Genomic DNA, 55345 nt, shown 5'->3' with positions numbered 1-55345 from the left:
ATGCACCTGGCGGTCCAGGGTGTGCCAGGGGAAGAGCAGGCTGATGCGGGGGTTGCCCTCCAGCTGGTGCGCCTTGCGGCTGCCCATGTTGGTGTAGAACACCATGCCCTCTGCGTCGTAATGCTTGAGCAGCACGGTGCGCTGCCAGGGTTGCCCCTCGGCATCCACGGTCGCCACCACCATGGCGGTGGGATCGGTCAACTTGGCCTCGCAGGCCTGGGCCAGCCACTTCTCGAACAGCGCCAGGGGGTCGGCCGGCAGATCGGCCCGGTGCAATCCGCCCCGGGTGTATTCACGGCGCAGATCAGCCACATCCATCATCTTGATTTTCCTTCTCTCTTGCCGCCAATGCGGCCATGCGTGCTGGCATTGTGCGACGAGCACGCCATGGGTACAAGCCTCAGGGCGGCCAAATGCCAACGCCCCAAAAAGAAAGGGAGGCTTGCGCCTCCCCTTTCTGCCCACACCCGGCAGCGGGCTTATTGCTTGCCGGCAGCCGGTAGGCAATGGGCCAGCATTCGCTGGTTATACTCGGCCGCGTAGGCCCTCAGCCTGGCCTGAGCCTCTTTCTGATCGGGTTTGATGACATCCCCCAAGCCCTCCAGATAGCGCACGCCACAGCGCGCCTTGACCGCTTCCTGCTCACCCGCCGCAATACCGGGCGCCACTTCGCCGCGCCCGGCCCGCACTATCAGCCGGTAATCCTGCCTGGCAAGGCTGGCGCTGACCGCCTGCTCCAGGGTGTCGGCATCCGCCTGACAGCCCCCGAGCAGCGTGAGCAGCAGCAAGCCGGTGACTCTCATGCCCGCCTCCGTTGCCAGCCGAGCAGGGCCAGCGCCAGGGTCCAAAAACCGAGCGTACCGCCACCACCACCGCCCGAGTTGCCACCACTTTGCACCACAGGCAACTTGAGCGGGCTGATGGCGAAGAAGATGTTGTCGCTGCAGGCTACCTTCAGCCTGACGCTGCTGGTGAGGTTGGTCGGCAGAGTAACGGTGGCCGAACCGCTGTTGGGCTGGCTGCTGGCCAGGGTCGCCCAGCTTGCCCCCTCATCCTGAGTCACGAACAGGTCTACCTTGCTGCAGTTGATCGGGGCTGCACTGGTGCCTGCCACATCCCAACTGACCGCCTGGCTGGCCCCCGGCGTCACCGTGACCCCAAGGGGGCTGGTCAGGCGGAAGGCACTGCCGGTGTTGACCACCTGTACCTTCATGTCATCGCTGGCAACGCCGCCCTTGCCGTCACGCACAGTGAGGCGGAAGTTGAGATCCCGGTTGGTGGTGGGCCAGGCCTCGCCCTTGGCCAGCGAGCCGGAGAGCAGGGATGGCAGGCTCGGCAGGATCCGCTCCGGCGAGCTGGTCGGCGACACGAAGCGGAACAGCGGACGGGAGCCATCGTCGATCATGTCGAGGGCGCTGCTGGACGGGTTGCCCAGATCAGTCTGCTCCCAGGTGTAGGTCAGGGGATCCTTGTCCAGATCAGCCCCGGCGCCCTTGAGCACAAACGGGGTGTTGGCCGGAATGATATAGCTGGCCCCGGCCGCCGCCTGGGGAGCATTGTTGGCAAGGGGCAGCGTGGTGCCGCAAGTCGGCACGGTCGCCATGTGCGCCCGCATCTGCTCGATGGACTTGCTGTGGAAATAGGGGTCACTGTGGGGCTGGATATTCTCGTCATCACAGATACCGGCATAGGCCATGATGGAAGTGCCGCTGCCCGGTTCAAACGCCTGCTCGGCGACCCGGTTGCCCCCGCCACAGCTTTTGGTGGTGCCGTTGAAGGTGTGGTCGGCACCGAACTGGTGACCGATCTCGTGGGCCACATAGTCGATAAAGAAGGCATCCCCCACCGGGGTGGATGAACCTGTCATGCCGTCCGACTTGGTGGCCGTACAGAGCGCACCCAATTCGGCCAGACCACCACCGCCCGTGTTGACCACATGACCTATGTCGAATGGCCCCAGCGCCCCGCTGGGCAAGGTCTGTGCATTGGCCTGTACCGCGCCGTTGACATTGAAATCCGTGTCGTCATTGCTGAACGGATCGCTCGCCGGATCGGTAAAGATGATGGCGTCATTGCCGCTAGCCAGCTGGAACTCTGCCCCCACGTCGCGCTGATATACCTCGTTGACCCGGTTGAGCAGGGTGGCAATCGCCCCCATGGTCAGCACCTTGGATCCCCCGTGGAATTGGGTGTACTCCCCCGTCGCCGAGATGGCGATGACGTAGCGTTTGCGTTCATTGCCATCCACTTGCACCTTGCGGGCCAGAGTGTTGGCGTCGACCCCGATCACCTTGTCAGCTTCCTCTTCCAACCGGCTGTAGGCATCCTGCTGGTAATAGACGGCATAGCCTTCGGCATTGCGCAGCGGATCGACGAACACCGTCTTGCCCTGGTGAGTGAACATGGCGTGGAAACCTTGCGGGCCCAGGTCGAAGCGACCCGTCTCCACCGGCGCCGCCGGGTTATGGCCCTTGAAGGTCAGGATCTCGGGATACCTGGCGGCGAGATCGGCGGGCAGCAGATCATAGGCCTGCAGGGTGAAGCTCACCTCCCCCCCGTCCGGCAGCGGCAGGGTCAGCTGACGCGCCCCGGCCTGCAGTCCGGCAAAGTAATCGAGTGGCACCTTGGCCACCCGGAACTGGTTGGCCCGCACTTCATAGCCGTCCGCCGCCGTGGCGCGCGCCGCCACCGTGTTCCACTCCTTGGCCGCCAGGCCACCCGAGCTCATCAGGCTGGCCACGACCAGCGCCAAGGGAGAATATTTCATCAACTGCATCTTTTTAGTCCTTTTAAATGCACTTACCTGAACTGTAACCGGCATCATTTTCCTGCTGATCCGATTAGTCCAGCGCCATCGTCTGTATATTCCCCGAATGGGGAGTGTTGCACCAACCCTGTCTAGCCCCTATCATTGCGCGGATTTATCAGTTTTAGAGCTGCGTCACCATGACGACGGTTCGTCTTTATCTGACCAAGGTTAATCTCATGCTCAAATCCCCACTGTTGCCCCGTTTCGGGGACCTGATCGTTGCCATCGTTGACGATGTGCTGGGCCAGGGTCTCACTCTGGACCGCGCCTATGCCCGTCACTTCTCCGGCATCGAACTCAAACCGCAAGAACAGGCAAGGATTGCTCTGGTCACTGGCGATCTGCTGCGTCGCCTCAGCCTCTATTGCGCCCTGACCGGCATTCAGGTACGTCAGGCCGAGAAGAATGTCTGGCCGCTGCTGCACAGCTGGCACGCTTTTCACAAGATAGCTCAGCCCAACCATCCGACCCTGGATCGTTTCAATGAGGAGGCATTCCGTCGCCGCCTGACCGAAGCGAAAAAGAACCCCGTGCTGATGGACGGTTGCCCCAGCTGGCTGGAAAAACTTGGCAGCGAGCAACTCGGCGAGGCCTGGCCTGCCGAGCGCGCCGCCCTGGCCTGGATGCCCAAGCGTTATCTGCGGGTCAACACCCTCAAGTGCACCCGTGAAGAGCTGCAGGCCATTCTGGCCAAAGAGCATGTCACCACTATTCCCGTTGAGGGCGTGGAGACCGCCCTGCAGGTCACCTCGGACGCCGCCCTGTTTCGAACCAAGGCCTTTGCCGATGGCTGCTTCGAGCAGCAGGATGCAGGCTCCCAGCTGGTGGCTGCCGCGCTGGAAGTGACACCTGGCATGCGCGTCATAGACGCCTGTGCTGGCGCCGGCGGCAAGACGCTGCACATCGCCGCAATGATGAACGGCAAGGGCCGTCTGCTGGCAATGGATGTGGAAGAGTGGAAGCTGGAAAACCTCAAGCAGCGCGCCCGCCGCGCCGGTGCCCACAACGTGGAAACCCGCGTCATCGAGAGCAGCAAGACTGTCAAGCGCCTCAAAGGTACCGCCGATCGCGTGCTGCTGGACGTGCCCTGCTCGGGCCTGGGCGTGCTCAAGCGCAACCCGGATGCCAAGTGGCGCGATACCGCCGAGCGGCTGCCGGTGCTGGTAGCCCTGCAGGAAGAGATACTGCAGCGCTACAGCCAGATGGTGAAGGTCGGTGGTCTGCTGGTCTATGCAACCTGCTCCATCCTGCCCCAGGAAAACCGCCAGCAGGTGGACAAGTTCCTGGCTGCCAACGACAACTATCGTCTGCGGGATGACCACACCGTCAGCCCGTCCGCGACCGGTTTTGACGGCTTCTACATGGCTCGCATCGAGCGCATCAGCTGAGAACCCGCTCACGATCTTACTGCGAGGCCGTGATCAAGGCTCATGTGCTGCTCGCTTATGTGAAACCAAGGGGTTCATGTGTATTTACACACTCCGGTTCCTCCGCGGCTCTTCACCTTGCTGACAGCCTCTCGTGACAAATCGTGAACAGGTTCTGGCCGTCGACACGATGAATAAAAAAGGGGAGCCATTGGCTCCCCTTTTTGCATGATGCAGATGCGACCTTATTCGGCGGCAGCGTCATCCTGCTTGTGCTTGGCGGCCACTTCCTTGATCAGGGTCTGCAGCTCGCCGGCCTGGAACATCTCGATCATGATGTCACAGCCACCGACCAGCTCACCCTCGACCCACAGCTGCGGGAAGGTGGGCCAGTTGGCAAACTTCGGCAACTCGGCACGGATGTCCGGGTTTTGCAGTATGTCGACGTAAGCAAACGGTTCGCCACAGGACATCATGGCCTGGGAGGCCTGGGCAGAGAAACCGCAGCTGGGTAGCTTGGGGGAACCCTTCATGTAAAGGATGATGGGATTGTCAGCCAGCTGCTGTTTGATCTTTTCAATAGTTTCCATAGGTGCCTCACTAGAGCGATTTCGGCGGCCATTCTACTGCAATCCGGGCAGACCACAAACTGACAAACCGTCCTGGATGCAAGAAGTGATGAATCAATACGCCGCAGCTTGATCCAAGTCATGGCGAGAATCAAGAGTTGTTAGCCCATCTTTGATGCTGGTACAATCGATGGGCTTTGGGCCAACTGGCCCCATCATTTCAAGAACAATTCTTTTCAAAATAGAAAAGAGTACGCAATGTCTTGCAACCGTCGCCTTCGCACGGCCAGCCAATGGAGAGTAGAAAATGGCATTCGAACTTCCCGCTCTGCCCTATGCAATCAATGCTCTGGAACCGCACATCTCCCAGGAAACTCTGGAATACCATCACGGCAAGCACCACAACACCTATGTGGTCAACCTGAACAATCTGGTGCCGGGTACCGAATTTGAAGGCAAGTCCCTGGAAGAGATCATCAAGACTTCCACTGGCGGCATCTTCAACAACGCCGCCCAGATCTGGAACCACACCTTCTACTGGCACTGCCTCTCCCCGAACGGCGGCAACGAGCCGACCGGTGCCCTGGCTGATGCCATCAACAAGGCATTCGGCTCCTTCGCCGAGTTCAAGGATGCGTTCACCAAGTCTGCCATCGGCAACTTCGGCTCCAGCTGGACTTGGCTGGTGAAGAAAGCCGACGGCTCCCTGGCCATCGTCAACACTTCCAACGCCGGTTGCCCGCTGACCGAAGCCGGGACTACCCCGCTGCTGACCGTCGACCTGTGGGAGCACGCCTACTACATCGATTTCCGCAACCTGCGTCCGAAGTACATGGAAACCTTCTGGACCCTGGTCAACTGGGAATTCGTGGCCAAGAACCTGGCTGCCTGATAGCCGCTTCTTGCCAAAACGCCCCGCACTGCGGGGCGTTTTTTTATGGGCGGCATCCGCTGCACTGAGATGAAAAAGGCGCCCGCTGGCGCCTTTGTTGCACAGCCAGTGGCATCACTGATCGATTTCATCCAGGTACTCATCCAGATTGGTGTCGTCCACCTTCTCCTTCTGCTCCTGCTTGAGCTCGGTCTGGCGACCCGTCACCTTGTTCTGGTTGTATTGCAGATAGAAGTCCTTGGTCAGGGCATAAGGATCGAGCGCGTTGTCGATGATCCGCTCCTGATCGATCAGCTTGGATCGCGTACCCAGGCCATCCAGCGCCCAGTGCGTGATGCGCAGCGGCAAGGTCAGCAGGGCATAGGGGAAGTAAATGGTATCTATGGTATCCCCCACCAGCTTGCGGGTCGTGGTCGGGCCGTAGACGGGCACCATCAGATAGGCGCCATCACCGATGTCGGCGCGCCCCAGCACCGTATTGAGTTCCAGCTTGTTGCGCTCGAGCCCGGTATGCCTGGCCACATCGAAGATCCCCAGCAGACCCAGGGTCGTGTTGAGGGTAAAGCGGCCCAGGTTGGTCCCCGCCCCCTTCAGATCTCCCGTGATCAGGTGGTTGACCATGCTGCTCGGCTCGTTGAAGTTCTCGACCAGGTTCTCGATGCCGTCCTTCATCCCTTGCGGAATGTAGCGGGCATAGCCATGCACCACGGGGCGGGCTACATAGGGCTCAAGCACATCGTAGTTGACCGCCCACATGGCCCGGTTGGCCCCTTGGAACGGGTCACGGCCATCGCTGGCCGTGCTGGTCGCCTCTGGTCGGCTCGGGGTCTCCTTGAGGTCAAGACTTTCGGGGCCCGGCTTGGGCGGACCACCTGCACAGCCACCCAGCAACAACGCCACCATCAATGCCCCTAAACGCACATACATATGGAAGTCCTAGCTTTTTATTGTGATTAATCTGAATTATAGGCAGCCCGGCCCCATCGAGGGGCCGGGCCAAAGGAGTATTAGAGGGCGTGATCGATGCGGATGTCAATCGGTGCTGACGGAATGGCGTCCGTCGGGATCGGAGCCGATACCCCTTCAAACGCCCCTTCCTTGTTCATGACGTTGCCACCGCGGGAGAGCCGCGCCTTGAACTGCAACTGCGGGTAGGCAGCAAGCTTGCTCCCCTCCATCATGGCATCGCCATCCCCCAGTGACAGGGTCAGCGGGAACTGGGGTCCTGGGATGCGTTTAACCGCGATGGGCATGGGCGGGCCATTGGGGATCACCGCAAACACGAACAGATGGGCATCCTCCGGCAACTGGATGCCGGGAGCCAGGGTGACGTGCAGTGGGAACTCCCCGGCCTTCACTTCCTGCACCTGGGCAGGAGCCTGGGTTTGTGCCTGTTCGCTTTGGGTCGCCGGCACGCTTGGCGCCGCCATGCCACGCTGCTTCAGTTGCTGCTCGGCATAGTCGATGGAACGCTCCACCATGGCGTAGCGGGTAGAGCCCTTCTCCATCAGCGGCAACATCTCGCGCCAGCGCAGCAGCGCCGTCTTGAAGTCCTCTTTTTGCAGCGCCATGAAGGCATAGACGGAGCGGGCCTCTATGTTGGCCGGATCCAGCGCGATGGCGCTACGCAGCAGCTCATCGGCCTGGGCGTCATCCCCAGTCATCATCAGCGCCTGGGCATAAGGCACGGCCACCATGGCCTTCTGTGGTGCCAGCGCATAGGCCCGCTCCAGCGCCTCGCGGGCCATCTCGGGATCATTGCCATCCAGCGACAGGCGACCCAGCAGCAGCCAGCCGCGATAATCGTTCGGTTCGTCTTTCAGACGGGTGCGCAAGCCCAGCATGAAGTCCATCAGATCCTGCTCGGTCACCTGGGCATCCCGCTCCACCAGGATGCGGTTGCTCAGCTCACCCAACCGGCTGTTGGCATCCTGCCAGCGCTGGACTTCCCGCCAGGAGCCGAGCTGGTAATAGAGTCCCAGACTCACCACCACCAGCACCAGCACGCCCGGAATCCAAATAAGACTCTTGCCACCCCGGGCGGTCTGCTCCACGTCGGGAATGTCGTCCAGCAGGCTGCGTTGCAGCTCGACCAGGGAGTCCGGCTCCTCCGCCAATATGCCCTGTTCACGCTCTTCGCCTATCTCCAGCAGACGCTGGCGATAGAGCTGCTTGTTGAGGGCCGAACGGCTGATGCTCTGCTTGCCCTCGCCGCGCCACAGCGGCAGTACCAGCGCCAGACTCACCAGCACCAGCAGGGCCGCGATCACTATCCAAAATGCGGTCATTGTTTCTCTTCCTCTTTGAGCAGGGCAGTCAGACGACGCTGCTCCTCCGCGCTCAGGGCGCTATCCGTCGGCCTGGCCGCCGCGGGACGGCGGCGGCTGCGCACCACCACAGTGACGACACCTATGACGATCACCAGCAGCGGGCCCAGCCAGAGGATCAGGGTCGACGCCATCAGCGGCGGGTTATACAGAATGAAGTTGCCGTAGCGGGCGACCATGTAGTCCACCACTTCCTGCTTCTCCTTGCCCTCGCGCACCATCTGGTAGGTCTTGTCCCGCAAGTCCTTGGCCAGACCCGCATTGGAGTCGGCTATGTCCTGGTTCTGGCACTTGGGGCAACGCAGCTCGCGGGTCAGCTCGCGAAAGGTCTGCTCCTGGGCATCGTTGTCGAAGGTGTAGACATCGATGGCGGCCAGCACCTGACCGGCGCCACCCAATCCTGCCAGCAACAGCAGGGATGCAATCAATACTCTCATCAGGCTCTCCCTCACTTCATGGCATCAAAGATGGGTTTGAGGGTCGATGCCCAGACTTCGGGGTTGACGTCCCCCACGTGGCGATAGCGGATGATGCCCTGGCTGTCGATGAAGAAGGTCTCGGGCGCGCCGTAGACCCCCAGATCCAGCCCCAGCATGCCATCCGGATCATACAGGTTGATCTGGTAGGGGTTGCCGAGCTCCGCCAGCCAGTTGATGGCCTTGGCGCGCTCATCCTTGTAGTTCATGCCGACTATGTAGATCCCCTGCCCCGCCAGCTGCTTGAGATAGGTATGCTCCCCATAGCAGGTCGGGCACCAGGTGGCCCAGACGTTGAGCAGCATGGGGCGACCCTTGAGGATGCTCCTGTCATGCTGCTTGTTCAGGTCATAGATGTCCTGCAGGGTGAACACCGGCACCTCTTTGCCCACCATCACGGATTCGAGCTTGGTGGGGTCTGAGTAAAGCCCGCGAAACAGGAAGACGGCCCCCAGCAGAAAGATGATGAAAGGGATCAGAAACAACCAGGTCTTTTTGCTCATGCCTTGGCCTCCTCGTCACGACGGCCGAAACGGTAACGCTTGTCCAGCATCGCCAGCACACCGCCGATGGCCATGAAGACACCGCCGAACCAAATCCAGCGCACGAAGGGTTTGTAGTAGATCCGCACCGCCCAGGCACCGTTGTCGAGCTGCTCACCGAGCGCCGCGTAGAGATCCCGGGTGAAGCCTGCGTCTATGGCCGCTTCCGTCATCGGCATGCGGCTCACCTTGTACATCCGCTTCTCGGGCTTGAGCAGGGCGATCTGCTTGCCATCCTTGTGCACTTCCAGCACCCCCTTGAAGCCGTCGTAGTTGGGGCCGTTCTTCTCCTTGATACCGGTGAAGACGAACTCGTAGTCGGCAAACTGGACGCGATCGCCGGCCTGCATGCGCAGATCCTTTTCGATGCTGTAGTTCTGGGTGCAGGCGATGCCTATGATGCTGACCGCCAGCCCCACATGCCCCAGGATCATGGCCCAGTGGCTGTTGCCAAGCTTGCGCACCCCCACGGCAAAACGGTGCTTGTGGGTGGCGCGCACCCAGGTCTCCTGGATGCTGGTGATGATGATCCAGGCCCCGAGGCCTATGCCGAGCGCGGCCCAGGGTTTGAACTCCTCGGCAAAGAGCTGCGGCAGCAGGAAGGCGGCGGCCAGGCTCAGCACCAGTGCCAGGATCACCTTGCCCTTGAGCTCACCGAGATCCTGACGGCGCCAGCGAAACAGCGGGCCCACCCCCAGCAGTAGGGCAAACGGAATGATCAGCCAGCTGTAGATGTGGTTGAAGAAGGGGGTGCCGATGGAGATGCTGCCAAGCCCCAGTTCCTTGTGCACCAGCGGCAACAAGGTGCCGAGCAACACGGTCAGCAGACCCGCCACCAGCATGATGTTGTTGCACAGCAACAGGGTCTCGCGACTCCACAGCTCATGCTTGCCATGGCTCTTCACCTGCGAGCCCTTGAAGGCAAACAGCAAGAGCGAGCTGCCGATCACTGCCAGCAGGAAGCCCAGAATGAACAGGCCGCGGGTCGGGTCGGAGGCGAACGCATGCACCGAGACCAGCACGCCGGAGCGCACCAGGAAGGTGCCGAGCAGGCTCAGGGAGAAGGCGGAGAGCGCCAGCAGCACTGTCCAGGCCTTGAAGGTGGCCCGCTTCTCGCTCACCGCCAGCGAGTGCAGCAGGGCAGTGCCCGCCAGCCAGGGCATGAAGGAGGCGTTTTCCACCGGATCCCAGAACCACCAGCCACCCCAGCCGAGCTCGTAATAAGCCCACCAGGAGCCGAGCACTATGCCCAGAGTCAGGAAGACCCAGGCCGCCATGGTCCAGGGACGGGACCAGCGGGCCCAGGTGGCGTCGAGGCGCCCCGTCATCAGGGAGGCGATGGCAAAAGCAAAGGCCACCGAGAAGCCCACATAGCCCATGTAGAGCATGGGTGGGTGGAAGATGAGGCCGGGATCCTGCAACAGTGGGTTGAGGTCGCGTCCATCCACCGGGAAGTAAGGCAGCGTGCGGGTGAAAGGATCCGAGGTGAACAGCACGAAGGCGGTGAAACCGACCGAGATCAGCCCCAGCACGCCGAGTACCCGCGCCACCGCATCGAGCGGCAGGCTGCGGCTGAACAGGGCCACCGCAGCCGTCCAGCCACCCAGGGTCAGCACCCACAGCAGCAAGGAGCCCTCGTGGGCGCCCCAGACGGCGGAAATCCGATACGCCAGCGGCAACAGGGTGTTGGAGTTGGTGGCCACATACTGCACGGTAAAATCATTGTCGATGAAGGCCCAGGTCAGGCACAGGAAGGACAGCAACAGCAGCAGGAACTGGGCATAGGCCAGCGGACGGGCCGCCGACATCATGCCAAGCCGCCCCCACTGGGCACCGAGCAAGGGATAGACACCCAGCAGCAGGGCGGTGGCAAAGGCCAGGATCAGTGAAAACTGTCCTAATTCCGGGATCATGGCTGAACTCCTTTCAAATGAGCCGCAGCACGAACCTGTAAACCGGCTTGAAATGGTGGAAGCGGTGCGAATGCTGTCGGGATCATTGCTTGGCTCCCTTCAACTGCGCCTCGGTATATTCCGGCTTGAAATGCATGCCATTGGTGGCATCGGCCACTTCCGGCGGCATGTAGTTCTCATCGTGCTTGGCCAGCACCTCGAACGCCTCCACAGTGGTGGCGTTCTTGAGGGTACCCTGGGCCACTATGCCCTGCCCCTCACGGAAGAGGTCGGGCAGTATGCCGTCAAACTCGACGGTCACCAGATGGCCGCCGTTGTCCACCAGCTTGAAGGCCACCTTGAGGCTCTGCTGATCCCGCTGCACAGAGCCCGGCACCACCAGGCCACCGATGCGCAGGCGCTGTCCCTCTTCCGGCTTGATCTTGTCCGGCCCCTTGCCCTCCACCAGCTCGCTCGGGGTATAGAAGAGATCGATATTCTGGCTGAGGGCATAGAGCACCAGGCCTATCACGGCGGCGAGGCCAAGACTTATCGCCAGTATGATGGTGAGGCGTTTCTTGCGTCTCGGGTTCATAGGGTGTTCTCCATCTGCTGGGCCGCCTTGCGGCGGGTCTCACGGGCCTGCTTGCTGCGCAATTCGCCGAGCAGGCTGCGGGTCTTCAACCGGGTGGAAATGACGATGCCGACCAGGCAGATCAGGGTCAGACCGAAGGAGAGCCAGACATAGAAGGCATACCCACCCATCGCCATGAAGTCACTGAAAGAGGCAAAGTGCATGCTTACTTCTCCTGCTTGGCAAGATCGATGACCCAGGGGCGATGCCACTCCCGCATCAAGAGCTCGTTGCGAAAACGCATCAGGGAGAGGGCACCGAGGAAGGTGGCAAACGCCAGTATCATGATGAGCAGCGGCCACAGCATCTCGGGGGAGATGGAGGGCTTGTCAAACTTGGTGATGCTGGCGCCCTGATGCAAAGTGTTCCACCACTCCACCGAGTAGTGAATGATGGGCAGGTTGATCACCCCCACCAGCGCCAGAATGCCGGCGGCGCGACCGGCCAGCACCTTGTCGCTGAAGGCGTTGTAGAGCGCGATCACCCCCAGATAGAGGAACAGCAGAATAAGCTCCGAGGTAAGACGGGCATCCCATACCCACCAGGTGCCCCACATGGGCTTGCCCCAGGCGGCGCCGGTAAACAGCGCGATGAAGGTGAACACGGCGCCGACCGGCGCAACGGCGGCCACCGTCATGTCGGCCATCCGCAGTTGCCACACCAGCCCGATGAAGGCGGCCACCGCCATGGTGGAATAAGCCCCCATGGAGAGGATGGCGGCCGGCACATGGATGTAGATGATCCGGAAGGAGTCACCCTGCTGATAATCAGCGGGGGCAAAAGCCAGGCCCCAGAGGGTGCCTATGATGAACGCCAGCAGGCTTGTCACGGCAAACCAGGGCAGCAAGGTCCCTGCCAGCTGATAGGCGCGCTCGGGTTTAGCGTAAGGGTGCAACCATTTCCACATAGCTCACAAAACCTTTCTGTTATTAATATAGTGGCGAGGCCTACCATACCCACTGCCGGAAAACATCACATCCCCCGAAAGCAATAAGCAGCCATCCCCTTGATCTATCTCAATTATATTTTTTATAACAGCCCATCCCGAGCCGCCTTACCACAGCTTTCATCAGTTCACGCTGACCCGCAGCGCCGCCGAGACCGCCAAGGGGGTCAGGGTCAGCGCACCGGCCAGCATGGCCCCCAAAATCGCGAGCTGACCCGAATAGGGCAGCCCCATGCCCGCCGCATCGATGGCGGACGTGGCAAAAATCAGTACCGGAATATAGAGCGGCAGGATCAGCAGGCTCAGCAAGACACCGCCCTTGCGCAGCCCCACCGTCAGGGCGACGCCAACTGCCCCGAGCAGGCTCAACACGGGCGTCCCCAGCGCCAGGGTGGCGACCACCGCCAGATAGGTGTTCATGTCCAGCGACAGCAGGATGGCGAGCAGCGGGGATATCAGCAGCAGTGGCAGACCGGTCAACAACCAGTGAGCGATCACTTTTGCCAGCGCCAGCAGCCCGAGCGGATGAGGCATCAGCATCATCTGCTCCAGCGCCCCGTCGCTGAAGTCATCGCGAAACAGCCGCTCCAGTGAGAGCATGGCCGCCAACAGGGCCGCCACCCAGATGATACCGGGTGCGATACGGGCCAGCAGCTTGGGCTCGGGGCCTATGCCAAGGGGAAACAAGGTGATGACGATGAGGAAGAACCAGAGCGGGTTGAGTATGTCGGAGCGCTGGCGCAGGGCCATCAGCAACTCGCGATGAATAAGGTGGATTACGGCGCGCAACATCAAACTACTCCTGCAGCAAGGGCGTGAGGGAGAGGGTCTTCAACCGCCCTTCCATCAGAGTCATGTCCTGATGGGTGGTGAGGATCACCATGCCACCCCGCTCGGCATGGGCCAGGAACAACCGCTCCAGCACCTTGACTCCCTGCTTGTCGATGGCGGTAAAAGGCTCATCCAGGATCCAGAGTGCCGGCTTGTCACTGAGCCAGAGCCTGGCCAGCGCGACCCTACGCTGCTGGCCGGCGGAGAGCTGCCCGGTAGGATAATCCTCAAACCCGGCCAGGCCGACCTGGGCGAGCACCCGCCACAAGTCCACCGTCGCTTGAGCCGGATGATGCAACTTTTGATAGAAGGTGAGATTTTCGAGCGGCGTCAGCGCCGCCTTGACGCCAGGCTGATGGCCCAGATAGAGCAGATTGGCATGATATTCATCACGACAGCTGCGGATATTCTCGCCATTCCAGCACACTTCACCGGCAAACGGCTGCGACAAACCGGTCAGCAGCCGGAGCAGGCTGGTCTTCCCCACCCCGTTGGGGCCTTCAATTTGCACCAGATCGCCGGGAGCCACCGCAAAGTAGAGATGTTCAAACAGAGTGCGATCTTCACGCACGCAGCTCAGATTGTTAATTTGAAGCAGCATGAGGATGTAATCAGTGAAAAGAAGCGGCCTGCATATTAACACAATATTGGAGAGCGTCTTTTCAAAGATGCCAACTATCAGCAGGATTTGTGGGGGAGATCCCGCCTTTTGGGCACGCCAAACGGGTGAAAAAAATCAGGAAGGCGGGTGCCTTCCTGAGGATCTATGAGCGGCCTTTTCGCAATGAAATCAACAGTTCTGCCTCGGCCTTCGGCAATTCACATTCATTCATGACCTCGTCGAGGTCGGCGCCCAGTTCCACCATTTTGGCGGCACGGCTGTAAAGGCGGCGTTCCGGATCCTGCAGGGTCAGCTCCTGCTGGCGATCATTGACCTGCTGCATGGCCCCTTCAACGGACTGCAAACGCTGACCCATGCCGATGGCCCCCGTGTGCAGCTCCATCATCTGCTTGCGCAGACTCTCAAGCTGGCCTTGCAGCGTCTCCACCTTGGCCTCGGACTCTCGCTGGCCACGTCGGCTGCTGATCACCCCGTACAGGGCCAGCACCAACGCCAGCAAGGACACCCCCAAGGCGGCTATTTCAATCATCAACACATCATTTTCCTATCAGAGGGAACCAATATCTTCCCACTCTTCATCGGAGAGCAGCTTGTTCAGATCGACCAGGATCAGCAGCTGACCATCGCGGTTGCTGACGCCCTGAATGAACTTGGCGCTCTCCTCGGTACCCACCGCAGGGGCGGCATCGATCTCGGAGGAACGCAGATAGACCACCTCGGCCACGCTATCGACCATGATGCCGATCACCTGTTTCTCCGCCTCGATAATGACGATGCGCGAGTTCTCGCTCACATCGCCGGAAGGCAGGCCGAAACGGGAGCGGGTATCAATGACAGTCACCACGTTGCCGCGCAGGTTGATGATGCCCAGCACATACTCGGGCGCACCTGGCACAGGGGCGATTTCGGTGTAGCGCAACACCTCTTGCACCTGCATCACGTTGATGCCGTAGGTTTCATTTTCCAGCTGGAAGGTGACCCATTGCAGCACTTCATCTTCGGCCAGATTCTGTGCAATATTGCGCTTTTCTGTCATGTTTTTATTCCTTTTATGAAAACGTCTACTGGTAAAACTAGCAATAAAACAGCACAAGTGCAGAAGTTATCAGCGACCTTCTATGTTGACCCCACGCTCCAGCAACAGGAGCAATTCCCTGACGTGCAGCAGGGCACACATCTTCTCCTTGACCATGCCTGCCAGCCAAGGGCGCTTGCCCTCCTGGTGACGCCATTTGACCTGATCACGATGCAATAACTCTGTGCCCTTCAGATGATGGCAGGCGAGTCCCCAGGGGGATTCGCCCAGCATGATCAGATATTTGTAATCTGCTATTTCCAGATGCTGACCCGGCATCACCCACTGCGCCGTATCCACCACATTCATCTTCTGCTCGCGCGAGGTCATGATGCCACGGTACCAATCCGGCTGACCGAACAGTGACGAGACCTCTCCCAGCTGATGGATACCGCCAAGCTCGGTCAGGGGCACCGCGAAGGTGACGCCGGCAACTTCGAAGAAGAGCGCCTGGAACTCCTTGCCGGTATCGATATTCTCCCAGGTAGATGGTACGACTTCTGCCTGAGGGGCCAGTTCCACCGCCATCTCTGTCATCACCAGCGCCGATGGCTCTACCACCGCAGTGGCTGGCATCTCCTCCGGCCATACGGGTTCAACCGGCAGCAAGGCATCTTCGGCCTCGATCTGCAGAGGCTCGCTGATCACCTCTTCGTGGCTCAGGGCGTCCATCTCAAACTGTACCTGACCCACCTGGGCAAGCAGCTCGCTCAGTTGTTCGAGTCGCTCATCTGCCTCCAGATAGGGCTGTACCACCACCTCGGGCTGCACCTGAGGCTGGCGTTGCAGCCGGACAACGGGCGCAGGTTCCGGCACCTCTGGCAGTTCAGGCAACAGCGCCTCATCCAGCAACAGGGAGTGGAAGTAATCATCCATGGCCCTGACTTGGGTCGTGTCACTCATGATGCCACCTCATGAGCACGTTGACGCTCCTGGGCATCAAGATAGTTGAGCAAGGTCTCATAGGCATAAGTGCCGCGACTACTCGGCGAATAAATGGAAGGAGGAATGTGGAGCAAGCTGGCATCCCGAAACTTGGTGTCTATGGGGATGACAGCGTTCCATACCGCATCGCCATGTTGATCCTTGATGGACTTCAGTGTCATCAGAGAGGCACGGGTACGCTTGTCAAACATGGTGGGTATCACGGTGAAGCGGAACTTCTCCCGCTTGGATCGCTGCATGATCTCGAAGGTCTTCATCATCCGCTCCAACCCCTTGAGGGCCAGGAACTCGGTCTGAACCGGCACCAGAATCCGATCGCAGGCGGCCAGGGCGTTGACCATCATGACCCCCAGTACAGGCGGACAGTCGATGAGCACGTAGTCATACTGATCCTGAATGCGCAGCAGGGCACGCTTGATCACCAACCCCATGCCTTCCCGGTTGCCCATCACCCGATCCAGAGTAGCCAGGGTAATGGAGGCGGGCAGCAGGTGGATGTTCTCAAACTTGGTTCGCAGCGTCAGTTTATTGACCAGCTCGGCCGTCGGTTTGGCGGCCTGAAACAGCTCATAGAGGGTACCGTCCAGCCGATCCGAGTCAAAATCGAGATAAGAGGTCAGGGAAGCATGGGGATCGGTGTCAATCAATAGCACCCGCTGGCCGCGCTGAGCCAGGATACCGGCTAACGAGACCACTGTGGTGGTTTTACCGACCCCACCTTTTTGGTTGGCAACCGTCCAAACAATCACTGTATCAATCCTGCCTTGTTGTTATGCGTATGCCACCACCTGGCAGAGTGATCACCTTGACCTCGCCTGCCTCTACCGCCTGTTGCACTGCAGGAACCGGCTCCACCATCACAGGCTTGACGGGAGCGGGTGGCGCCCAGGCGAACTTGGAAATAGCGACCACCACCTTGCGATTCTGTAAGCGTCCCTGCTCGCTGTCATTCCCGGCAAAGGGAGAAAACTCCCCGTATGCCTCGTAGGCAAGCCGCTGGGGTGCTATGCCCTTGGCAATGAGAGCGGTGAGCACGGCCTCGGCCCTTGCCGCTGACAGAGTCCAGTTGGAGCGAAAAATTTCATTATTTATCTGCTGGTTATCTGTATAGCCTCTTACTCTCACATAGTTATCGACCGGCTTCAGAATATCTGAAAGCGTATTGAGCACTGGGTCGGCATTGGTGCTCATAAAAGCACTGCCGCTGCCAAACAAGAGACCCGAGCTCAACTCCACCGTCAACCAATTGTCGTCCAGCGTGAGCTTGACCACCCCGGCATCGACCAGAGTGCCCATGCTCTCTTTCAGCTGCGTGTCTATCTTCGCAAGCGTCATACCATCTTGTTTGATGGGCACACCGGAGATGGGAGCGAGGGAGGGAGAAGGCGGCAAAGCACTCTCCAGCACTGAGGGGGCAGCCGATACCTCGTTGTTCAACAGCGACTTCCCCTGCCCTTCCAGCAGGCCATCACTGCGTGGCTGCATGACGTTGAACGCTTGAGTCATGCCGTCGATGACGGCGCGATATTTGTCTTTGTTGACCAGCGCCACCGAATAGAGCACCACAAACAGCGCAAAGATCAGCGTCATGTAGTCGGCGTAGGAAACCAGCCAGCGATCGAGATGTTCTCGACCTTGCAGATGCAAACGATAGCGCTTGCGCATGGCTACTCTCCTTTCAGATAAGCCTTCAACCGCCGTTCAACCTGCGGGCCATTCTCACCGTGAGCAATCGCCATCAAACCTTCCAGCGTCATCTCCTGGAACAGGGCGTAATGATAATGAAAAGCACGCAGGCGGTTGGCAATCGGCAGATAAAAGAGGTTGGCAAAGCCGACCCCGTAAATAGTGGCAACAAATGCAACGGCAATGCCAGCACCGAGGGCTGCCGGGTCCTCCAGATGGAACATGGCCTGGATCAGACCCATCACGGCGCCTATGATGCCGATGGTCGGACTGTATCCCCCCATGGCCTCGAAGACACGGGCCGAGTGCTCGTTACGCTCCTGCTCGATGTCGATGTCTGCTTCCAGCAACATGCGAATATCATCTATCGACACCCCGTCTACTATCATGGTGAGCCCCTGACGCGTGAACTCGTCACTCTCCTGATCGGCCTGATTTTCAAGCGCCAGCAGGCCCTGCTGGCGGGCGAACACCGCCCATACCTGCAAGCGTTCAGCCTGATTGACCAGATCCCAACCAGGGGGGAACAACATCCAGCGCAGCTGCCTGATCGCCTCGAGCAGATATTTGCGCGGCGTCTGCAAAATGACGGCACCCCAGGTGCCACCGACGACAATGACAAATGCCGGTCCATCGAGCAGGGTGAGCAGGGTGCCGCCATGCCATAGCTGAGCAATGGCAATGGCTCCCAGAGCCAGGATCAGGCCAAACATGCCCATCTTTAGCGACCCAGCTCAACCAGAATACGTTGTGCTACCCGGTCCAGCGGCAGTGACTCAGTGGCGATGCCCGCCTTGGCGACGGCTTGCGGCATACCGTATACGACGCAAGAAGCTTCATCCTGGGCCCAGATGGTGGAGCCCTGCTCCTTGAGCAGACGCGCGCCATCCCGACCATCAGCCCCCATGCCGGTCAATACGATGGCAAGTACTTTGTCGGCATAGGTCTTGGCTGCCGATGCAAAGGTGATGTCCACGCACGGCTTGTAGTTGACCTTGTCATTGCCATCGACGATCCGGATGCGAGCACCAACTCCACGCCCTTCCAGTAACATCTGTTTGCCACCCGGAGCCAGATAGGCGTGACCGGGTTTGAGTACATCACCATCCTCCGCTTCCTTGACCCCGATCTGGCACAGACCATTGAGGCGAGCGGCAAATGCGGCGGTAAAGGTTGCCGGCATGTGCTGGATCAGCAGAATGGGATGAGGGAAATCGCCCGGCAATTTGGTCAGCACGTTTTGCAGGGCCACCGGGCCACCGGTAGAGGTGCCGATAGCCACCAGCTGGTAGGTTTTCCCGCTGCGTTTAAACGCGGCAACCGGCGCGACTCGTTGTGGCTCGACCTGGCGATCGCCGGGACGTGACAACGAGCCGCCCAGTGGGCTGCGAGCGGCAGGTTCAGGCGCTTTTGGCCTGGCGGACGCGGCCATCAGGAAGCGCTTGCGCGATATCTCCTTGACCCGCTGTTGCAACAAGCGAACGGCTTCGTCCTTGTCACGGGCTATGTCTTCGAACTTCTTGGGCAGGAAGTCGAGGGCGCCTGCATCCAGGGCATCGAGGGTGGCCTTGGCCCCTTCATGGGTCAGGGAGGAAAACATCAGGATCGGAGTAGGACACTTGGCCATGATCTCGCGCACGGCACTGATGCCATCCATCACGGGCATCTCAATGTCCATGGTGATCACATCCGGCCGCAGAGCCAGTGCTTTGTCTACCGCTTCTCGTCCATTCTGGGCCGTATCGATCACCGTCAGCATAGGATCCTGATTGATGATCTCACTGACCCGGCGGCGGAAGAAGCTCGAGTCGTCGACAACTAATACCTTGACTGCCATTGTTATTTTTCTAACTCCTTGGGCCTGAGCTATCAATGTCTACGCGCATATGCTTTGAGCAGACTCGGCACATCCAGAATGAGTGCAATACCACCATCGCTGGTGATGGTAGCCCCGGCCATGCCAGGGGTTCCTTGCAGCAGGTTGTCCAGCGGCTTGATCACCACCTCTTCCTGGCCAATCAGATTATCCACGACAAAGCCTATCTGCTGAGTGCCAATCTGCACTATGACCACATGGCCCGTATCCTGCCGTGACTTTTTGTTTGTCCCTTTTACCAGCCACTTGTGCAGGTAGAAGAGCGGGATGGCCTTGTCGCGCACTATGATGGTGAGCTGACCGTCCACCATGTTGGCCTTCTTGAGGTCCAGATGGAAAATCTCGTTCACACACCCCAGCGGCAAGGCAAATGTCTGCTCGCCCACTTCCACCATCAGCGTTGGCAAGATGGCTAGGGTCAAGGGCACCTTGATCTCGAGGCGAGTGCCCTTACCCCAGGTAGAGTCGATATGCACAGAGCCATTGAGGCTCACTATGCTGGTCTTCACCACATCCATGCCAACACCACGGCCGGAGATATCGGAAATCTCGGACTTGGTCGAGAAACCGGGAGCAAAAATCAGGTTATAGGCATCGCTGTCACTCATGCGCGCCGCCGTGTCTGCATCCAGTACGCCACGATTGATGGCGATGGACTTGAGCTTCTCCGGATCCATGCCAGCGCCATCGTCTTCGATACAAAGCAGAATGTGGTCACCCTGCTGGGAAGCGCTCAGGGTAATGGTACCCTGCCGTGGCTTGCCCGCTTTTTCCCGCACATCCGGCATCTCGACCCCATGGTCGCAGGAGTTGCGCACCAAGTGAACCAGCGGATCGGCCAGGGCCTCAACTAGGTTCTTGTCCAGATCTGTCTCTTCCCCGACCATCACCAGCTCAATATCTTTCTTGAGGGTGCGGGCCAGATCGCGCACGACCCGGGGGAAGCGGCCGAATACTTTCTTGATGGGCTGCATGCGCGTCTTCATCACGGCGCCTTGCAGATCTGCGGTCACCACATCCAGATTGGCAACCGCTTTTGACATGTCTTCATCGTTGCTGGCGATCCCGAGGCTCACCAAACGATTACGTACCAGCACCAGTTCCCCCACCATGTTCATGATGACGTCCAGGGTCTTGGTATCCACCCGCACAGTGGTATCGCTTTGCACCGCATTCTCTGCTGGCGCAGTGGCTTGCTTGACGGGGGCCGGTGCCGGTTTGGCGGCAGCAACAGGCGCGGCTGCCGGTTTGGGTGCAGGTGCAGGCGTTGGCTTGGCAACGGGGGCCGGCGCCACAGGGGCGGCTGGCTCCGGCGTGGCGACTGTAGGTGCAACAGGGGGCGTGATGCTGGTTTTTGGCCCTTGACCACGACCATGCAACTCATCGAGCAGGCGTTCGAACTCATCATCATCGATCAGCTCGTCAACCTCTTTTTGCACCGACTTCAACGGATTGGTCTCAGGTGCGCCGCTATGCTGACCCTGACCATGCAACTGGTCGAGCAAGGCTTCAAACTCGTCGTCTGTGATATCCCCCGTACCGGTCAGCACTGGACTCGCAACCGGAGTCGGGGCTCCGCCGACGCCATGCAGTTCATCGAGCAAGCGCTCGAACTCATCGGCCGAGATCTCATCGATAGAGCCGCCACCATTGACTGCAACGGGTTCGGCAACCGCTTCAGGCTCAGGAGCAGCGATCACCTCGTCAGCAGATGCCGCAGCCTCAGCGGGCGCACTATTGCCCGCCGAGGCGGTCAACAACTGCTCCTCGCCTTCTGGTTTGCAGAGCTCATGCAGGTCATGCAGAATTTCAGCGGAGGCAGGGCTAGGCGGTTCGCGATTTTGCACCTGGGCAAACATCACATTGATGGCATCCAGCGCCTGCAAAATAACATCCATCAATTCGGCCGTGACGGTTCGCTTGCCATTGCGCAAGATATCGAACACGTTTTCGGCACCGTGACAAACGTCTACCAACTCACCCAGAGAGAGAAAACCGGCGCCGCCTTTGACGGTATGGAAGCCGCGAAATATGGCATTCAACAGATTCTTGTCATCGGGTCGCTTTTCCAAGTCGACCAGTTGTTCGGACAACTGTTCCAATATTTCGGATGCTTCGACCAAAAAGTCTTGCAGTATGTCTTCATCAACTTCGAAGGCCATGCGTCACTCCATTAAAATCCCAGGCTAGACAGCAGATCGTCCACATCATCCTGACCATTGACCACATCGGAACGAGTCTCAGGGTTCATGATGGGGCCCTCAGCTTCAATCCCGCTTACAGGAAGGCTGCGAGATGAATGCTCAACAGATGCCTCACCAAACATAGTCAGCATTTCTATTAATTTAGTTTCAACTTCCTGAACCAACTTGATGACCTTGCGGATCATCTGGCCGGTCAAATCCTGAAAATCTTGCGCCATCAGGATCTCTGTCAGCAGTTGCCGTAATTTATCGGCATCAGATTCAGAAGCCTTAATAAAATCATCCAGTTGGTGACACAAAGACTTAAATTGCCCGACATTCATGTCCCTGCTCATCAAGGCATTCCAGTTGGGCATAACCAGCTGAATGTTGTCATTGAGCCGGTCGGCAATCGGCAAACTGGCTTCCACCGCATCCATGGTGCGGTTGGCTGCCTTGTCTGTCATGTCAATGACGTAGCTGAGACGTTCCCGGGCATCGGGAATTTCATGGGTTGCCAAGTCGGGGATCCGGGAATCCAGCCGGAAATCTTGTAAGGAGCTGTGCAGTTGCCGGGTCAGTTGACCCACTTTGTCAAACAGAGCTGCCGCATTGGGAGCACATGCATCTGCGATGATAGTATCGGCCTGTTCAAATTCGCCTTGCTCAAGATGAGCAACAAGCATCCTTGCCTGATCGAGCGAAATCATTGCACTCGTTTTGGCCTTCATCCCTGCTGCTCCTTAGCCGATTCGTTCAAAGATTTTGTCGAGTTTCTCTTTGAGCGTTGCAGCGGTGAAAGGCTTGACGATATAGCCATTGACGCCAGCCTGGGCGGCTTCAATGATCTGTTCGCGCTTGGCTTCAGCCGTTACCATCAGTACCGGCAGGTGCTTGAGCTTGTCATCGACACGAATAGCCTTGAGCAAGTCAATACCTTGCATACCGGGCATATTCCAGTCGGTGACGACAAACTGAAAATCACCATTTTTCAACATTGGCAAGGCCGTGTTGCCATCATCTGCTTCGTGGGTATTGTTAAATCCCAGGTCACGCAGCAAGTTCTTGATAATCCGGCGCATCGTTGAAAAATCGTCAACAATGAGGATTTTCATGTTCTTGTCCAAAATTCCCTCCTAAATAGCCGCCATAGCGGCTCACTTACATGATGCAGATCGCAGGTTTTGTTTTGCGGATTATGCCTTAGAGTTTTGTTTCAGTGTAGCCAGTACAAACACTTATACATGCCAATCTCTTAAACGAGCGCGTAATCTGTGCATGGCCTGACTGTGTATCTGGCTCACGCGAGACTCGCTGACGTTCAATACCTCGCCTATTTCACGCAAGTTCAGTTCTTCATCGTAGTAAAGGGAGAGGACCAGCGCTTCCCGTTCCGGCAGACGGCCTATGTGTTCGGCCAAGGCGCCTTGGAAACGCTCGGCCGCCAGTTCGTCAAACCCGCTGTTGCTTGCAGCATCGTCGGGGTGGCCGATCACATCCTCGCTGACCCCCAGATCCTCGATTCCGATGATCTTGCCGCAGGAGACATCCTGCAGCATGGTGTGATACTCGCCGAGGCTGACCCCCATCTGGGCGGCCACCTCGGTATCACGGGCATCACGACCGTGCGCTTGTTCAACATTTTCGATGGCTTCGGCGATGGAGCGGCTGTTGCGGTGCACCGAGCGTGGCACCCAGTCCCCCCGCCGGATCTCATCGAGCATGGAGCCGCGGATGCGGATCCCGGCATAGGTTTCAAAGCTGGCGCCCTTGCTGCCGTCAAAGTTGCGGGAAGCTTCGAGCAGCCCAATCATACCTGCCTGGATCAGGTCATCCAGCAAGACACTGCTTGGCAGGCGAGCCAACAAATGCTGGGCAATCCGTTTCACCAGCGGAGCATGACGCTCGACCAGCACATAGGAATCCTGATGACGCAAGTACGCTTGGGCTTTATTCACGGGAACCTTCCTGTGCTATGACCGGCCTTTGCAGCAAATTTTCCAGGAAAAATTCGAGATGACCGCCGGGTTGGTTAGGAATGGGCCAGCTTGCCGCCTTGTTGGCGAGGGCGCGAAACGCCAGCGCCGCAGGCGACTTGGGGAAGGCTTCGACTATCAGCTTCTGCTTGCGCACGGCGGCGCGCAGGTTGGTGTCGTAAGGTACGCACGCCACCAGCTCCAGCGAGGTATCCAGAAAGCGGTCCGTGACCCGGGTCAGCTTGGCGTAGAGCTCCTGCCCTTCGCGCAGGCTGCGCACCATGTTGGCTACCACCTTGAAGCGAAACACGCCATGATCCTTGGAGAGGATCTTGATCAGCGCGTAGGCATCCGTGATGGAGGTAGGCTCATCGCACACCACTATCATGATGTCCTGGGCGGCGCGGGTGAAGCTCAGCACCATGTCGGAGATCCCCGCCGCCGTATCCACCAGCAGTATGTCGACCTGGGTCTTCATCTCGCTGAAGGCGCGGATCAGTTCGGCATGCTGCACCGGAGAGAGCTCGACCATGGACTGGGTGCCTGATGTAGCTGGCACTATCATCATGCCGTAGGGACCCTCGACTATGATGTCGTCTATGGTGCACTCGCCAGCCAGGACATGGGAGAGGTTGCGGTGTACCCGCAGCCCCAGCATAACGTCAACGTTAGCAAGGCCAAGGTCGGCGTCCAGTACCATCACCCGTTTGCCTTGTGCGGCCATGGCGCCAGCCACGTTCAGGGTCACGTTGGTCTTGCCCACGCCACCCTTGCCACCGGAAACGGCGATCACTTTTACTCGATTGTTTTGACGCATTTTGCGCAGACCACTCGCCTGATCCATATACATGTTACTCATAAAACTCCGAATCTTCGGCCTCGCCAAAGCCTGCACCCCAGAAATAGGGTTCTTCTGTTTCCCGCTCCAGCGAGCCCATGGCAGCTCCGACGAGCTGCGCCGCATTGGCAACTTGAATATCTTCCGGAACCCTTTGTCCATCAGTGATATAGCTGATGGGCAGTGCATTCTGGATACACACGTTAATCACTTCGCCCAGATTCAGACTCTCATCCAATTTGGTAAGTATGCAGCCGCTTAATGGAATACGCCGGAAATGGTCCACCGCCTCCTGCATCACCCGACGCTGGGAAGTGGCGGACATCACCAGGTAGCTGCGGATGCGTACCTTGGCATTCTTGACCAGGGTATCGAGCTGCTCGGTCAGACGGATATCCCGCTGCCCCACCCCGGCGGTATCGATCAGTACCAGCCGACGATGGCGGAACTGATAGAGCGCATTGGCCAGCTCCTCGGCATCCCTCACCTGCCGCACCGGGCACCCCATGATGCGACCATAGGTCTGCAACTGCTCATGGGCACCGATCCGGTAGTTGTCCGTGGTGATAAGCGCCACCTGCTCGGCGCCATACTTCATGGCAAACCGCGCCGCCAGTTTGGCGATGGTGGTGGTCTTGCCCACCCCGGTCGGTCCGAGCAGGGCAACCGCCCCACCCTGACGTAAAATATCGTCTTCGCTGATCTTGAGCTGGGCAGTCAGTACTTCGGCCAGCTGGGCCATGGCCTGATGGATGGACATGTCCTCGGGGATGAGGCCCGCCAGCTGATCGGCAAACGCATCGTCAAAGCCTATCTTCTTGAGCTCCTTGATGAGCAGGGCTCGCATCGGCTCGCGACGTTCCACCTCCTGCCACATCAGCCCGGAGATCTGGTGCTCCAGCAACTTGCGGATGCTGGCCATCTCCTTACGCATCCCTTCCATCTCGGGCTCCCGTTGTGCGGGCTGGGAAGCGCGGCCAGGAGCGGCCGTCCTGGCCTTCGGCTTGGCGGGCTCGGGAGCCGCCCCCCACTGGCCCTGTTCGGCCAGCGTGCGGGGAGCTGAACCGGCGGCGGCAACGGGTGCAGCCCCCTTGAGACCGGCCGGATTGGCCGGGTTCAACTTCTGCTGACGCGCCAGCAGCGCGGCCAGGGTATCGGCATAGTGTTCGTTCTGTTCCTGAGCCTGGGTTGGCGCAGGACGGGTCATCTGCCGTCCGGCAGACGAGATATTGACGCTCTCATCGTTCAACTGACGGCGAACCGGCGCATCTTTGGGTCCCGGGACCTGGGATTGATAATCGACAGCGGCGACTATCTCCACCCCACCTGTGACCTTCTTGTTGGACATGATGACGGCGTCGGGCCCGAGAGTCTCCTTGACCTCGGCCAGAGCCGTTCGCATGTCCTTGGCAAAAAACCGCTTAATCTTCACCCGTCATCTCCGCTAACTAGTTCTGTCCTACCGCACTGACGATGCGGATTTGCTTGTCATCAGGCACTTCCTGATAAGACAGAACGCGCAATCCAGGAATGGCATTCTTGACAAATTTCGCCAGGGTATTGCGCAGTATCCCTGATGTCAGAAGCACGGCCGGTTGGCCTTCCAGTTCTTGTCGTTGAGTGGCTTCCACCAGCGAGCGTTGCATCCGCTCCGCCAGGCCCGGCTCTATGCCGGCGCCATCACCACCCCCTGCCTGCAGGGATTGATGCAATATACGTTCCAATTCTGGTGCCAAGGTGATCACTGGCAGCTCGGGATCCGGGCCAGCAATCTCCTGCACTATCAGGCGACGCAGCGCGATACGGCAGGCAGCCGTCAGCACTTCCGGATCCTGACTGCGCGGGGCGTATTCCACCAGGGTCTGCAGGATAGTGCGCATATCGCGGATTGGCACGCCTTCATTGAGCAAATTCTGCAATACCTTCACCAGGTTACCCATGCTGATGACTTCAGGAACCAGTCCTTCCACCAGTTTGTTCTGATGCTTCCCTATCATGTCGAGCAGCTGTTGCACCTCGTCATGACCCAGCAGCAGGGCGGCATGATTGGAGAGGATCTGGCTCAGGTGAGTGGCGACCACGGTGGCGGTATCCACTACTGTATAACCGAGGGTCTGGGCCTGGGAGACCTGCTCCTTGGCGACCCACACGGCTTCCAGCCCGAAGGCGGGATCCCGGGTCGCGATACCCTGGATCTGGCCGAACACCTGACCTGGATTGATGGCCATCTCCTTATCATGGTAAACATTGGCCTCGCCGGTACTGACCCCCATCAAGGTGATGCGATATTGGTTTGGCGCGAGATCCAGGTTGTCGCGAATGTGCACGGCCGGCACCAGAAAGCCCAGCTCCTGGGAAAGTTTCTTGCGCACTCCCTTGATCCGGTTGAGCAGTTCTCCGCCCTGATTGCGATCCACCAGCGGGATGAGCTGATAGCCCACCTCCAGCCCTATGATGTCCACCGGCATCACGTCATCCCAGCTCAGCTCTTTCTGCTCATGGGGTTGATCGGCCGTGGTGGGCATCAGTTCACCCTTGGCAGCCTTGGCGGCGGCCCGCTTCTCGCGGCGCAGCAACCACCAGGCACCGGCAGCCGAGAGGGCCCCCAAGCTCAGGAAGGCAAAGTGCGGCATGCCGGGTACCAGCCCCATCATCAGCAGTATGCCGGCCGAGATGATCAGCGCCTTGGGGTTGTCAAACAACTGACCCAGCACCGCCGTGCCCATATCCTGATCCGTGTTCTGCCGGGTCACTATGATGGCCGCGGCAATGGAGAGCAGCAGGGAGGGGATCTGGGCAACCAGACCGTCACCTATGGCAAGCAGGGTATAGATCTCGGCTGACTCGCTGAAGGTGAGCTGGTGCTGCATCATGCCGATGATGAAGCCACCTATGATGTTGATGAAGAGGATCATGATGCCCGCAACGGCATCCCCCTTCACGAATTTGGAAGCACCGTCCATGGAGCCGTAGAAGTCGGCCTCCTGGGTCACATCCTGGCGACGCTTCTTCGCCTCTTCCTGGTTGATGAGGCCGGCGTTCAAATCGGCATCTATGGCCATCTGTTTGCCAGGCATGGCATCCAGGGTAAAGCGGGCGCTCACCTCGGCAATCCGCCCGGCACCCTTGGTGATCACCACGAAGTTGATGATCATCAGGATCGTAAAGACGATGATGCCGACCGCATAGTTGCCGCCGATCACCACGTTGCCGAACGCCTCGATCACATGACCGGCCGCCGCACTGCCGTTGTGACCTTCCAGCAAGACCACCCGGGTTGACGCCACGTTGAGCGCCAGGCGCAGCAAGGTGGCGAGCAGCAAGACGGTTGGAAAAGCGGCAAATTCCAGGGGGCGCCGGGTGTAAACGGCGACCAGCAGCACCACTATGGAAAGCGCAATATTGAAGGAGAAGAGTACATCCAGCATCAGCGGCGGTATGGGCAGCACGACCATACCCAGAGACGCCAGCACCAGCAGCGGTGTCCCCACCCCCTTGGTCAGCAATCCTCTGTGCTCTTTCAATCGGCCCAATGATGCCTGGAATTTCATCGTTTTTCTCAATCTCAAACCGCTGGTGCAAGATTAAAGCAAACATCAAGCCAACAATTCAATGCATTGATTTTAAATGATTTTATTTTGACTGTGTCAGAAGTTTGTCATTTGCGGAATTCAGGCGGAATAGGCAGCTCGGTGGCGAGCGGATTGGGGCGTCGGCCACGGCCACGGCGGAACTTCTTGAGCTGATACACATAGGCCAGCACCTGAGCCACGGCGGCAAACAGCCCTTCCGGTATCTCATGACCTATCTCGGTGGAGTGAAAGATGGCGCGGGTGAGCCCGGGAGAGGGCATGATAGGGATCTCGTACTCCCTTGCTATCTCCCTGATCTTCATCGCTATTTCATCAGTGCCCTTGGCCACTACCTTAGGCGCGGCCCCCGGCTTGGCGGTGTCGTATTTGAGCGCCACCGAGTAGTGGGTCGGGTTGGTGATGACCACGTCCGCCTTGGGCACATCCCCCATCATGCGGCGCATCGCCATCTCCATTTGCAAGCGGCGGATCCGCCCCTTCACCTCGGGCTTGCCCTCGCTGTCCTTGAATTCGTCCTTGACCTCCTGCTTGGTCATCTTGAGCTGGCGCATGTGGTTCCACTGCTGGAACGGCACGTCTATGGCCACGATGGGGATGAGGGCGCAGCAGAGGATGATCAGCATCCACAGCAGCAGATCCAGTGCATCTATGATGCCGCCCGGATAACCCTCCAGGGAGAGGTTGAGCAGGTGGTTGAACTGGCTCGACAGCATCCACCAGGCAAACAGGGTGATGAACACCACCTTGGCGATGGACTTGATCAGCTCGACCAGAGACTGCACCCCAAACATCCGTTTGATGCCGTTGAGCGGGCTCAGCTTGCTCCACTTGGGCAGCATGGCCTCGGAGGAAAAGTTCATGCCCCCCATCAGGGTGTTACCGATGAAGGCGGCTATGGCCACCAGCATGAACAGCAGGCCAAGCGGATGCAACAGCTCCCTCAACAGGGCAGGCACCATGGCCCCCATGGCGTTGGGATCGAAGGCCTGATCCCGATCAAGCGTGAAACCTATGGTGAGGATCTTGACCATGGCGCCGGCCAGACTCTCCTTGATCATCAAGAGACCAAAGACGGCCGCCAGCAGGACGCTGGCGGTACCCAGCTCCTTGGAACGTGCAATCTGCCCTTTTTCCCGGGCCTGTTGCAGTCGTTTGCCCGTGGGTTGTTCGGTACGTTCCTGATCGGTATCAGCCATGCTGTCGACCTCCGACACGCAGGAGCTTGCTCAGTTGTGCTCGCCCCCGGAAGGCATCGAGTCGTTTACTACCCAGCCGCCCGCAATCAGCCATTCTGGCCACCGAAACACTGGACGTTGATGAGCTCGCAACTGGTCTCCTGCACCCGCTCCCACATGGAGTCGAAGTGGCCGAGGAAACCACCTATGGTAAGCCAGAGGATGAGCAGCCCGGACATCATGCTGACCGCAAAACCTATGCTGAAGATGTTGAGCTGAGGCGCCGCCCGAGTCATGACGCCGAACGCAAAGTTGATGAGCAACAGTGCGATGATGGCCGACAGCGCCATCACCAGCGAGGCCTGGTACATGACCCCCAGGAATCCGACCAGACTGCGGATGGCAGGCAGGGTAAGCCCGGCATCTGAGACCGGCAAGGTGTCAAAGCTCAGCACCACCATGCGCAGCATGATGAGGTGGCCATCCACCGCCAGAAACACCAGGGTCGCCAGCATCAGGTAGAACTGGCCCACCACGGGGGCCGACTGGCCATTCATGGGATCCACTAGGGTGGCAAAGCCCAGACTGGTCTGCATGGCGATGACCTGACCTGCCATCACGAAGCTTTCCATCAGGAACTGGGTCATGAGGCCAAGCGCGATGCCGATGAGCAACTGCTGGGTCAACACCAGAAAACTGCCGACGGAGAACAGCTCTATCTTGGGCATGGGGGGTAACAGGGGGGCGATCATGAAGGTCAGCGCCAGCGCCAACCCGATACGGATGCGAGCGGGAGTCAGGCGACTGCCAAACACCGCCATCACCATCAAGAGGCCGCTCACCCGCGCCAGCGGCCAGAGGATGGAAGACAACCACTCCATGATGAGAGCGGTCGTGTAGGTCATCTCGCCACCCCAGGAGTGAAATGACATGTCGCCATCAGCGGGCCGTCAGAGGACGTCCCTGACGCTTGCCGGGCATGACTCATCCCACCACCTCGGGTATTTGGCTCACCATCAGCAGGAAGAAGTCCATCAGACTCTGCAAGCCCCAGTGCGCGCCCGCCCCCAGCGCGAACAGGGTGACGATGAGACGGGGCAGGAAGCTCAGAGTCTGCTCGTTGATGGAGGTGGCGGCCTGAAAGATGGCCACCAGCAGGCCGACGCACAGACTGGGCAGGATCACGGCGCACACCATGATGGTCACCAGCCAGAGTGCCTCGCGAAAGACGTCGATAAAGGTTTCCGGACTCATGCTGCTTGCTCCTTGCGTTTGTCCGACTTAACCACCGGCACCCAGCCCGAAGCTGTTGGCCAGGGAGCCCAGGATCAGGTTCCAGCCATCCACCATGACGAACAGCATCAGCTTGAACGGCAGTGACACCAGCATAGGCGACAGCATCATCATCCCCATGGCCATCAGGATACTGGCCACCACCAGATCGATCACCAGGAAGGGCAGAAACAGCATGAAGCCTATCTGGAAGGCGGTCTTCAGCTCGCTGGTGACAAACGCCGGGATCAGCACCCGCAGCGGCACCTCGGCGGGCTTGTCCACCTGCACGTTGGCTATCTCCATGAAGGTGTTGAGATCCTTGATCCGGGTCTGGGCCAGCATGAATTGATGGATGGGCAGCTCGGCCTTCTCCAGCGCCTCCTTTGCCTGGATCGTCTCGGCCAGATAGGGCTGCAGCGCCTCGTTGTTGATGCGATCCAGCACCGGCGACATGATGAAGAACGACATAAAAAGGGCGATACCGATCAACACCTGGTTGGAGGGGCTCTGCTGCAGACCTATGGCCTGGCGCAGTATGCCCAGCACTATGATGATGCGGGTAAACGAGGTCATCATGATGACCATGGCCGGCAAGAAGGAGAGCGCCGTCATCAGCGCCAGCACTTGCAGGGTCAGGCTGTATTCCTGACTGCCGTCCGCCATGGTCTTGATGGTCACAGCCGACATGCCATCCTGGGCCAGTGCTAGCGGTGACAACAGGACCAAGGCTGCCAACAGGCCGACCAGCAGCCCAAGCTGTGACCATAAGCGGTTAGGTTTTTTCATGCTTGCCCATCAATTTGCCAAGCTGCTGGGAAAACGCCTGGGGCTGGCTCTCGTCCAGCGGCGCCTCCAGGCGATAGAGGAAGTTGACCTGCTGCGGCGTCACCCCGATCAGCAGTTGCTGCTCGCCCACCTTGACCACCAGCAGCTTCTCCTTGTAGCCCACCGGCAGGCTGGCGATGACCCGCATCTGGCCGCCGCCCATGGCGGTGGCTATCTTGCTCTTCTTGAGTAGAAAGCCCAGCACCAAGATGAGGCCTATGACCATCAGACTGGAGAGCAGCCAGGAGGTGAGGCTGGGGGGATTGGCCCCCGCACCGGGATTGGCCAGTGCAGGGAGGGACAACAGCAGTAACGGGAACATGCGGATCATGTGAGTTTTTTGATCCTTTCAGCCTGATTGATGATGACATCGGTCAGCGCAATGGTTCTGATCATTTGAGTTTCTTGATCCTTTCAATCTGACTGATGACATCGGTCAGACGGATACCGAACTTGTCGTTCACCACCACCACCTCGCCGTGGGCGATCAGGGTGCCGTTGACCAGCACGTCCAGCGGCTCGCCAGCCACCCGATCCAGCTCCACTACCGAGCCCTGGTTCAACTGCAGCAGGTTGCGGATGCTGATCTGGCTGCGGCCCACTTCCATGGCAATGGTGACCGGGATGTCGAGTATGGTGTCGAGCTTGCGCCGCTCCTCGGCACTGATGGGGGCGTCATCGGTCAGCTCCTCAAGGGGAGCCGGCTTGGCTTCGGCAATCACCTGCTCTTCCAGGGCTGCTGCCCAGGCGTCCGCCATCAGATCCTCTTCATCAGTTCCGCTCATCTTGCTTCCTTATGCTGCTTCGTGACCGTCTGTCGTGACAGGCAGTCCATGTTATCGCTGTTGATCTTCGATGCTGCGCTCGAGCTCTTCCAGCTCGGCCTCACCATCGATGCGTATGCCGCCCCGGGTCACCAGATGCATCTCTGTCTTGACCCCTTCCGGGCGTTTGAGTTTGTCGGTAATCTTGAGCGCCACATTCTCCTTGGTCCGCCCCATCTTGGCGTGGAAGGTAGGCAAATCTTCCACATAGACCAGCAGGTTCTCCGGCATCTCCACCGGTATGATGTCACCGGGTCGCAGCTCCATCAGCTCGCGCAGGGTCAGATCCGTTTCCAGCAGCTTGGCTCTGAGCTCGACCTTGACGTCCATGATTTCGTCGCGCAGCGCCTTGCTCCAGCGCACGTCAGTATCACCCTTGTCACTCTGCACGCCGGCATCCAGCAGCTCGCGGATGGGCTCCAGCATGGAGTAAGGCATGGCCACGTGGAAATCCCCGCCGCCGCCATCGAGCTCGATGTGGAACGAGCTCACGACGATCACCTCGGTGGGGCTGACGATGTTGGCCATGGCCGGGTTCACCTCGGAGTCGAGGTATTCGAAGCCGACATCCATCACCGGCGCCCAGGCATCCTTGTAATCCTCGAATACCAGCTTGAGCAGCATCTGGATGATGCGCCGCTCGGTGGGGGTGAACTCGCGCCCCTCGATCTTGGCGTGATAGCGGCCATCGCCGCCGAAGAAGTTCTCCACCAGGATGAACACCAGGCGGGCTTCCATGGTGATGAGGGCCGTGCCCTTGAGCGGACGGAAACGCACCATGTTCAGGCTGGTCGGCACGAACAGGGTATGGACGTACTCGCCGAACTTGAGCATCTGCACGCCGTTGATGGAGACCTCGGCGGTGCGGCGCATCATGTTGAACAGGCTGATCCGCATGTGGCGGGCGAAACGCTCGTTCACCAGCTCCAGGGTCGGCATGCGACCACGGACGATGCGGTCCTGGGAGGAGAAGTCAAACTGGGCGACGCCGGGATCGCCCGCCGCGCCTATCTCTTCCTCTTCGACATCATCGACACCGTGCAAGAGGGCATCAATTTCGTCCTGACTTAACAGATCGCTCACGCATCACCCTTATTGCATTACAAAGCCGGTAAACAGCACTTGTTCGATAACGGGGGAAGAGACCAGGTCATTGAGCACCCGACGGCACTCTTCCAGTGAATCCTTGCGCAGCTTCTCCTTGCCTTCGAAGGTCATCAGCTGCTCGCTGGTGGCGGCGCTGAAGACCCGCAGCAGGGTGCCTTCGATCAGGGGGATATTCTGCTTGGCCAGGGCCTCGTCGGCGGCGCCACGCACCATCAGCTGGATCTTGATCTGCACCAGCCGATCCCGCTGACCACCCGAGACGTTGAACACGAAGGGACGCGGCATGCCCACGTAGAGCGAGGGCTGGACCGCTTCCTCCTTGGGCTTGGCATCCTTCCCTTCCGCCGCGGCTTCGGCCGCCGGCTTGTCGCCGCCGGACAGCATCAGCCAGGCACCGGCACCGCCGCCCAGCACAATCACGGCCAGGGCGACTACCATGATCAGCTTCTTTTTCTTGCCTGCCGCCGGGTCTTTCAGCGTCAGTTCGTTATCATCTGCCATCCCTTGTCCACCCTAGTCTCAAACTTGTTCGATATCATAAACTTACTCAGGCTGGCATCAAGCATAGAAATCAATTCCGCTGTCGTTTGTCGATTCCGTCAGCAAACGACTGCCTGCGGCTGAGACCTCTGCCTCAGTTTGGCCTGTTTCGGCAAAAGTTCCGCTCTCTTTTTGACCTTGCTGGCCCTGTCCGGCAAATGCCGACTGACCCTGTGACTGTTGCTGCGGCTGCTGTTGCACTATGGTCTGACCGAGCTGGATGCCCTGCCCGGCCAACATATCACGCAGCCGTGGCATGGCCTGCTCCAGCATTTCGCGGGTCTGACCATGTTGTACCACGAAGTGCACGTTGGCCTGGTTGTCGGCGCCAATCTGGATCTGGATCTTCATCTTGCCAAGGCCAAGGGGGTCGAGCTGGATCTCCGCCTGCTGCAACTTGTCCGCCAGCATCAGGTTCACCTTCTGGTGCAGCTGGGCCGGCGCCTCCGGATTGGCCAGCTTGAGGTGTGGCAGATTCTGGGGATCACGCCGCGCCGCTATATCGACCGTGGGCTTGCTGTCGTTGTTGGCCACCTGGGGCTGGCTGTTCTGCTGAACCTGCTGGCTATGGTTACTGTCGTGGGTGCTGGACTCGGTCCCGAGGGCGCTGCCTTTGCCAAACTCGGCCACCTTCTGCTTCACGTCCACCTTGACCTCGCTCCTGACCTTGGCAGACTCGCGGCCTTCGCTGGCCTCCATCTGCTTGATCCCGGCCGACAAGGCACTCAGCGAGGCCTGCGGCCCTTGGGATTCACTGCTGGCCAGCACCTGTTGCGGGGCCGTCAACACGGGTTCGGCTGGTTGCTGGGTAGCCGGTGCCGTGGCGCTGCTGCTGGCAGTGGCCAGCGGACTCTCTGACTTGGCGGCCGTGGCCGCCCTGGCCTGGGCCTGCTCGCCCCCCTCGGCAGCGCCTCTGGCCTGAGCACCGTCCGTCGAGCGGGTCGTATCCGTGTCGACCCGCTCCTGACCCGCTTCAAACGCCCTGGTGGCGCTCGTCTGGGTGGGCACGGCCTGCTCCATCGCACGCTGGGGATGTGCCTTCTCGACCCCCTCCTTGTTGCTCATGGAAGGAGTGACGGGTTTGGCGCTGGCATCGATCTCGACGGACTTGTTCCCCTCGCCTTTGGCGGCCTTGTCCACCGCCTCGGTCGGCAACACCTTGCTCAGCAAGGCGGCCCGCTCGGCGCCGGTGAGGCCCGCTTTGTCGGTGCCAGCCGCCCCTTTGTCCTTGCCTGCCTCTTTCGGATCCTTGCCTGCGTCTTTCAGCTGGGCAGCCATGGCGGCAGCATCGCTCTCCATGGCTTGCGCCTCGCCTTCAGCTGCCGGCACCTCGACCCCTTCCCCCTTGAGCAGGCTGGCGGCCTGTTGTGCCTGCAAAGCGGCGCCGGTTGCGGCTTTTCTGTCATCCAGGGTAAGCGGCTTGTCACCCGCGCCGACCAGCACATCGGCCGCCTCTGCGCCCTCCCCCGCTTGCGGCAACATATTGCCGTCCGTTTCCACGGCTGACGCGGTCGTTATAAGGTTGAGGGGCGCGGGGGAGACCAGGCTGGTGTCCTGCTTGAGGGCATCTTGCAGACGCTGCAAGAAATCGATGGGAGAGGCACTGCTCTCGGCCTCCTCCGTTTTTTTCTTTTTATCGTCGGTGGCCGCCGAGCCTTCGGTGGCATTCGCCAAAGATTTGGCATCGGCGTGCTTGTCACTGGCACCTTTGTCATCGGCCACCTGGCCAGTGACGACCTGACTACCGGCCTTCGGCTCGCTCGTAGCCGCCTGAGCGGCCTTGGTCACCGGCGCACCATTTGCCTGGGCCTTGGCCATCGCATCGGAGAAACCGCCTTTCGGTTCACCCTGTGGCGTCGGTTCACCGTTGTCGGAGGGGGGTTGGAGCTGAGCACTCTTGTCGGCAGGCGCAGCAGCCTGAACGGGGGGGGTATTGGTTAGCAGTGTCTGCATCATGATGAAAATCCCTGACGACAATCGGGTTCTGGTGCGGCCCTCACGAACGCGATGGCGGTGAGGCGCACACTGGATGGGCAGAATAAAGCAAGTTACAGGCCAGAATGATGGAAGCGGCGCAGCATGGCGTACTCATCCAGCATCTTCTGCTCCTGACGCTGGGCCTTCTGCTGCTCGCGCCCGGCCTGCTTGGCCAGCAGCAACTCCACCGCCTTGCGCCTCTGCTGGGCGGCCAGCCACTCTTCGCGCCGCAACGCCAGTGCCTGGCGCACCTGCAGCACACCTTCGTACTGCTGGGTGGCCGCTTGCTCAAGCTTGTTGATGAAGGCGTGGTACTGGGCATTCTGCTGGGCAGCTATGCCCTGCAGACCGCGATCTGTCCACTGCTGATGATAGATCTGGCGATACTGGTTGAGCGCCTCCTGCTGCTCCATGAAGATTTTCAGATCCTGCTGGGCCTTCGCCAGCGCCAGTGCCGCCTGCTGTTCGGCCTCCACCAGCCGCTCGGACAACATCACCAAGCCTTTACTCATGACCGCCTTCCCTCTTCATCACATCGTCAACGCATCAGGGGCATGGCCACCAGTTGCAGGGATTGCAGGCCCTCATCGTAGTGAATGACCTCGCGCATACCCTGTTGCAAGAACTGATCCAGATAGGGTTTTTGAACGATGGCACGATCGATGCGGGGATCCGAACCCTGGCTGTAAGCGCCTATGGTGATGAGATCCCGGTTTTGCTGATAGAGGGAGTAGAACTGCTTGAGGGTCCGCGCCAGCTCCATGTGCTGGGGCGAAGTGACCATGGGCATGACCCGGCTGATGGATTTTTCGATGTCGATGGCCGGGTAGTGGCCCGCATCGGCCAGTTCGCGCGACAGGACTATGTGGCCGTCGAGGATGGCCCGTGCCGCATCGGCGATGGGGTCTTGCAAATCATCCCCCTCGGTCAGCACGGTGAAGAAGGCGGTGATGGAGCCCTGGCCGTCGCTGCCGTTGCCGGCCCGCTCCACCAGCGCCGGTAATTTGGCAAATACCGAGGGCGGATACCCCTTGGTCGCCGGCGGCTCACCCACCGCCAGCGCGATTTCACGCTGGGCCTGGGCGTAACGGGTCAGCGAATCCATCAAGAGCAGCACGTTGAGCCCCTGATCACGAAAGTATTCGGCAATGGCCAGCGCCGTCTCGCACCCCTTGAGGCGCATCAGGGGCGAGGCGTCGGCCGGGGCTGCCACCACCACGGAGCGGGCACGCCCCTCCTCCCCCAGAATGTCTTCGATAAACTCTTTTACTTCCCGGCCCCGCTCACCGATGAGGCCCACCACCACCACGTCCGCCACCGAGCCACGAGTCATCATGCCGAGCAGCACAGACTTGCCGACGCCCGAGCCTGCGAACAGCCCCATCCGCTGGCCTTGACCCACGGTCAACACGGCGTTGATGGCGCGCACTCCCACGTCCATGGGTTGATGGATGGGACGACGGGAGAGCGGATTGATGCGGTGCTGGGCAAACTGCACCGTCTGGGAGGAGAGGATGGGGCCAAGCCCGTCCAGCGGCTGGCCTATGCCATCTATGACCCGACCCAGCAGGTTCATGCCGACCGGAATGCCGTGCTCCTCTGTGATGGGCACCACACGGGCACCCGGGATGACCCCCTTGAGCTGCTCGCTCGGCATCAGGAACAGGTGATCGCCGGAGAAACCCACCACTTCGGCCTCCAGCATCCCGTCCTGGGTATCGATGCGACAGAGGGCACCGATGGCGGCGCGGCAGCCAATGGCTTCCAGCGTGAGCCCCACCACCCGGGTCAATTTGCCGGCGACGGGCGGCTTGGGCGCGATATCGCGCACCCGATACCCTTGCAATCGAGTGAGTAACGAGCCGCTCATCTGGCCTCCTGATATGCGATATTGAGATGGGTCATGCCTGAAGCGGGCCGCCGCAGGTTATTCGTGATTGTCCCGCAAGAAGTTGCGCAGCAGTTGATCGATGCGCCCCGACAGCGTCAGGTCGATGCTGGAGAGTTCGGTCGCCAGCTGCAAATCGCCAAGGGAGAGGGTGGGATCGCTTTGCAGCCGCCAGTGACGCTTGGCGCACTCTTCCACCCCGAACGCCTGCTCGACCCGGGTGATGTCATCGGGATGCAGCATCAGGGTAACCCCCAGCTCGGCGGCAGGCAGCAAGGCCAGCCCCTGTTTGAGGGCCTCCAGCAAGATGCGGGGAGATGTCTCGGCCTCGTGCCGGATGAGGGCGCGGGTCAGCTGCAGCATCAGGGCGATGAGTTGCTGCTCCACCGCCTGATCCAGCTCGTTGAGGGGGGTGGCGAGACGATCGACCAGTGACTGCCAATGGGCCAGTTGCTGATCCACCAGCTCGCGGCCCATGGCCAGTCCCTCCTCCTTGCCCTGCTCCAGCCCGGCGGCATGGCCCTGTTGCAGGCCTTCCAGCTTGCCCTCCTCCAGCCCCTTGGCAAAGCCGGCGGCCTGGCCTTCGGCCATGCCCTCGTCCCAGGCGGCCTGACGGATGGCTTCCAGCTCTTCTGCCGTGATGCTGGGGGTCGGCTCCTCTGCCGGCTCCTCGACCGGCGCCTCTTCCTCCTGCCGATACCAATCCGGTGTCAGCCCGAGGGCATTGGTCTCGACCTCAGATTCGACCTCCATCTCGGGCCAGCCCCAGGCCTCGACCCGGGCATCGTCCCCATCGGGGCGTACATAGCCACGCAGCTTGTTGTTCATGCTTTAGAGGCGCTCCTCGCCACCGCCAGATGCGGCCCTGCGAAACGGTAGAGTTGATGGTCCATGGTTTAGAGGAACTCCTCGCCGCCACCGGCACCCAGCATGATCTCGCCGGCATCCGCCAGACGGCGGGCGATGGAGAGGATCTCTTTCTGGGCGGCTTCCACTTCGGAGACCCGTATCGGCCCCATGGCCTCCAGATCGTCCGCCAGCATCTCGGCGGCCCGCTTGGACATGTTCTTGAATACTTTCTCGCGCATCTGATCGTCCGAACCCTTGAGGGCCCGTTGCAGCAGATCCCCCGGCACTTCCCGCAGCATGGTCTGGATGCCGCGATCGTCCACATCGATGAGGTTTTCGAACACGAACATCAAGTCCTGGATCTGCTGGCTCATCTCTTCGTCCGACTCGCGGATGGAGTCCATCAGCTGGCCTTCGATGTTGGTATCCAGGTAGTTCATGATGTTGGCCGCCGCCTTCAGACCGCCCATCTTGGCTGCTTGGGCACCCGCCGCACCGGCGAACTGTTTCTCCATGATGTCGTTCAACTCTTGCAACGCCGCCGGTTGCACCTCTTCCAGGTTGGCGATCCGCATCACCAGATCCAGGCGCACCTGCTCCGGGAACTGGCTCAGGATCTCGGCGGACTGCTCCGGCTCCAGATAGGAGAGGACTATGGTCTGGATCTGCGGGTGTTCGTTCTGGATGATGCTGGCGACCTGGCGGGCATCCATCCACTTGAGGGAATCGAGGCCACGGGCACCGGAACCCAGGATGATCTGATCCACCAGGTTGCTGGCCTTGTCTTCGCCAAGGGCTGCCACCAGTGCCTTGCGCACGAAGTCTTCGCTGCCGATACCGATATTGGTGTACTTCTGGATATCGTCGATGAATTGACGGTGCACCGCCGCCACCCGGTCGTGACTGAAGTCAGTCATGGAGGCCATGGACATGCCGAGCCGCTGCACCTGCTTGGGCTCGAGGTGACGGAAGATCTGGGCGGCATCCTCTTCGTTGAGGCTCAACATCAGCACAGCTGCCATCTCCATCCCGCTCATCTGGTCCAGAATTTGGCGCTGGCTGTCGGTAATGTCATTGCCGGTGACTTGGGTCTTACTTTCTTCAGGCATCTTTGTTCGTTACCCATTCTTTAATGACCTGTGCGGCCAGATCCGGTTCGTTCGCCACCAGCGCACGTACCGCCTTGAGCAAGTCCTCGTCACGGTGCAGATCCGGCAGTTTCAGATGGCCGTCACGTACCCCGAACACCGGCTCTGACTCGGCCTGAGCGGCCAGCAGACTGAGCTCGTCATCCCCACCCAGCACTATGCTGTTGTCCAGATCCAGATCCCCTTCCGGACGTGCATCCGGGTAGAGCAGGCGTTTGAGCATGGGGCGCACGACTGTCACGATCAACACTATGATGACCAGCACCGAGGCGGCGATGCGCACCGCGCGCCAGAACCAGGGCTGCTCGTAGATGGGCGCTTCGGCCACGTTCTCAAGCTCTGGCCGGTTGAACGGGATGGCGACCACTTCCAGAGTATCACCGCGGGTCACGTCAAAGCCAAGCCCGCCGCTCAGCAAACGGCGCAGGGTATCGAGTTCGGGCTGAGTACGCGCCTCGCGGGTCACCTTGCCATCGGCGGCGGTAGCCGATTTGTAATCCACCGCAACCGAGACCGTCATGCGGCGAATGCCACCCATCTGGCGACGGATATGGCTGACGGTGGTATCCAGTTCGAAGTTGCGGGTTGCCTCCTTGCGGGAGCGGCCGGAGGCAGCGGCGCTGGCATCGGTATTGGGGCCGGTCGCCTGCTGAGGAATATTGGAGGCGGCGGGCGGCTGGTTGGAGAGGGCGCCGGGTACACCGCCGCTGCTGCCATTGGCGCTGTTCTCTTCCAGGGTCATCTCGGAGCGCACGGCCGGCAAGTCCGGGTTGTAGGTCTTGCGGGTCTGTTCCTGCTGGGAGAAGTCGAGGGAGAGATCGACCTCCGCCGTATAATTGTCGGCGCCGAGCACGGGGATCAGGATGGCGTCAATTTTTTGTTTGTACTCCACCTCCTGCTTCTGCTGCATCGCAAACTCCTTGCGAGTCTGGGCAGAGACGGGATCCTGGGAACCCGAGTTGAGCAGGCGGCCGTTCTGATCGGTCACAGTGACGCGGGTCGGCTCCAGGCCGTGCACGGCAGAGGCGACCATGTCGACGATGGAGTCCACTTCCCCCTGGCCGAGGGCGTTGCCCTTGAGGTTCAGCACCACGGTCGCACTAGGCTTGCGCTCGTTGCGGGCAAACACGTTGTCTTTCGGAATGGCCAGCAGCACCTGGGCCTTGGCCACGTTCTGGAACTGCTCGATGGCGCTCGCCAGCTGACGCTCGCGGCTCAGCTTGAGGCGTTCCGTCTCCATGCGCTGGCTGACGCCGAAGCTGGAGTCCTTGAGCAAGATGGACTCGCCATCGTTGCTGGCATCGGTATTGGTAGCCAGGCCGGCACGGGTCAGGCGCAGGCGGATATCGGCATATTTTTCGGCGCTGACCAGCACGCTCTTGCCTTCCACCTCATAGGGGATCTTCTGCTGATCCAGATAATCGAGGGTCGACACCAGCTCCTGGGTACTGTAGGTGCCAAGCGGACGCATGTCCGGCTCCTTGCCCCACAGCAGGATGAAAACAGCGATCGCCAGGCAAATGGCCAACCCCAGGATCAGGGTAATTTGCCGCAGCACATCCGTGTTGGACAGGAAGCCGAGTGCGGAACTCTTCTGCTCATTCTCATCGAGGGCGGCGGAGCCCTCATCGTTCATCAGCAGTTCGCCGTTTTGGTCAGTAGCCACGATTTACTATCCTTATACCGGCATGTTCATGATGGTCTTGTAGGCATCGACCATCTTGTTACGCACCTGCACAGTTGCCTCGAAGGCGATGGAGGATTTCTGGCCGGCGATCATCACCTCGGACAGGTCGATAGACTTGTCGCCCATGTCGAAGCGAGTGCGCAAATCGTTGGCGGCCCCTTGCAACTCGTTGACGTTGCCGAGGGCCTGCTGCAGCAACTGACCAAAGTCGGACGTGACCTGACGACCGGGCTGAGTCAGCGGTGTCGCCCCGGATTCCACCTTGAGTGCCTGCATCTCTTGCATCAGGCTGCTTGCACTAATTTCCATATTCCATCCCCAGACAAATCATTGACGCTGAGAGCGAATAAGCAATTAGAGTGCCAACAAGCTAATAACGGATGGGGGAGCGGGCCGCCATGCCGACCACAACCAGGTTCGACAAGCCAGACTGGCTCTGATTAAATCCGCTACTGGCGCCCCTATTTGTACCGCCGGCAAGGAGTCACAGCTGGATTATCGCAAGCCTGTTTTCAAGGCGATGGATTACATCAGTCATCATCTCGACCGCAATCCCACGCTGGATGAGGTGGCCACGGCCGCCGCCCTGTCAAGCTTTCACTTCCACCGGATCTTCAAGGCGGTGGTCGGGGAGACCATAGCCGGGTTTACCCGCCGTCTGCGCATGGAGCGGGCTGCACGGCGCCTGCTGCTCTCCCCCCACAGCGATGTCACCCGTCTGGCCCTGGAGGCGGGGTTCTCCAGCTCCCAGAATTTTGCCAAGGCCTTCCGGCTCCACTTTGCCATGACGCCCTCCGACTATCGCCAACAACAGGGGCTTGCCCAGAACAGCAAGATTGGAAACGATCCCGCAGCCCTGGCTGACTATGATGCTCTGGTAATGAATCCGGACAGCACCATAGATGGCCTGTTGCAGCGGGCAGAGGTGGTCACCTTGCCATCTCGACGGGTCGCCTACATGCGACGGCTCGGTCGCTACGGCCAGGAGACCTGCCGTCAGGCGCACCATGATCTGCTAACGCTGCTGGCCTGCGCCGGGCCTGTCACCCCGGTTGGCACCCTGAGCCTCTATTGGGATATCCCCGACATCACGGACGAAACCCGTTGTCGTACCGATGTCTGCATCGAACTCTGTGCCGATCAGACGGTGGGCAGGAGGGTGGCCACCCAGACCATAACGGCCGGCCCTTACGCCGTGTGCCATGTGGTGGCCCGGGGCGACCAGCTTGCCGCCGCATGGGAAGCCGCTTTCCGCTGGCTGGTGGCCAGCGAGCTGGCCTGCGACGATCGCCCCTGCTACGAGCAGTACCATGCGACAACCGATCTGGCCCGGGATCATTACGTGTTTGATATCTGTATCCCGCTGATCACCCGATAAGCCGGACGCCTCAATCCATTCAACCTCTCCGGTGACCCGTTCACCGGAGCGGAGGAGTCATGCCCATGAAAACCAGAACCCTGTTGCTTGCCAGCCTGCTGGCCCTCTCCCCCCTGCCGGGGCTGGCCCAGCAGGAGGCAAGCCGCACCCTGCTGTTTGGCGGCCCCATCTATAGCGCAAACCCGGCCCAGCCCCATCCCGAGGCGGTGGGCATCGAAGGTGACAAAATCATCGCCGTCGGCAGCTATCAGCAGGTGGCCCGGCAACTCGGCGAGCAGGCCACCCGCATCGACCTCAAGGGGCGCTATCTGATGCCAGGGCTGATCGACAGCCATGTCCACGCTGCCTTTGCCGGTTTTCAGGAGATGACGGTCCAGTTTCCCGATGCTATGCAGAGCGTGTCGCAGGTGGAGCAATTCCTGGCAAAAAGCCAGCATGACCGCCGCCTGCACCTGGGCGAGGTGACGCTGTTCAGCAACGTATCCCTCGACTACTGGCACCATATCCCCCTGCTCGACAGCGTCTTCAACGGCACCCGGTATCAACGGACGCCTGTGGTACTGGCAGGGTCCGATGCTCACACCGGCTGGGTCAATCAGGCCATGTTGCGCAAGGCCGGAATAGACGCCAAGACACTCGCCGGCCGCCGTGCCGGGCTCAAGGAAAACTTCGGCCGCACAGCAGATGGCAGGCTCAACGGGTTTGCCTCCGAAGGGGGATGGGATGCCATCCTCAAGGCCCTGCCTCCGGTCAGCGACGCCGCCATAGCCGAGGCGATCACCCTGGCCGCAACACAGCTGAATCAACTGGGGATCACCGCATGGATGGACCCTATCAGCAACATTCGTCCACTGGCCCCCATCTTCAACGCCCAGCCGGATCGCCACGATGAGGGGTTGCTGCCCGCCTACACCCAGCTATCCCTGGCAGGCAAGCTGACCGGCCATGTTTCCGCGCTGGCGCTGGTCGGGATCCACGCCTCCCCCGCCATCATCGATGATGTGGTGGCCCTGCAGCAGAAGTTTACCAACGCGCCGGACGTCAGCCTGGTGGGGATCAAGATCCTGCAGGATGGTGTCATCGAATACCCCTCCCAAAGCGCCAAGCTGAGCCAGCCCTACCTCAATCGCCCCGGCTACAGCGGCAAAGACGACCTGAACAAGCAGCGCTTCAACGAACTGATCCGCAATGCCGACGCACATCAGCTGATCGCTCACTTTCATGCCATCGGTGATCGGGCAGTACGCGAATCCCTCGATGCCATCGCCTATGCCCGTGCCAACAATGCGGATCACGGCGTGCTGCACAGCATCACTCATCTGGAGGTGGTCAGCCCCGCCAGCATAGCCCGCTTCCAGCCGCTCAATGTTGCCGCGTCAATGCAGCTGCTGTGGGCCGGCAAAAACGCGGCCACCACCACGCTGCTGGAGGGCAAGGTACCAGCCGCACTGCTCAGTCGCCTCTATCCTGCCGGCAGCCTGCTGCAAAGTGGCGCCATAGTGGCAGGGGCCAGCGACTGGCCGGTGTCGACGCCCAACCCCTTCCTGGCCATGTATACAGCTGTGACTCGTCAGGGGGAACTGGGCATGCTACCTCCGACCAGCGAGCAGATCAGCCGCCAGGCCATCTTGCAGGCGTACACCCTCAATGCCGCCAAGGTGATCGGTCAGGATAAACGGGCAGGTTCGATAGAAGTGGGCAAGAGCGCCGACCTGGTATTGCTGGATCGCAACCTGGAGCAGGTTGATGCCGAGCGGCTGAAAGAGACCCGGGTGCTCTGGACCATGTTCAAGGGACAGCGGATTTATCAGGCCGGGCACTAGCCAGCCCTTGCCATCAATCAGGCCCGCGCTGGGCGGGCCTGATATTTATATGCAGGAGCCGAAAGCCCCATGTGCTGCGCATGGCCCAGAGGCTACTTGGTCAGATCTTCGTCCACCCAGTATTTGGATCCCGAGATGTTGGCATCGAGCAGCAAGCCCTTCTCGCCGATCTGGTAGATGGCCATGCCGCCATTGTACTTGGCGGTGAGCTCGGCGCTGTCCTTGCCTGCCACGGCCCCCATCTCCGAGGTCGCCTCCCAGCCCTGGGTCACGAAGGCATCGAACCTGGCCTTGTCTTCAAACAGGATCACCTGCTGGTAGAACTTGCCGCCGAGCCCGGCCGCAAGACCGGCACCGAACATCTTCATGTAGGTGTGCTGACCGCGTTTGCGATCGACCGCCACCCCGGCCCCTTGGTTGGTATGCAGCATCAGGGAGAACTTGCGCGAATCGAACACCGCGTAGCCATAAGCCTTGTCAAACAACAACTTGGCGGAAGGCTGCTGGTTGAACAGTCGCACCAGCGCGGTATCGGCCATGGTATCGAGGGCGAGTCGCGCCTCGTCGGCCGTCTTGGGCTCGCGCATCTCGTCAAGTTTCTTGTCGGCCACCACCAGCCACTCCTTGCCGGTCGCTATGCTCTTGTCGGTCCAGACCCCGGCGGTGTTGAACGCCTCCGAGCCCCACTGTGAGACGGATGCCCAGGTCGCCTTGGAGAAATCGGTCACGCTCCGCCACGCCTCCTTGCTGGTATCACTCACAGCAGTACCCAGGTCGGTCGCGGCCGCCTTCAGCTTCGCCCAATCGGCCAGACCGGGGGCCGACGCCAGTGCCAGCGTCGTTGCAATCACTAGGAATCGAATCTTCATGCTGTTGTCCACCTTCTGTGATGAGTCGATGGTCACAGTAGCAGATTTGAACGACGCCGGAGCAGGCGATGCTCACGACGCGGTCAACGTGTGACGCTGCCCCTGGCCACCATCGGCACCTGTGCACGAGGGCGCCTGGCGCCCTCGTGATCATTGCTCATATCTGCGCTTAATTTACTTGAGGCGCTTGCCGCTCGCATCCACCACCTGCTCGCCATCTTCCTTGGCGAAGGCCCTTTTTTGCTGATCGGGCAAAATATCGAGCACCAGTTCCGACGGGCGGCACAGCTTGGTGCCGAGGGGGGTGATGACAATGGGGCGGTTGATGAGGATCGGGTGGGCCAGCATGGCATCGACCAGCTCATCATCGCTGAAGCTATCTTCCGCCAGCCCAAGCGCCTCGTAGGGGGGCACATTCTTGCGCAGCAGCTCGCGCACCGGCATGCCCATGGCGGCGATCAGCGCCACCAGCTGATCGCGGGAGGGGGGCGTCTCCAGATAGTGGATTACAGTGGGCTCCACGCCGCTGTTGCGAATAAGCGCCAGGGTATTGCGGGAGGTACCACATTCCGGGTTGTGATAGATGGTGATTGCACTCATTTGCGTGTCTCTCATGACTCAAGTGAATAGAAAGTGGATAACAACCGTTAGTGGCGCAGTCCCGCTTCGTACCAAGGTTTGCTGGCGTTGACAATGCGCACCACCAGCAGCATGACCGGCACCTCGATCAGCACCCCGACCACGGTGGCGAGCGCCGCGCCGGAGTGAAAGCCGAACAGGCTGATGGCGGCGGCCACCGCCAGTTCGAAGAAATTGGAGGCACCGATCAGGGCGGAAGGACAGGCGACCGAGTGCTTCTCCCCCACCTTGCGGTTGAGCCAGTAGGCGAGCCCCGAGTTGAACAGCACCTGGATCAGGATCGGCACCGCCAAGAGGGCGATAACCAGCGGCTGCTCGATGATGGCGTTGCCCTGAAAGGCAAACAGCAGCACCAGAGTGAGCAGCAGGGCCGCCACCGACCAAGGCTGGATGCGGGTCATGACGCCATCAAAATGGGCCTCTCCCTTTTTCAGCAAGGCCTTGCGCAGCAGTTGGGCGATGATGACCGGGATGACGATATAGAGCACCACAGAGGTAAGCAGGGTATCCCACGGCACGACTATGCTGGAGACCCCGAGCAGCAGCGCCACCAACGGCGCGAAGGCAAACACCATGATGAGATCGTTCACCGCCACCTGCGACAGGGTGAAGTAGGGATCGCCGTTGGTGAGACGACTCCACACAAACACCATGGCGGTGCAGGGGGCCGCCGCCAGCAGGATCAGACCCGCCACATAGCTGTCGAGCTGATCTGCCGGCAGCCAGTCCGCAAACAACACGCGGATAAACAGCCAGCCCAGGAAGGCCATGGAGAAGGGCTTGACCAGCCAGTTGATAAAGAGGGTGACCCCAATGCCCTTCATGTGGCCCTTCACCTGATGCAGGGCACCAAAGTCTATTTTGAGCAGCATGGGGATGATCATCACCCAGATGAGCAGCCCCACCGGCAAGTTGACCCTGGCCACCTCCATGGAGCCGATCGCCTTGAACAGATCCGGCAACCCCTGCCCGAGCACAATCCCCACCAGAATGCAGAGGGCGACCCAGGCGGTCAGATAACGTTCAAAAAAGCCGATGGCAGGCACTGCCTTGGCATCACAGTTTGCAGACATCACAGCTCCCGATGCGGCGCAATCCCGCATCTTCTATTGGTTCAAAACAAGGATTTATAACAATAACGGCATATTCAAGCCGCCCCGGCAGCAGATCGGGGCGGCGATTCAATGGTGCTGGCAGAGGCGGCGCAGGGCATCGGGCCCCACCGGCTCCTCGGCGAGCAGCGGCACCACGGCGAAGCGGCTGGCGTGTTGCTGCTCGACCGCTTCGATATGGGGCAACTGGCGCTCGGCCCGCAGTTGCAGCAAGGGTGAGCTGACTGCGGTTTGCTGCAAACTGTGGTTGATGAGCCAGCCCCAGGGCTCGATACCGGCGCGACGCAGATCGGCCTGCAGATTGGCCGCCTCCTGCACTGGGGTCGGCTCGGGCAGCGTCACAATCAGCACCTTGGTCTGTTTGGGGTCCTGCAACTGCATCATGGGGGTGGTGAACTCGTCAAAGGCGGCAATCTAGGTGGTGCAGGCGCCGGAGAGCTGCTCCTCTATGCTGCGCACCACGCTCTCGGGCAACTTGCCGCGCACCGGCCCGACGATCCGCTCCCGATAGGCTTTGGCCGCCGCGGGGGGATCTATCTCTAGCGCCGACAAGCCCGGCACAGCCGCGATGGCGGTGACGCGATTGCCAATGGTGGTAGCAAACACCTGCCCCACGTTGGAGGCGGGATCCGTGCTCACCAGCAGCACCCGCTTGCCGGCATCACACAGAGCCACCGCACTGGCGCAGGCCAGCGAGGTCTTGCCCACCCCGCCCTTGCCGGTGAAAAAGAGAAAGGGGGGCGGATCGTTCAGAAACTGAAACATGACGAACTCCTGTCGACAGCGTGGCGAGTCCGGCTGGGGGATCTGGGTTGACTCAGGGGATCAGCAGCAACCGCTGCCGGAGCAGCAATCACCCTTGACGATCCCCTTGATGGCCGCTTGCGGTGCGGGCAGACCCGCATAACGGGCCAACTCGCTGCGACTCGGATAACGGCCGGTCAACACCACCTGCCCTTCCACCAGCACCAGCGGCAGCCCCTCCTCCCCCGCATGGCTCAGAAAGGCGCTGATGGCCGGCGTCTCGGCAAACTGCATCGGTTGCTGGGCCAGATTGAAACGCGCGATGGCAACCCCCTGCTCCTTGGCCCAGGCAAGGTCGGCGGCAAAGGTGACCAGCGCCTGCTCGACCTGGGTACCGCAGACTCCGCTGGAGCAACAGAGGGCGGGCTCAAAAATCTGAATGGCTGACATGGAATTACTCCTTGTTGCAGCAGGGCTGCGCAGGCAGAACATGGGGGGAGCAAACTGACTCGGCGCGCATCATGCCGCACGCCTCGGGGTGGCCGGCGCAACACTCCTCGGTGAGATAACCGATCAAGTCAAGCATCAGGGGAATGTTGGCGCAGTAGCGCAGAAAACGCCCCTCTTGCGCCACCGACAGCAGGCCGGCATTGAGCATGGCCTTGAGGTGAAACGACAGGGTATTGGGAGCGACATCGAGCTCGCTGGCCAGTTCGCCGGCGACCCGCCCATCCAGCCCCGCTTTCACCAGCAGCCGCCACACATCCAGTCGAATGCCGGAGGCGAGCGATTCAAACACCTTGGTGGCCGTCTCTTTGTTCATACTGTTCACCCTTGCTCTCAGACTCATAATTTCAACTATACGAGAACTATTGAAATGATCAAGTTGCGAGCAACACCCGACGACTGAGCCACCTTGCCTACAGGCGTCACGGCGCCACATCACATCAAGGCGATACGCTGCCACCGCTCATGCTGCGCGTGCGGATCAGCCGATCATGTACCCGAGTCACATCTTCCATTAACTGGCATATGCCAACTACTATGGAGATATGTGACATATGCCAGTCAGGAGCTACCATGCCGAGACCCAAGATTGCCCGCCAGATCTGTGGCCGCCCTGCCAACAGCTGTTTCAAGCCCAATGGCCGCCCCATGCACCAGCTGGAACAGATCACTCTGGCCCCTGACGAGTTCGAGGCGCTGCGGCTGGTGGATCTGGAAGGCATGCAGCAACAGCAGGCCGCCCTGGTGATGGGCGTCTCCCGTCAGACCCTGGCCAATATCCTGAAAAAAGCGCGCTACAAGGTGGTGGAGTGTCTGAGTCTGGGCAAGGCATTGATGATGCAACCCGCCGAGCCCGACCATCAAGCCAGTGGAGAAGATCCGACATGAATTCTGTCACAACCATAGCCACCACCCCCTGCAACAGCGCCCTGATGCTGAGTCAGGGGCTGCTGGCCGGGCACTTTACCCGTGCCGAGCAGTTGCAGATCCTGAGCCCTGAGGGAAACGTCATCGCGACACTGGCCAACCCGGCCGCTGCCGAAGGCTGCCACGGCAAGCAGGAGCTGCTCGACGCTCTCGCCCATCATCAGGTGGGTCAGGTGGTGGTGCGCAATATCGGTGAGCGGATGCTGGGACGCCTGCTAGCGGCCAATATCCGGGTGCTGCAGTGCCGCTCTGCCCGCCTGCCGCTGCCCGCGCTGCTGGCTCCCGCCAATCTACAGCTGCTCACAGATGCCCGTCAGGGCCGCCCGTCTCGCCGTCATCAGAGTAAGTCGGCGATCCGCGCCATCCACCCCACCGGCGTGGGACACAGCCAGAGCCCTGCCCATTGTCACGGTGAATGCGACAGTGAATTAGGTCATTGTTGCGTTAGTGGTGACAATCAGGCAGATACCCCACGGGAAGGCCATACTTGTTGCCACGGCAGTAAGGAGGCCGATCAACAAGGCGGTTGCTGCCATCACCACTAATGCCATCACCGGCAAGGAGAAGAGATCATGTCCATCTGGTTGTTGAGTCTGCTCGCCTCGTTCGTGCTGATCCTTGCCATGGGCACCATCGTCTGGTGGCGCCAATACCGGCTTGCCCAGAAGCGGGAAGATAGAGAGGTGCGCCCTTGCGGCTGCTCCAGCGCCTGTGCCGATCACCTCTACCAAATCAGCGAGCCGCCGCCCAAGCCATAAGCGGGCACGGTAGCGATTGGCGCAATGCCTGATACCCGGACCCGAGAAACAGAGAGGGGGCACCTGCTGGTGCCCCCTCTCTGTTTCTCCCTCCCCTCACCCTTCGCACTGTCTTCGCCCCTACACACTCACCAATGCCAGTCAACTCGGCCCTACGGCGCTGACACCCGATGAGCTGGCTGGCTCCTGATACTGCTGATGGATGGCGCGAAATGCCTCCTTGTTGCGAAGCGCGGCCTCCACGCAGACGGGATCAAACTGGCTACCGGCATGCTCCTCCAGATAGGCGAACGCCGTCTCGAACGGCCAGGCCTGCTTGTAGGGGCGCTCGCTGGTGAGGGCATCAAACACATCTGCCACCGCAACGATGCGCGCCGCCAGCGGAATAGCCTCCCCCGCCAGCCCCTGCGGGTAACCGGTGCCGTCAAAACGCTCATGATGGAAGGCGATGATATGGGTCAGCATGTCGGTATGGTGAATGCCGTCGAGGCCAAATTCACTGATCATCAGGGCAATCATCTCCCGCCCCTTGCCGGGGTGGATCTTCATGATCTCGAACTCTTCCGGCGTCAACTTGCCCGGTTTGAGCAAGATGGCGTCCGGCACCGCGATCTTGCCGATGTCGTGCAGCTCGGAGAAGAGGTATATGAACTCCACCTCCTCGTCGCTGAGCGAATGGTGCGCTGCCACGGAGCGGGCGATCAAGCGGGAGTAAGCCGACATCCGGTGCAAATGGTTGGCGGTCTCCTCATCCCGATAGCGGCTGAACTCCCGCGCCGTGGTGAGGGCCCCGCCAAGGGTCTGAATGGAGAAAAATTCCACCGCTATGATGGCCGACAGCACCTGGGCATAGGCTGACAATTCGCTGCGAATAGGCTCGTTGAAGTAACCCGGCTCCATCGCATCGCAAAACAGAAAGCCAAACAGCCTGCTGTTGAACAGCAGCGGCTCGGTATAGCTGGAGGCATATCCCGCTTCCAGCAGTTTGCGACTGTGCTCCGAGCTCGACCCCAACAGGGCGTCCAGGCTGTCGAGCACCCTGGGTTGCTGATGCTCGGCCAGATAGCGCAGGGAGGGCACCTCGCTCAGCTTGACCTCGTACTGCACCAGGGGGGAGCGCCCCTCCGTGCTGTGGGCAAAGGTCTTGAGCCGATCCGTGTGCTGGTCATAGATAGCGATGGCCACCCGGCTCAACTTGTCAAAGCGCTGCCTGAGCGTGGCGTGCACATTCTGCATTTTCTCGCCAAATGAGCTATCCATCCCCTTCTCCCTGCTGGTGTGCCTGCAGGGAGTATAGTGACGCCTATCTGCCGCCTCCCATCTCGTTAACTGAAAGCTCAACAAGATGTGAGCGGGTCGACGGTTCGCCCTGCCCCGTGGAGATACCCCCAAAGGGGCGATGTGACTGGGGTCACCCCGGGACAATCTTGCCCCACCAGAGATATTGTTCGGTTCTGCCATGCTGGCTGTATAGTTTTTGGTTAGCCATTCCGGTAAAATCCGCGCCCTTATAAGAGAGCCACCTAAGAGTGATTGAGCGATGTCCAACACAAAACAGGCCCCCAAAGTAGGATTCGTCTCCTTGGGTTGCCCCAAAAACCTGGTCGATTCCGAGCGCATCCTGACCCAGCTGCGTACCGAAGGGTACGATGTGGTGCCCAGCTATGACGATGCGGAGCTGGTGGTGGTCAACACCTGCGGCTTTATCGACAGCGCGGTGCAAGAGTCGCTGGAAGCGATCGGCGAAGCCCTGGCCGAAAACGGCAAGGTGATCGTCACCGGCTGCCTTGGCGCCAAAGAGAACCAGATCCGCGAGATCCACCCCAAGGTGCTCGAGATCACCGGCCCCCACGCCTACGAAGAGGTGCTGGGCCACGTTCACAAATACGTGGCAAAGCCGACCCACAACCCCTTCACCAGCCTGGTGCCGGCCCACGGCGTCAAGCTGACCCCGCGCCACTACGCCTATCTGAAGATCTCCGAAGGCTGCAACCACCGCTGCACCTTCTGCATCATCCCCTCCATGCGCGGAGATCTGGTGAGCCGCCCCATCGGTGAAGTGCTGGCCGAAGCCAAGCGCCTGAAAGAAGCCGGCGTCAAAGAGATACTGGTGATCTCCCAGGACACCTCCGCCTATGGCGTCGATGTGAAGCACCGTACCGGTTTCTACGACGGCATGCCGGTCAAGACCAGCATGGTCGCCCTGTGCGAAGAGCTGGCCAAGCTCGACATCTGGGTACGCCTGCACTATGTCTACCCCTACCCGCACGTGGATGACATCATACCGCTGATGCGCGATGGCAAGGTGCTGCCCTACCTCGACATCCCGTTGCAACACGCCAGCCCGCGCATCCTGAAGCTGATGAAGCGTCCCGGCACCGTCGAGCGCACCCTGGAGCGGATCCAGAAGTGGCGCGAGATCTGCCCCGAAATCACCCTGCGCTCCACCTTCATCGTCGGCTTCCCTGGCGAGACCGAAGAAGAGTTCCAGATGCTGCTGGACTTCATCGACAAGGCGGAGCTGGACAGGGTCGGCTGCTTCAAATACAGCCCGGTCGAAGGCGCCAAGGCCAACGAGCTGCCGGATCCGGTAGCGGAAGACGTTCAAGAAGAGCGCTTCCAGCGCTTCATGGAGCTGCAGCAGCAGGTCTCCATCCGCAAGCTGGCTCTCCGGGTCGGCAAAGAGATGACAGTGCTGATCGACGAGGTGGACGAAGAGGGAGCCACCGGCCGCTCCTTCGCCGATGCCCCCGAGATCGACGGCTTGGTCTACCTGAACGGTGAAACCGGCCTCAAACCCGGCGATCTGGTCAAGGTCCGCATCGATGAAGCGGACGAATACGACCTGTGGGCCAGCCTGATAGGCTAAGTCCGCAGTCCATGATGGCACCTGTCCGGCAGGCGCCAATAAAAAGCCAGTCAGTGACCCTGACTGGCTTTTTTTATTGATCGCACGAAATGGTTATGCGCGCTGAAGCGGGGCGCACGCTGCTGCGCCCGGCGTCACCAGGTCAGCGCTGCTGACGAGGGCTAGAGGCCGGTATCCGCCACCATCACCAGAACATGAACGCCTTTATCATTGACCTCCTCAACGGCCTTGAAACCATGACGGCAATAAACGCCACCGGTCAGGTTTTCGGTTTGCAAGTACAGCTTGCTGATCCCCGCCCTGCGAGCGCGGCTGAGGATCTCTGTTACCAGCAAGGAGGCGACACCCTGCCCGCGCACTTTTTCAACGACATATACCCCACCTAACCAATATTCGTACTCGGGAAATATCGCCATTTCACGGATCTTGAGCTCCGCAGCCCCCACCCATTCACCGGCCTGGCGGGCCAGTACCATCAGCGGAGCCCGGTCAACCTGGGTGGCCGCCATGACCTTGGCCAGCACCTGCTCTTGAGTAAAGCGACCACTGTCGCGGCACCATTCGTCAAAATACCATGAGGCAACCACGCCTGCGGCAGATGGCGCATCCGCCAGTAACAACAACTCCATAAAGCCTCTTTTGCGTATAACCCATGACCTGCTGGGAAGAATGAACACGGCGAAGCCAAGAAGCCCCGGGTAGCGCCGACAGGCGGCGCCCTGGCCGCTGGCAGCGCGTCCCCATGGACCCGCCTGCCCCAGACCAGGTTATCGAATGGATATCATAACCAGCCGGGGAGTGGAAGGCGCCTATGGCTGGAAAGGCAGGTGCAGCACCATCCATTGGCAGAGATTGTGATGAAAGAGCCATCCACGCCCCTCTCGTATCCAATCCCTCACGATGAAACCCGATCACACAGGAGCACCCAGGGCCTTCGCCCGTTAATGATTAACCAGTGAATAAAGAATACCCTGATTCAGTCCCGATACAGGCACTCCTGCTAGGATCCGGATTGACTCTCCCCGGCATAAACCCTCTAATTGACGGCCTGGATCCCCATGATCGCGCACCTTATGAAAATATTGTTGGTCGAAGACGACAAGCTGCTCAATCACCACCTCTCCACCCTGCTGACCGAGGCCCAGAATCAGGTCCACAGCACGGACAGTGCCCAGGTGGCCCTGCATTACGCCGCCGATTACCCCATAGATGTAGCCATCATAGATTTGGGGCTGCCGGACATGGACGGTTTGCAACTCATCAGACAGCTGCGCGAGCGGCAGATCCCCTTCCCCATCATAGTCTTGACCGCCCGTGGCAACTGGCAGGACAAGGTGGAGGGACTGGAGGCCGGGGCGGACGACTATCTGGTCAAGCCGTTCCAGAAGGACGAGCTGCTGGCACGGCTCAATGCCCTGGTTCGCCGCAGCGCCGGCTTCATCTCGCCCAAGGTCAAGGCCGGCGACTACGAGCTGGATCTCTCCCGCAAGGAGTTGACCATAAGCGGTGAGCCAGCCGTGCTGACCAGCTTCGAATACCTGATCCTCGAATACCTGATGCGCAACGCCCGCCAGGTGGTCTCCAAGCAGCAACTGCTGGACCAGCTCTACGGCGATGGCGAAGGGGACCCCAACACCATAGAGGTGATGGTGAGCCGACTGCGCAAGAAGCTGGATCCGGAGGGGACCATCCAACCCATCTCCACCATCCGGCGCCAGGGTTACATCTTCAACCTCTCATGCAACTGATGCGCCTTCGCCTGCCGCGGCCCATGCGACTGATCCGGCGCTCGCTGCATATCAAGCTGATGCTGAGCGCCATGCTGGCCATAGCGCTCATCATGGCCTTCTCCGTCTACATCCTCTATCTGGGCCACACCGAGGAGCAGGCCCAGAAGGCCAGCATCCGCATGCAGGAGAACCTCTCCAAGCTGTTCTCTTCCAAGCTGCCGGAACCCCACTCCACGACCGATCTCGGCAAGATCACGCCGGATGCCATCGACCCCAATCTGGATACCCTGATCTGCCGGGCCGATGGCCAGCTGAGCTGGTCCAGCCTGCACATGCCGGAGGTGATCCACTCCAAGGGCACCATCTGTCAGGATCTGATGAAGTACCTCGGCGGGCTGGATCAGGACTACTTCTTCAAGCGCCACACCATCAAGAACGGCGAGAGCTACTTCATCTACAGCCTGCGTTTTCTGCGCAATCACGGTGAGGGGCCAACCACCTATTACGTGGTGATGGTCGACTCGGCCAAGCGCTACCTGGCCCAGACCCGCAGCTACCTCTATCAGTGCATCCGCCAGGCCCTGCTGGCCTACTCGCTGCTCGGCGCCCTGCTGC

59 protein-coding genes and 2 pseudogenes (1 of these 61 cut by a window edge) are annotated in these 55345 nt (G+C 60.1%); 10 read left to right on the top strand and 51 right to left on the bottom strand.

Going from position 1 to position 55345, the window contains the following annotated elements; all coding sequences use genetic code 11:
- The 3 genes from pdxH to BN1128_RS20020 all read right to left on the bottom strand — a co-directional run.
- Positions 1 to 321 carry the 5' portion of a pyridoxamine 5'-phosphate oxidase gene (pdxH, locus tag BN1128_RS20030; protein WP_042872055.1) on the bottom strand. The gene continues 318 nt to the left of window position 1, outside the view, so the window shows 321 of its 639 coding nt (coding positions 1–321); its start codon is at positions 319 to 321; its stop codon lies beyond the left edge, outside the window.
- A gap of 158 nt (positions 322 to 479) precedes the next feature.
- Positions 480 to 803: a hypothetical protein gene (locus tag BN1128_RS20025; protein WP_042872054.1), complete on the bottom strand. Its 324-nt coding sequence runs from the start codon at positions 801 to 803 to the stop codon at positions 480 to 482.
- Positions 800 to 2776, bottom strand: coding sequence for a reprolysin-like metallopeptidase (locus BN1128_RS20020; RefSeq protein WP_042872052.1), 1977 nt, complete (start codon positions 2774 to 2776; stop codon positions 800 to 802). Before BN1128_RS20020 ends, BN1128_RS20025 begins: the two co-directional genes overlap by 4 nt.
- Positions 2777 to 2985: 209 nt before the next feature.
- Between BN1128_RS20020 and BN1128_RS20015 the strand changes: the two genes are divergently transcribed.
- The gene (locus BN1128_RS20015; RefSeq protein WP_042872050.1) at positions 2986 to 4197 is read left to right on the top strand and encodes an RsmB/NOP family class I SAM-dependent RNA methyltransferase; all 1212 of its coding nucleotides are present in this window, start codon (positions 2986 to 2988) and stop codon (positions 4195 to 4197) included.
- A 224-nt stretch (positions 4198 to 4421) separates the two neighbouring features.
- Here the strand turns inward: BN1128_RS20015 and BN1128_RS20010 are convergent, their stop codons facing one another.
- A complete protein-coding gene (locus BN1128_RS20010; RefSeq protein WP_042872048.1) occupies positions 4422 to 4766 on the bottom strand; it encodes a Grx4 family monothiol glutaredoxin in 345 nt (114 codons plus the stop codon).
- Between the two features lie 286 nt (positions 4767 to 5052).
- Between BN1128_RS20010 and sodB the strand changes: the two genes are divergently transcribed.
- Positions 5053 to 5637, top strand: a complete 585-nt coding sequence (sodB, locus tag BN1128_RS20005; RefSeq protein ID WP_005319233.1) for a superoxide dismutase [Fe] — start codon at positions 5053 to 5055, stop codon at positions 5635 to 5637.
- A 114-nt stretch (positions 5638 to 5751) separates the two neighbouring features.
- On the opposite strand, the gene BN1128_RS20000 is transcribed toward sodB, so the two are convergent.
- The 39 genes from BN1128_RS20000 to fliE form a co-directional block, all read right to left on the bottom strand.
- Positions 5752 to 6564 (bottom strand): MlaA family lipoprotein, encoded by an 813-nt coding sequence (locus BN1128_RS20000; RefSeq protein ID WP_042872046.1) that lies wholly within the window; start codon positions 6562 to 6564, stop codon positions 5752 to 5754.
- 80 nt (positions 6565 to 6644) lie between these two features.
- On the bottom strand, positions 6645 to 7925 hold the full coding sequence (gene ccmI, locus BN1128_RS19995) for a c-type cytochrome biogenesis protein CcmI (RefSeq protein WP_042872044.1): 1281 nt from the start codon (positions 7923 to 7925) through the stop codon (positions 6645 to 6647).
- On the bottom strand, positions 7922 to 8401 hold the full coding sequence (locus BN1128_RS19990; RefSeq protein WP_042872042.1) for a cytochrome c-type biogenesis protein: 480 nt from the start codon (positions 8399 to 8401) through the stop codon (positions 7922 to 7924). Before BN1128_RS19990 ends, ccmI begins: the two co-directional genes overlap by 4 nt.
- 11 nt (positions 8402 to 8412) lie before the next feature.
- Positions 8413 to 8943 (bottom strand): DsbE family thiol:disulfide interchange protein, encoded by a 531-nt coding sequence (locus BN1128_RS19985; protein ID WP_042872041.1) that lies wholly within the window; start codon positions 8941 to 8943, stop codon positions 8413 to 8415.
- Positions 8940 to 10895: a heme lyase CcmF/NrfE family subunit gene (locus BN1128_RS19980; RefSeq protein ID WP_042872038.1), complete on the bottom strand. Its 1956-nt coding sequence runs from the start codon at positions 10893 to 10895 to the stop codon at positions 8940 to 8942. The genes BN1128_RS19985 and BN1128_RS19980 overlap by 4 nt, the downstream gene beginning before the upstream one ends.
- An 82-nt stretch (positions 10896 to 10977) precedes the next feature.
- Positions 10978 to 11469: a cytochrome c maturation protein CcmE gene (ccmE, locus tag BN1128_RS19975; RefSeq protein WP_042872036.1), complete on the bottom strand. Its 492-nt coding sequence runs from the start codon at positions 11467 to 11469 to the stop codon at positions 10978 to 10980.
- Positions 11466 to 11672 (bottom strand): heme exporter protein CcmD, encoded by a 207-nt coding sequence (ccmD, locus tag BN1128_RS19970; RefSeq protein WP_042872035.1) that lies wholly within the window; start codon positions 11670 to 11672, stop codon positions 11466 to 11468. Before ccmD ends, ccmE begins: the two co-directional genes overlap by 4 nt.
- Positions 11673 to 11674: 2 nt before the next feature.
- A complete protein-coding gene (locus BN1128_RS19965; RefSeq protein ID WP_042872032.1) occupies positions 11675 to 12415 on the bottom strand; it encodes a heme ABC transporter permease in 741 nt (246 codons plus the stop codon).
- A 162-nt stretch (positions 12416 to 12577) separates the two neighbouring features.
- On the bottom strand, positions 12578 to 13246 hold the full coding sequence (gene ccmB, locus BN1128_RS19960) for a heme exporter protein CcmB (protein ID WP_042034081.1): 669 nt from the start codon (positions 13244 to 13246) through the stop codon (positions 12578 to 12580).
- 4 nt (positions 13247 to 13250) lie between these two features.
- Positions 13251 to 13886 carry a cytochrome c biogenesis heme-transporting ATPase CcmA gene (ccmA, locus tag BN1128_RS19955; protein WP_042872030.1) on the bottom strand — a complete coding sequence of 212 codons (636 nt, stop codon included), beginning with the start codon at positions 13884 to 13886 and terminating at the stop codon, positions 13251 to 13253.
- 163 nt (positions 13887 to 14049) lie between these two features.
- Positions 14050 to 14436: a DUF2802 domain-containing protein gene (locus tag BN1128_RS19950; RefSeq protein ID WP_042872028.1), complete on the bottom strand. Its 387-nt coding sequence runs from the start codon at positions 14434 to 14436 to the stop codon at positions 14050 to 14052.
- Positions 14437 to 14454: 18 nt separating this feature from the next.
- Complete coding sequence (locus BN1128_RS19945; protein WP_005298836.1) at positions 14455 to 14943, bottom strand: chemotaxis protein CheW; 489 nt, start codon at positions 14941 to 14943, stop codon at positions 14455 to 14457.
- A 69-nt stretch (positions 14944 to 15012) separates the two neighbouring features.
- Positions 15013 to 15885 carry a chemotaxis protein CheW gene (locus tag BN1128_RS19940; protein ID WP_042872026.1) on the bottom strand — a complete coding sequence of 291 codons (873 nt, stop codon included), beginning with the start codon at positions 15883 to 15885 and terminating at the stop codon, positions 15013 to 15015.
- Complete coding sequence (locus tag BN1128_RS19935; RefSeq protein WP_042872024.1) at positions 15882 to 16676, bottom strand: ParA family protein; 795 nt, start codon at positions 16674 to 16676, stop codon at positions 15882 to 15884. The genes BN1128_RS19940 and BN1128_RS19935 overlap by 4 nt, the downstream gene beginning before the upstream one ends.
- A gap of 4 nt (positions 16677 to 16680) precedes the next feature.
- Positions 16681 to 17592, bottom strand: a complete 912-nt coding sequence (locus tag BN1128_RS19930; protein WP_042872023.1) for a flagellar motor protein MotB — start codon at positions 17590 to 17592, stop codon at positions 16681 to 16683.
- 2 nt (positions 17593 to 17594) lie between these two features.
- The gene (locus BN1128_RS19925; protein WP_042872021.1) at positions 17595 to 18332 is read right to left on the bottom strand and encodes a flagellar motor protein; all 738 of its coding nucleotides are present in this window, start codon (positions 18330 to 18332) and stop codon (positions 17595 to 17597) included.
- Positions 18333 to 18334: 2 nt separating this feature from the next.
- The gene (locus tag BN1128_RS19920; RefSeq protein WP_042872020.1) at positions 18335 to 19450 is read right to left on the bottom strand and encodes a protein-glutamate methylesterase/protein-glutamine glutaminase; all 1116 of its coding nucleotides are present in this window, start codon (positions 19448 to 19450) and stop codon (positions 18335 to 18337) included.
- A gap of 32 nt (positions 19451 to 19482) precedes the next feature.
- Entirely contained in the window at positions 19483 to 21651 is a 2169-nt protein-coding gene (locus BN1128_RS19915; RefSeq protein ID WP_042872018.1) for a chemotaxis protein CheA, read from the bottom strand.
- Positions 21652 to 21662: 11 nt separating this feature from the next.
- Complete coding sequence (locus tag BN1128_RS19910; protein WP_042872016.1) at positions 21663 to 22403, bottom strand: protein phosphatase CheZ; 741 nt, start codon at positions 22401 to 22403, stop codon at positions 21663 to 21665.
- A gap of 12 nt (positions 22404 to 22415) precedes the next feature.
- Positions 22416 to 22787: a chemotaxis response regulator CheY gene (gene cheY / locus BN1128_RS19905; RefSeq protein ID WP_005298814.1), complete on the bottom strand. Its 372-nt coding sequence runs from the start codon at positions 22785 to 22787 to the stop codon at positions 22416 to 22418.
- Between the two features lie 123 nt (positions 22788 to 22910).
- Positions 22911 to 23630, bottom strand: coding sequence for an RNA polymerase sigma factor FliA (locus BN1128_RS19900; protein ID WP_042872013.1), 720 nt, complete (start codon positions 23628 to 23630; stop codon positions 22911 to 22913).
- Entirely contained in the window at positions 23623 to 24498 is an 876-nt protein-coding gene (locus BN1128_RS19895) for a MinD/ParA family protein (RefSeq protein WP_042872011.1), read from the bottom strand. The genes BN1128_RS19900 and BN1128_RS19895 overlap by 8 nt, the downstream gene beginning before the upstream one ends.
- Position 24499: 1 nt before the next feature.
- Entirely contained in the window at positions 24500 to 25918 is a 1419-nt protein-coding gene (flhF, locus tag BN1128_RS19890; RefSeq protein WP_042872009.1) for a flagellar biosynthesis GTPase FlhF, read from the bottom strand.
- Positions 25919 to 25934: 16 nt separating this feature from the next.
- A complete protein-coding gene (flhA, locus tag BN1128_RS19885) occupies positions 25935 to 28037 on the bottom strand; it encodes a flagellar biosynthesis protein FlhA (protein ID WP_042872007.1) in 2103 nt (700 codons plus the stop codon).
- Positions 28038 to 28144: 107 nt separating this feature from the next.
- A complete protein-coding gene (flhB, locus tag BN1128_RS19880; RefSeq protein ID WP_042872004.1) occupies positions 28145 to 29275 on the bottom strand; it encodes a flagellar biosynthesis protein FlhB in 1131 nt (376 codons plus the stop codon).
- A gap of 86 nt (positions 29276 to 29361) precedes the next feature.
- A complete protein-coding gene (gene fliR, locus BN1128_RS19875) occupies positions 29362 to 30159 on the bottom strand; it encodes a flagellar biosynthetic protein FliR (RefSeq protein ID WP_042872181.1) in 798 nt (265 codons plus the stop codon).
- A gap of 79 nt (positions 30160 to 30238) precedes the next feature.
- The gene (gene fliQ, locus BN1128_RS19870) at positions 30239 to 30508 is read right to left on the bottom strand and encodes a flagellar biosynthesis protein FliQ (RefSeq protein WP_011705282.1); all 270 of its coding nucleotides are present in this window, start codon (positions 30506 to 30508) and stop codon (positions 30239 to 30241) included.
- Between the two features lie 27 nt (positions 30509 to 30535).
- Positions 30536 to 31315 carry a flagellar type III secretion system pore protein FliP gene (gene fliP, locus BN1128_RS19865; protein WP_042872002.1) on the bottom strand — a complete coding sequence of 260 codons (780 nt, stop codon included), beginning with the start codon at positions 31313 to 31315 and terminating at the stop codon, positions 30536 to 30538.
- Entirely contained in the window at positions 31302 to 31685 is a 384-nt protein-coding gene (gene fliO, locus BN1128_RS19860) for a flagellar biosynthetic protein FliO (RefSeq protein ID WP_042872000.1), read from the bottom strand. Before fliO ends, fliP begins: the two co-directional genes overlap by 14 nt.
- A 61-nt stretch (positions 31686 to 31746) precedes the next feature.
- Positions 31747 to 32139, bottom strand: a complete 393-nt coding sequence (gene fliN, locus BN1128_RS19855) for a flagellar motor switch protein FliN (protein ID WP_017412373.1) — start codon at positions 32137 to 32139, stop codon at positions 31747 to 31749.
- Positions 32140 to 32190: 51 nt separating this feature from the next.
- Complete coding sequence (fliM, locus tag BN1128_RS19850) at positions 32191 to 33261, bottom strand: flagellar motor switch protein FliM (RefSeq protein ID WP_042871998.1); 1071 nt, start codon at positions 33259 to 33261, stop codon at positions 32191 to 32193.
- A gap of 9 nt (positions 33262 to 33270) precedes the next feature.
- On the bottom strand, positions 33271 to 33786 hold the full coding sequence (fliL, locus tag BN1128_RS19845; RefSeq protein WP_042871996.1) for a flagellar basal body-associated protein FliL: 516 nt from the start codon (positions 33784 to 33786) through the stop codon (positions 33271 to 33273).
- Between the two features lie 57 nt (positions 33787 to 33843).
- On the bottom strand, positions 33844 to 35781 hold the full coding sequence (locus BN1128_RS19840; protein WP_042871994.1) for a flagellar hook-length control protein FliK: 1938 nt from the start codon (positions 35779 to 35781) through the stop codon (positions 33844 to 33846).
- A 92-nt stretch (positions 35782 to 35873) separates the two neighbouring features.
- Complete coding sequence (gene fliJ, locus BN1128_RS19835; protein ID WP_042871992.1) at positions 35874 to 36314, bottom strand: flagellar export protein FliJ; 441 nt, start codon at positions 36312 to 36314, stop codon at positions 35874 to 35876.
- 26 nt (positions 36315 to 36340) lie between these two features.
- Positions 36341 to 37672 carry a flagellar protein export ATPase FliI gene (fliI, locus tag BN1128_RS19830; RefSeq protein WP_042871990.1) on the bottom strand — a complete coding sequence of 444 codons (1332 nt, stop codon included), beginning with the start codon at positions 37670 to 37672 and terminating at the stop codon, positions 36341 to 36343.
- 57 nt (positions 37673 to 37729) lie between these two features.
- Positions 37730 to 38518, bottom strand: coding sequence for a flagellar assembly protein FliH (fliH, locus tag BN1128_RS19825; protein ID WP_042871988.1), 789 nt, complete (start codon positions 38516 to 38518; stop codon positions 37730 to 37732).
- Positions 38519 to 38586: 68 nt separating this feature from the next.
- Positions 38587 to 39648 carry a flagellar motor switch protein FliG gene (gene fliG, locus BN1128_RS19820; RefSeq protein WP_042871986.1) on the bottom strand — a complete coding sequence of 354 codons (1062 nt, stop codon included), beginning with the start codon at positions 39646 to 39648 and terminating at the stop codon, positions 38587 to 38589.
- On the bottom strand, positions 39641 to 41353 hold the full coding sequence (fliF, locus tag BN1128_RS19815) for a flagellar basal-body MS-ring/collar protein FliF (protein WP_042871983.1): 1713 nt from the start codon (positions 41351 to 41353) through the stop codon (positions 39641 to 39643). Before fliF ends, fliG begins: the two co-directional genes overlap by 8 nt.
- Positions 41354 to 41365: 12 nt before the next feature.
- Positions 41366 to 41683 (bottom strand): flagellar hook-basal body complex protein FliE, encoded by a 318-nt coding sequence (fliE, locus tag BN1128_RS19810; RefSeq protein WP_042871981.1) that lies wholly within the window; start codon positions 41681 to 41683, stop codon positions 41366 to 41368.
- A 211-nt stretch (positions 41684 to 41894) separates the two neighbouring features.
- On the opposite strand from fliE, the gene BN1128_RS19805 reads away from it, so the two are divergent.
- Together BN1128_RS19805 and BN1128_RS19800 are read left to right on the top strand one after the other, a co-directional pair.
- Complete coding sequence (locus BN1128_RS19805; RefSeq protein WP_042871979.1) at positions 41895 to 42752, top strand: AraC family transcriptional regulator; 858 nt, start codon at positions 41895 to 41897, stop codon at positions 42750 to 42752.
- Between the two features lie 65 nt (positions 42753 to 42817).
- On the top strand, positions 42818 to 44575 hold the full coding sequence (locus BN1128_RS19800; RefSeq protein WP_042871977.1) for an amidohydrolase: 1758 nt from the start codon (positions 42818 to 42820) through the stop codon (positions 44573 to 44575).
- A gap of 92 nt (positions 44576 to 44667) precedes the next feature.
- Here BN1128_RS19800 and befA read toward each other — a convergent pair whose 3' ends face one another.
- From befA to BN1128_RS19770, 6 genes and pseudogenes are all read right to left on the bottom strand, one after another.
- Positions 44668 to 45444, bottom strand: coding sequence for a beta cell expansion factor BefA (gene befA / locus BN1128_RS19795; protein ID WP_042871975.1), 777 nt, complete (start codon positions 45442 to 45444; stop codon positions 44668 to 44670).
- 174 nt (positions 45445 to 45618) lie between these two features.
- Positions 45619 to 46044 carry a glutaredoxin-dependent arsenate reductase gene (gene arsC, locus BN1128_RS19790; RefSeq protein WP_082030484.1) on the bottom strand — a complete coding sequence of 142 codons (426 nt, stop codon included), beginning with the start codon at positions 46042 to 46044 and terminating at the stop codon, positions 45619 to 45621.
- A gap of 47 nt (positions 46045 to 46091) precedes the next feature.
- Positions 46092 to 47156: an ACR3 family arsenite efflux transporter gene (gene arsB, locus BN1128_RS19785; RefSeq protein ID WP_042871971.1), complete on the bottom strand. Its 1065-nt coding sequence runs from the start codon at positions 47154 to 47156 to the stop codon at positions 46092 to 46094.
- A 108-nt stretch (positions 47157 to 47264) separates the two neighbouring features.
- Positions 47265 to 47960: pseudogene (locus BN1128_RS26640) on the bottom strand (ArsA-related P-loop ATPase).
- A gap of 60 nt (positions 47961 to 48020) precedes the next feature.
- A complete protein-coding gene (arsD, locus tag BN1128_RS19775; protein ID WP_042871969.1) occupies positions 48021 to 48389 on the bottom strand; it encodes an arsenite efflux transporter metallochaperone ArsD in 369 nt (122 codons plus the stop codon).
- A gap of 4 nt (positions 48390 to 48393) precedes the next feature.
- Entirely contained in the window at positions 48394 to 48762 is a 369-nt protein-coding gene (locus tag BN1128_RS19770) for an ArsR/SmtB family transcription factor (RefSeq protein WP_042871967.1), read from the bottom strand.
- A 257-nt stretch (positions 48763 to 49019) separates the two neighbouring features.
- Between BN1128_RS19770 and BN1128_RS19765 the strand changes: the two genes are divergently transcribed.
- From BN1128_RS19765 to BN1128_RS19755, 3 genes are read left to right on the top strand one after another with little or no spacing between them, the layout of a single operon-like run.
- Positions 49020 to 49334, top strand: coding sequence for a DUF134 domain-containing protein (locus tag BN1128_RS19765; RefSeq protein ID WP_042871965.1), 315 nt, complete (start codon positions 49020 to 49022; stop codon positions 49332 to 49334).
- Positions 49331 to 49918 (top strand): NifB/NifX family molybdenum-iron cluster-binding protein, encoded by a 588-nt coding sequence (locus tag BN1128_RS19760; RefSeq protein WP_042871963.1) that lies wholly within the window; start codon positions 49331 to 49333, stop codon positions 49916 to 49918. The genes BN1128_RS19765 and BN1128_RS19760 overlap by 4 nt, the downstream gene beginning before the upstream one ends.
- Before the next feature lie 27 nt (positions 49919 to 49945).
- Complete coding sequence (locus tag BN1128_RS19755; RefSeq protein WP_042871961.1) at positions 49946 to 50131, top strand: hypothetical protein; 186 nt, start codon at positions 49946 to 49948, stop codon at positions 50129 to 50131.
- Between the two features lie 141 nt (positions 50132 to 50272).
- Here the strand turns inward: BN1128_RS19755 and BN1128_RS19750 are convergent, their stop codons facing one another.
- A complete protein-coding gene (locus tag BN1128_RS19750) occupies positions 50273 to 51391 on the bottom strand; it encodes an HD domain-containing phosphohydrolase (protein ID WP_042871959.1) in 1119 nt (372 codons plus the stop codon).
- A 280-nt stretch (positions 51392 to 51671) separates the two neighbouring features.
- Between BN1128_RS19750 and rimO the strand changes: the two genes are divergently transcribed.
- On the top strand, positions 51672 to 53000 hold the full coding sequence (rimO, locus tag BN1128_RS19745; RefSeq protein WP_042871958.1) for a 30S ribosomal protein S12 methylthiotransferase RimO: 1329 nt from the start codon (positions 51672 to 51674) through the stop codon (positions 52998 to 53000).
- A gap of 161 nt (positions 53001 to 53161) precedes the next feature.
- On the opposite strand, the gene BN1128_RS19740 is transcribed toward rimO, so the two are convergent.
- Positions 53162 to 53629, bottom strand: a complete 468-nt coding sequence (locus BN1128_RS19740) for a GNAT family N-acetyltransferase (RefSeq protein ID WP_042871956.1) — start codon at positions 53627 to 53629, stop codon at positions 53162 to 53164.
- A 444-nt stretch (positions 53630 to 54073) separates the two neighbouring features.
- Between BN1128_RS19740 and BN1128_RS19735 the strand changes: the two genes are divergently transcribed.
- Both BN1128_RS19735 and BN1128_RS19730 read left to right on the top strand, forming a co-directional pair.
- On the top strand, positions 54074 to 54748 hold the full coding sequence (locus BN1128_RS19735) for a response regulator (protein ID WP_042871954.1): 675 nt from the start codon (positions 54074 to 54076) through the stop codon (positions 54746 to 54748).
- A pseudogene (locus tag BN1128_RS19730) lies at positions 54739 to 55345 on the top strand (ATP-binding protein); the annotation flags it as partial. The gene BN1128_RS19735 and the pseudogene BN1128_RS19730, both read left to right, overlap by 10 nt.

The organism is Aeromonas piscicola (assembly GCF_000820005.1).
GTDB classification, from domain to species: Bacteria; Pseudomonadota; Gammaproteobacteria; order Enterobacterales; family Aeromonadaceae; genus Aeromonas; species Aeromonas piscicola.
This window is presented reverse-complemented; position numbering and strand designations above follow the sequence as displayed.

Excerpts from the sequence above, each read along its gene's own strand:
- fliI (WP_042871990.1), bottom strand. The coding sequence starts at position 37,672 with ATGAGCGGCTCGTTACTCACTCGATTGCAAGGGTATCGGGTGCGCGAT.
- BN1128_RS20025 (WP_042872054.1), bottom strand. The coding sequence starts at position 803 with ATGAGAGTCACCGGCTTGCTGCTGCTCACGCTGCTCGGGGGCTGTCAG.
- BN1128_RS19925 (WP_042872021.1), bottom strand. The coding sequence starts at position 18,332 with ATGGGCATGTTTGGCCTGATCCTGGCTCTGGGAGCCATTGCCATTGCT.
- BN1128_RS19990 (WP_042872042.1), bottom strand. The coding sequence starts at position 8,401 with ATGAGAGTATTGATTGCATCCCTGCTGTTGCTGGCAGGATTGGGTGGC.
- BN1128_RS19735 (WP_042871954.1), top strand. The coding sequence starts at position 54,074 with ATGAAAATATTGTTGGTCGAAGACGACAAGCTGCTCAATCACCACCTC.
- BN1128_RS20015 (WP_042872050.1), top strand. The coding sequence starts at position 2,986 with ATGCTCAAATCCCCACTGTTGCCCCGTTTCGGGGACCTGATCGTTGCC.
- BN1128_RS19950 (WP_042872028.1), bottom strand. The coding sequence starts at position 14,436 with ATGATTGAAATAGCCGCCTTGGGGGTGTCCTTGCTGGCGTTGGTGCTG.
- BN1128_RS19755 (WP_042871961.1), top strand. The coding sequence starts at position 49,946 with ATGTCCATCTGGTTGTTGAGTCTGCTCGCCTCGTTCGTGCTGATCCTT.
- BN1128_RS19945 (WP_005298836.1), bottom strand. The coding sequence starts at position 14,943 with ATGACAGAAAAGCGCAATATTGCACAGAATCTGGCCGAAGATGAAGTG.
- arsB (WP_042871971.1), bottom strand. The coding sequence starts at position 47,156 with ATGTCTGCAAACTGTGATGCCAAGGCAGTGCCTGCCATCGGCTTTTTT.
- BN1128_RS19840 (WP_042871994.1), bottom strand. The coding sequence starts at position 35,781 with ATGATGCAGACACTGCTAACCAATACCCCCCCCGTTCAGGCTGCTGCG.
- arsC (WP_082030484.1), bottom strand. The coding sequence starts at position 46,044 with ATGAGTGCAATCACCATCTATCACAACCCGGAATGTGGTACCTCCCGC.
- BN1128_RS19965 (WP_042872032.1), bottom strand. The coding sequence starts at position 12,415 with ATGTGGAAATGGTTGCACCCTTACGCTAAACCCGAGCGCGCCTATCAG.
- BN1128_RS19805 (WP_042871979.1), top strand. The coding sequence starts at position 41,895 with ATGGATTACATCAGTCATCATCTCGACCGCAATCCCACGCTGGATGAG.
- BN1128_RS19920 (WP_042872020.1), bottom strand. The coding sequence starts at position 19,450 with ATGGCAGTCAAGGTATTAGTTGTCGACGACTCGAGCTTCTTCCGCCGC.
- fliE (WP_042871981.1), bottom strand. The coding sequence starts at position 41,683 with ATGGAAATTAGTGCAAGCAGCCTGATGCAAGAGATGCAGGCACTCAAG.
- ccmE (WP_042872036.1), bottom strand. The coding sequence starts at position 11,469 with ATGAACCCGAGACGCAAGAAACGCCTCACCATCATACTGGCGATAAGT.
- BN1128_RS19930 (WP_042872023.1), bottom strand. The coding sequence starts at position 17,592 with ATGCGCAAGCGCTATCGTTTGCATCTGCAAGGTCGAGAACATCTCGAT.
- BN1128_RS19985 (WP_042872041.1), bottom strand. The coding sequence starts at position 8,943 with ATGAGCAAAAAGACCTGGTTGTTTCTGATCCCTTTCATCATCTTTCTG.
- flhA (WP_042872007.1), bottom strand. The coding sequence starts at position 28,037 with ATGAAATTCCAGGCATCATTGGGCCGATTGAAAGAGCACAGAGGATTG.
- sodB (WP_005319233.1), top strand. The coding sequence starts at position 5,053 with ATGGCATTCGAACTTCCCGCTCTGCCCTATGCAATCAATGCTCTGGAA.
- BN1128_RS19740 (WP_042871956.1), bottom strand. The coding sequence starts at position 53,629 with ATGGAGTTGTTGTTACTGGCGGATGCGCCATCTGCCGCAGGCGTGGTT.
- BN1128_RS19770 (WP_042871967.1), bottom strand. The coding sequence starts at position 48,762 with ATGAACAAAGAGACGGCCACCAAGGTGTTTGAATCGCTCGCCTCCGGC.
- fliH (WP_042871988.1), bottom strand. The coding sequence starts at position 38,518 with ATGAACAACAAGCTGCGTGGCTATGTACGCCCCGATGGGGACGATGCC.
- fliN (WP_017412373.1), bottom strand. The coding sequence starts at position 32,139 with ATGAGCGGAACTGATGAAGAGGATCTGATGGCGGACGCCTGGGCAGCA.
- BN1128_RS19940 (WP_042872026.1), bottom strand. The coding sequence starts at position 15,885 with ATGAGTGACACGACCCAAGTCAGGGCCATGGATGATTACTTCCACTCC.
- ccmD (WP_042872035.1), bottom strand. The coding sequence starts at position 11,672 with ATGCACTTTGCCTCTTTCAGTGACTTCATGGCGATGGGTGGGTATGCC.
- ccmA (WP_042872030.1), bottom strand. The coding sequence starts at position 13,886 with ATGCTGCTTCAAATTAACAATCTGAGCTGCGTGCGTGAAGATCGCACT.
- ccmB (WP_042034081.1), bottom strand. The coding sequence starts at position 13,246 with ATGTTGCGCGCCGTAATCCACCTTATTCATCGCGAGTTGCTGATGGCC.
- BN1128_RS19980 (WP_042872038.1), bottom strand. The coding sequence starts at position 10,895 with ATGATCCCGGAATTAGGACAGTTTTCACTGATCCTGGCCTTTGCCACC.
- fliR (WP_042872181.1), bottom strand. The coding sequence starts at position 30,159 with ATGACCTACACGACCGCTCTCATCATGGAGTGGTTGTCTTCCATCCTC.
- BN1128_RS19895 (WP_042872011.1), bottom strand. The coding sequence starts at position 24,498 with ATGTATATGGATCAGGCGAGTGGTCTGCGCAAAATGCGTCAAAACAAT.
- BN1128_RS19910 (WP_042872016.1), bottom strand. The coding sequence starts at position 22,403 with ATGAAGGCCAAAACGAGTGCAATGATTTCGCTCGATCAGGCAAGGATG.
- befA (WP_042871975.1), bottom strand. The coding sequence starts at position 45,444 with ATGAAGATTCGATTCCTAGTGATTGCAACGACGCTGGCACTGGCGTCG.
- BN1128_RS19760 (WP_042871963.1), top strand. The coding sequence starts at position 49,331 with ATGAATTCTGTCACAACCATAGCCACCACCCCCTGCAACAGCGCCCTG.
- BN1128_RS20020 (WP_042872052.1), bottom strand. The coding sequence starts at position 2,776 with ATGCAGTTGATGAAATATTCTCCCTTGGCGCTGGTCGTGGCCAGCCTG.
- BN1128_RS20010 (WP_042872048.1), bottom strand. The coding sequence starts at position 4,766 with ATGGAAACTATTGAAAAGATCAAACAGCAGCTGGCTGACAATCCCATC.
- flhB (WP_042872004.1), bottom strand. The coding sequence starts at position 29,275 with ATGGCTGATACCGATCAGGAACGTACCGAACAACCCACGGGCAAACGA.
- fliP (WP_042872002.1), bottom strand. The coding sequence starts at position 31,315 with ATGAAAAAACCTAACCGCTTATGGTCACAGCTTGGGCTGCTGGTCGGC.
- ccmI (WP_042872044.1), bottom strand. The coding sequence starts at position 7,925 with ATGACCGCATTTTGGATAGTGATCGCGGCCCTGCTGGTGCTGGTGAGT.
- arsD (WP_042871969.1), bottom strand. The coding sequence starts at position 48,389 with ATGTCAGCCATTCAGATTTTTGAGCCCGCCCTCTGTTGCTCCAGCGGA.
- fliO (WP_042872000.1), bottom strand. The coding sequence starts at position 31,685 with ATGATCCGCATGTTCCCGTTACTGCTGTTGTCCCTCCCTGCACTGGCC.
- BN1128_RS20000 (WP_042872046.1), bottom strand. The coding sequence starts at position 6,564 with ATGTATGTGCGTTTAGGGGCATTGATGGTGGCGTTGTTGCTGGGTGGC.
- fliL (WP_042871996.1), bottom strand. The coding sequence starts at position 33,786 with ATGGCAGATGATAACGAACTGACGCTGAAAGACCCGGCGGCAGGCAAG.
- BN1128_RS19765 (WP_042871965.1), top strand. The coding sequence starts at position 49,020 with ATGCCGAGACCCAAGATTGCCCGCCAGATCTGTGGCCGCCCTGCCAAC.
- BN1128_RS19800 (WP_042871977.1), top strand. The coding sequence starts at position 42,818 with ATGAAAACCAGAACCCTGTTGCTTGCCAGCCTGCTGGCCCTCTCCCCC.
- fliQ (WP_011705282.1), bottom strand. The coding sequence starts at position 30,508 with ATGAGTCCGGAAACCTTTATCGACGTCTTTCGCGAGGCACTCTGGCTG.
- BN1128_RS19915 (WP_042872018.1), bottom strand. The coding sequence starts at position 21,651 with ATGGCCTTCGAAGTTGATGAAGACATACTGCAAGACTTTTTGGTCGAA.
- cheY (WP_005298814.1), bottom strand. The coding sequence starts at position 22,787 with ATGAAAATCCTCATTGTTGACGATTTTTCAACGATGCGCCGGATTATC.
- fliJ (WP_042871992.1), bottom strand. The coding sequence starts at position 36,314 with ATGAGTAAAGGCTTGGTGATGTTGTCCGAGCGGCTGGTGGAGGCCGAA.
- BN1128_RS19750 (WP_042871959.1), bottom strand. The coding sequence starts at position 51,391 with ATGGATAGCTCATTTGGCGAGAAAATGCAGAATGTGCACGCCACGCTC.
- rimO (WP_042871958.1), top strand. The coding sequence starts at position 51,672 with ATGTCCAACACAAAACAGGCCCCCAAAGTAGGATTCGTCTCCTTGGGT.
- fliG (WP_042871986.1), bottom strand. The coding sequence starts at position 39,648 with ATGCCTGAAGAAAGTAAGACCCAAGTCACCGGCAATGACATTACCGAC.